A 57,093-nucleotide genomic window follows, 5' to 3' on the forward strand; every position below is an offset into this window, starting at 1 on the left:
TGCGGCTGGATCACCTCCTTAATCGAAGATGTCAGCTTGCTGACAAGCTCCCACACGAATTGCTTGATTCACTGATAGAAGAGCAATTGAGTTAGATAGACTCAAGGTAAGACGATTGGGTCTGTAGCTCAGTTGGTTAGAGCGCACCCCTGATAAGGGTGAGGTCGGCAGTTCGAATCTGCCCAGACCCACCAATCGATGGGGCCATAGCTCAGCTGGGAGAGCGCCTGCTTTGCACGCAGGAGGTCAGGAGTTCGATCCTCCTTGGCTCCACCATTTCCTTGGTGGCCCATGCGCGTCACTGCCAGTCACCTGACTAACACAATTGCTTGAAAGCTCAGAAGTGAGCCTTTGACTTCCTTCATCACCTAGTGAAGAGGGAAGGGCACAAAAGCTGACTTCTGGTCTTTGATCAGAACTGTTCTTTAAAAAATTGGGAAAGTGATAGAAGTAGACTGCATTGATTGTTTTCACTGGCAATCAATGTCGTCAAGGTAAAATCTTGCGAACTCAAGCGCAAGTTTTCGGCGAAATGTCGTCTTCACTCATCTAACGCTTTGCAGATCGGTAGCATCCTTGGATGCCAGCGAGATTGCTTGGGGTTATATGGTCAAGTGAAGAAGCGCATACGGTGGATGCCTTGGCAGTCAGAGGCGATGAAAGACGTGATAGCCTGCGATAAGCTTCGGTGAGGTGGCAAATGACCTGTGACCCGGAGATCTCTGAATGGGGGAACCCACCTAGGATAACCTAGGTATCTTAACCTGAATCCATAGGGTTAAGAGGCGAACCAGGGGAACTGAAACATCTAAGTACCCTGAGGAATAGAAATCAACCGAGATTCCCTTAGTAGTGGCGAGCGAACGGGGACCAGCCCTTAAGTTGATTTGAGAGTAGCGGAACGCTCTGGAAAGTGCGGCCATAGTGGGTGATAGCCCTGTACGCGAAACGCTCTTATCAATGAAATCGAGTAGGACGGGGCACGAGAAACCCTGTCTGAATATGGGGGGACCATCCTCCAAGGCTAAATACTCCTGACTGACCGATAGTGAACCAGTACCGTGAGGGAAAGGCGAAAAGAACCCCGGAGAGGGGAGTGAAATAGAACCTGAAACCGTATGCGTACAAGCAGTGGGAGCCTACTTTGTTAGGTGACTGCGTACCTTTTGTATAATGGGTCAGCGACTTATTTTCAGTGGCGAGCTTAACCGAATAGGGGAGGCGTAGCGAAAGCGAGTCTTAATAGGGCGTCTAGTCGCTGGGAATAGACCCGAAACCGGGCGATCTATCCATGAGCAGGTTGAAGGTTAGGTAACACTGACTGGAGGACCGAACCCACTCCCGTTGAAAAGGTAGGGGATGACTTGTGGATCGGAGTGAAAGGCTAATCAAGCTCGGAGATAGCTGGTTCTCCTCGAAAGCTATTTAGGTAGCGCCTCATGTATCACTCTGGGGGGTAGAGCACTGTTTCGGCTAGGGGGTCATCCCGACTTACCAAACCGATGCAAACTCCGAATACCCAGAAGTGCCGAGCATGGGAGACACACGGCGGGTGCTAACGTCCGTCGTGAAAAGGGAAACAACCCAGACCGTCAGCTAAGGTCCCAAAGTCCTGGTTAAGTGGTAAACGATGTGGGAAGGCTTAGACAGCTAGGAGGTTGGCTTAGAAGCAGCCACCCTTTAAAGAAAGCGTAATAGCTCACTAGTCGAGTCGGCCTGCGCGGAAGATGTAACGGGGCTCAAACCAGGCACCGAAGCTACGGGTATCACCTCTGGTGATGCGGTAGAGGAGCGTTCTGTAAGCCTGTGAAGGTGAGTTGAGAAGCTTGCTGGAGGTATCAGAAGTGCGAATGCTGACATGAGTAACGACAATGCGAGTGAAAAACTCGCACGCCGAAAGACCAAGGGTTCCTGCGCAACGTTAATCGACGCAGGGTGAGTCGGTCCCTAAGGCGAGGCTGAAAGGCGTAGTCGATGGGAAACGGGTTAATATTCCCGTACTTCTAGTTACTGCGATGGGGGGACGGAGAAGGCTAGGCCAGCTTGGCGTTGGTTATCCAAGTTTAAGGTGGTAGGCTGATCGTTTAGGTAAATCCGGACGGTCAAGGCCGAGAGCTGATGACGACCCTTCTTTTAGAAGGGGAAGTGGTTGATGCCATGCTTCCAGGAAAAGCCTCTAAGCTTCAGGTAACTAGGAACCGTACCCCAAACCGACACAGGTGGTCGGGTAGAGAATACCAAGGCGCTTGAGAGAACTCGGGTGAAGGAACTAGGCAAAATGGCACCGTAACTTCGGGAGAAGGTGCGCCGGTGAGGGTGAAGGGTTTACCCCGTAAGCTCATGCCGGTCGAAGATACCAGGCCGCTGCGACTGTTTATTAAAAACACAGCACTCTGCAAACACGAAAGTGGACGTATAGGGTGTGACGCCTGCCCGGTGCCGGAAGGTTAATTGATGGGGTTAGCGCAAGCGAAGCTCTTGATCGAAGCCCCGGTAAACGGCGGCCGTAACTATAACGGTCCTAAGGTAGCGAAATTCCTTGTCGGGTAAGTTCCGACCTGCACGAATGGCGTAACGATGGCGGCGCTGTCTCCACCCGAGACTCAGTGAAATTGAAATCGCTGTGAAGATGCAGTGTATCCGCGGCTAGACGGAAAGACCCCGTGAACCTTTACTGTAGCTTTGCACTGGACTTTGAGCTTGCTTGTGTAGGATAGGTGGGAGGCTTTGAAGTGGGGACGCCAGTTCCCATGGAGCCATCCTTGAAATACCACCCTGGCAACCTTGAGGTTCTAACTCTGGTCCGTCATCCGGATCGAGGACAGTGTATGGTGGGCAGTTTGACTGGGGCGGTCTCCTCCTAAAGAGTAACGGAGGAGTACGAAGGTGCGCTCAGACCGGTCGGAAATCGGTCGCAGAGTATAAAGGCAAAAGCGCGCTTGACTGCGAGACAGACACGTCGAGCAGGTACGAAAGTAGGTCTTAGTGATCCGGTGGTTCTGTATGGAAGGGCCATCGCTCAACGGATAAAAGGTACTCCGGGGATAACAGGCTGATACCGCCCAAGAGTTCATATCGACGGCGGTGTTTGGCACCTCGATGTCGGCTCATCACATCCTGGGGCTGAAGCCGGTCCCAAGGGTATGGCTGTTCGCCATTTAAAGTGGTACGCGAGCTGGGTTTAGAACGTCGTGAGACAGTTCGGTCCCTATCTGCCGTGGACGTTTGAGATTTGAGAGGGGCTGCTCCTAGTACGAGAGGACCGGAGTGGACGAACCTCTGGTGTTCCGGTTGTCACGCCAGTGGCATTGCCGGGTAGCTATGTTCGGAAGAGATAACCGCTGAAAGCATCTAAGCGGGAAACTTGCCTCAAGATGAGATCTCACTGGAGCCTTGAGCTTCCTGAAGGGCCGTCGAAGACTACGACGTTGATAGGTCGGGTGTGTAAGCGCTGTGAGGCGTTGAGCTAACCGATACTAATTGCCCGTGAGGCTTGACCATATAACACCCAAACAATCTGACCGCGTGTCAGAGCGTGAGGAAGACGACGCCGAAAACGGCGCGTGGGTTCGCAAGACCCGAGACGATACGTTTACTTCTGTCACCGACCTAATTGGGCCAGTCAGGCAGCTTCATCGCCTGGCCAGCCAACCGAATTGCTTGACGAACATAGAGCATTGGAACCACCTGATCCCTTCCCGAACTCAGAAGTGAAACGATGCATCGCCGATGGTAGTGTGGGGTTTCCCCATGTGAGAGTAGGTCATCGTCAAGCGCCTAATACCCAGCACCCCCGCTCAGTTCACTCTGACGGGGGTGTTGTCTTTGGGGCGGGAAAAGTTTGGCCTCATCCGCTCTGGCGCGAGGCTCAGCACTGATCAGCTCGACGTGCATCGCCGCCATCAGCCGGCAAGGATCTCGGATCCGCTTCATTTTTTTGAATTTTTTCGGTATACAATGACGAACAGCCTAGGGCTGATAGGCAGGGGTGCGGAACGTCGTACCCCTTTTTTTTTGCTGGACTGACAAAATTTGCAGCTTGGCCTAGGATCCTATCCCTAGGGCCATAAGGTCCTAAGGTATTCTGGCTAAGGCGACGCAAGCGATGAGAGCGCAAGCGAAGAGGATTCGATTTTGATCAAAGTGCTGGTTGTCGACGATCACGATCTTGTCCGTACTGGCATTGTCAGGATGCTCGCCGATGTCGCGGGGATCCAGGTGGTTGGCCAAGCTGATAGTGGGGAGACCGCACTCAAGCTTGCTCGTGAACTTCAGCCGGATGTCGTTCTGATGGATGTCAGGATGCCTGGTATCGGAGGGCTTGAAGCTACTCGTAAACTGTTGCGTAGCCAGTCCGACCTGAAGGTCGTGGTGGTGACCGCCTGCGAGGAGGATCCCTTCCCTACGCGTCTCCTGCAGGCCGGTGCCTCTGGCTATCTGACCAAAGGGGCCGACATTGAAGAGATGATCACCGCTATCAAGCAGGCATTCGCCGGTCGTCGTTACATCAGCGCTCAGATTGCTCAGCAGCTGGCATTGAAACCTTTTCAATCCAAGGCCGAGGCGTCGCCGTTCGATCAGCTGTCGGAACGAGAAATTCAGATTGCCTTGATGATAGCGGGTTGTCAGAAGGTCCAGGTCATATCCGACAAGCTCTGCTTGTCTCCAAAGACCGTTAATACCTACCGCTATCGTATATTCGAGAAATTATCGATTACCAGCGATGTCGAATTGGCCATGTTGGCCGTTCGCCATGGCATGGTGGATGCAACGAGTTGATATGAGTCACTCCTTTGATGCTGCAGCTTTTTTATCCGGCTGTAGCGGTCGTCCCGGTGTCTACCGGATGTTTGATGAGGGCGGCAAGCTCTTATACGTAGGCAAGGCCAAGAATCTTAAAAACAGGCTTTCTAGCTATTTTAGAAAGACCGGCCTTGCCCCTAAAACCGCATCGATGGTCTCGAAGATCGCCCAGATCGAGACGACCATTACCGGTAATGAAACGGAAGCTCTGCTCCTTGAGCAGAACTTGATCAAGCAATGGCGCCCCCCGTACAACATCCTACTTCGGGACGATAAGTCTTATCCCTACGTCTATCTCTCCACTGATGATCAGTATCCCCGGCTGACCATTCACCGCGGTGAAAAGAGAGGGAAGGGGCGTTATTTCGGCCCCTACCCCAGCGCTGGTGCGATCCGAGAAAGCCTCAATTTACTGCAAAAGGCTTTTCAGGTCAGGCAGTGCGATGACAACTACTTCCGCAACCGTACTCGCCCTTGTCTGCAATATCAGATCAAAAGATGCAAGGGGCCTTGCGTTGCCTTGGTGAGTCAGCAGGAATATGCCGAGGACGTTCGCCATTCGGCGATGTTCCTCGAAGGCCGCAGCAATGCCTTGGCTGAAGAGCTACAGGCCAAGATGGAAACGGCCTCGATAGGCCTGGAATTTGAGCGAGCTGCGGAGTTGCGAGATCAACTCGCGTTGGTCAGGCGGGTTCAGGATCAGCAAAGTATCGAAGGTGGCAGTGGCGATGTCGATGTCATCGCGGCCATGGTCAACCCGGGTGGGGCGTGCGTGCATCTGATCAGCGTCCGCGGTGGACGGGTATTAGGCAGCAAGAACTTTTTTCCCGAGGTGGGTATCGAGGAAGACGCCAGTGAGGTCCTGGCCGCATTCCTGGAGCAATACTACCTTGCCTATCTGGAGCGGGATCTTCCGGATGAAATCATCGTGAATTCTGTACACGATGATTTTCCCACGTTGATAGATGCCTTCTCCGAGGTTCACAAACGGCAATTGGTCATCGCGCATCGTGTGCGTGGCACCCGGGCTCGCTGGCAACAATTGGCTGTGACGAATGCTGAGCAGGCGCTCAACACGCGCCTGGCCAATCGACAACATATGGGCGTGCGTTTCGATGCCCTGGTGCAGGCGCTGGATCTACCAGAACCTCCACAGCGCTTGGAGTGTTTCGATATCAGCCACTCCAGTGGCGAGGCAACGGTCGCCTCCTGCGTCGTCTTTGGACCGGAAGGGCCGCTCAAATCCGATTATCGTCGCTACAACATCGAAGGCGTTACGGCTGGCGATGACTATGCCGCCATGCACCAGGCGCTCACTCGACGTTTCAGTCGGCTTAAGGCAGGCGAGGGTAAGCTGCCTGATATTCTGCTGGTGGACGGTGGCAAGGGGCAGTTGGCGATGGCTCGTGAAGTGCTCAGGGAGCTGGCGGTCCCCGATTTGGTTCTGTTGGGTGTCGCCAAAGGTGTCACGCGCAAACCAGGCCTCGAAACGCTGTATCTGGATGACCCTTCGAACGAGTTCACGCTGCCGGCGCATTCTCCGGCTTTGCACCTCATCCAGCAGATTCGTGACGAGGCGCATCGCTTTGCTATTACGGGTCATAGAGCACGTCGCGGAAAGGCGCGGCGCACGTCGTCCTTGGAGGAGGTGGCAGGTATAGGGCCCAAGCGCAGGCAGGAGCTCTTGAAGCATTTCGGTGGTTTGAGAGAGCTACAGCGGGCGAGCATCGAGGAGATTGCCAAGTCGCCCAGTATCAGCAAAAAGCTGGCCGAGCAGATTTATGCCGCCTTGCACAGCGAGTAGAATCGCCCCACGTTCATCAACAGCCGCGCCAATGAATATTCCAAATCTGCTTACCGTACTGCGCGTCTTCCTCATACCCTTGTTCGTCGTTCTGTTCTATCTGCCGGTTCATTGGAGCTACTGGACGGCGAGTACGATTTTCGCTATCGCCTGTGCAACGGACTGGCTGGATGGCTATCTGGCGCGCCGGCTGGGGCAGAGCACACCCTTTGGGGCCTTCCTAGACCCGGTTGCGGACAAGTTGATCGTCGCGGTGGCGTTGGTACTGCTCGTGCAAGAGCATGCCAGTGCCTGGCTGACGCTTCCGGCAGTGATCATCGTCGGGCGGGAGATCGTCGTATCGGCATTACGTGAGTGGATGGCAGAGCTTGGGGCGCGGGCGCAGGTAGCGGTATCCAACCTGGGTAAATGGAAGACCGCTGCGCAGATGTTGGCGCTCGTCATATTGCTGGCCAATCCGCCCCAGCTCACCTTCTGGGTGATCGCTGGATACGCTTTGCTCATCGTGGCTGCTGCCTTGACTCTGTGGTCCATGTGCACCTACCTGATGGCGGCTTGGCCCCATTTGATGAGCGCTGAGAAAAAAAAATAAGTTTTTGAATCAATGGGTTGACATGTCGGGTGGCTCATATAGAATGGCGCCCGTCACCAAGCGGGAATAGCTCAGTTGGTAGAGCACGACCTTGCCAAGGTCGGGGTCGCGAGTTCGAGTCTCGTTTCCCGCTCCAAGTTTACATGAGTGTCGCAAGACATTCAGGTTTGAGGCCGGGTGGCAGAGTGGTCATGCAGCGGATTGCAAATCCGTGTACGCCGGTTCGATTCCGACCTCGGCCTCCACTATTGAGAACCCCGTAGATCCTGGATCTACGGGGTTTTTTCATTTGCACGGCGGAAAGTAAGGTTCCGCAGCTCGTTTCCGCAAGCACCGGTGAGTTCGTGTCATCGACGACCTTGCCAAGGTGTCGGTAGGCGACGGCATGTATGGGATGTGCTCCGGTAGTTTCAACGGTTGCTGTTGTGGCAAAGGGCTTGCGAGTCGCTTCGCTCGCGACTGCATCTATGGGTGCGCAAGACAAGTTGCTATGTCAGGCGCGAGCTGTAGTTGAAGGGTTTTGACGTTGGTAGGGTGTCCATTTGGCCTTCAAAAGAAGTCGAACAGTAGAAACGAGAAGGCGGTAAGCCCTATGGCACCTGCCGTCAGGAAGAAGAGAAGGCCGCCAACATAGGCCGTGCTCTTTCTGGACATGGGTATTTCCTTGCCGAGACCTCAGAGCGACCAGAGCTCTACTCGAAAGGCGGAATCATCGTCGACTCGTTGTGAAAATTTGGTAGATGGTAGCGAACCGCTGATTTTGACGATGTCTGTCTTTACCCCTGTCATGAAAGCCTGGGTTGCTATGTCTAGCCCACCACGTTCCTAGTGGGTTTCTCTGTCCGATGAGCTCGGTTTTGATCTGATGGAGCGGATTAGAAAAAAATTCTTGGTTAAAGCGGCGCGATGGAAGGGTTGGAAAGGGCTTCCAGCTCGATTTTTCGAGCCGCGTCGTTGTTTGGTTCAATAGGCAAATTCGGTAACGCTTGCGGAAACGATTTCACTGTAAGACAATGAATTCACTAGATATTGGGGGCAGAATTCACCTTCGTGTGTGCCGGTTCGAGCCGATCTCGGCCCCCACTATTGATAGCCCCGTAGATTTCGTTCTACGGGGCTTTTCATCATCCAGGGATGTTTTGAGTACTGGATCAGCTGTAACGAGTTCTGCTGGAGCAGGATTCGGCTTTGCCCGAGTGGTGAAACTGGTAGACACAAGGGACTTGAAAATTTGAGCCCTTCCGGGGAAACCCTGAAGGTGACGCCCGTCAAATTCGGCGAACGCCCTGGAGTCATTCCGAGCCAACGCCGAGCCAAGCCCCGGAAGGGGAAGGTGTAGAGAGCAGACGGCGGGCACCTAAGGCCTCATGGCTAAGGTGAAGGCGTGCTCCAGACCACGAACGGCAGCTGTTAGCCGGCGGTGAAAACCGAAGTGGTAAGAAAATCCCTCGACTTAACGGTCGTGCCGGTTCGATTCCGGCCTCGGGCACCATCCATCCAAAAGGCCACTCGTGCATGCATGAGTGGCCTTTTGTCGTTAGGAGGGGATCGTCCAGTAGGGGGGTTCGTCCGCGTCGCGCTCGATGCGTGAGCGACTGTCGAGGATGAAGGCTTCGAGCATGGCGGCGTCGAGCAATTCGGTGCGGGCGATAGGGCGCTTCAGTACCGATTGGCCGCTACGGGAGAATACCTCGACGTCATAGGCTCGTTGATCTCGTGTCGAAATCACGCAGCGCAACGGCTCGAAGCCGCCTTTCAAGGTATTGAAGGCGCTGGCAAGTTCCACATAGAGGGTCATCCGAAAAAGCTTCCTGTTCAAAGGTGGCACTGTGACAGCATTGGCTGCTACAGGGTTTCACCTTCGCAGAGAAGTGCCGTCATATCGCGATGCTAGTCGCAAAATCACGGCCCTGCTTTCGGAGTTTCATTGCCAGCCTTGCAGCCAGCATTCTGCATCCAGCAGCTCGCGCCAGTCCAGCGTCCATGTACGACGAGTGAGAACCGCTTGTAGATCTATTTGCGAGATGGGGGCGGTCTCCAATTCGGGCGCATAGACGCGGGTCACGATGAAGTGGCGTTGGCGCTCACGCGGCTGGACGGCAGTCCATTTGCTATGCAGCAGCTTGCTGGGATTGATGCGTCTGGCCGTCATCCCTGCATGGCTTCCAGTAGGGGAGCACGGCGGTAACGCTGCAAGAGCGCCTCGAGATTGCGATCGGGCATGGCGTGGGCCCTGAGCGCCGAGATGGTGCGCTCTACGTAATCCAGCGTGGTACCGAAATGACCGCAGGCTTCGGTCAGCACGCGGTTGAGGATGTCGTCCGGAAGATTGCCGGCGTAGCAGGGCAGATTGCGCTTGAGGACGAAACCGAGCGCCTGGACCTTGCTGCCGTCTTCCAGATGGCAGTGCAGCCAGCGCGGCCGGTAGGAGCCGTCCGGCATCTCTCGCTTCCACAAGGCCAGCAGATGGTCGTCCAGCTGTTCATCGGGCAGCTGGTAGGCGAAGCCTGAGCAGGAACCGCCGCGATCCAGGCCTAGCACCAAACCGGGTTGTTCGGGTGTGCCTCGGTGCAGTTGAGACCAAAGATAGAGGCCGCGGTGATAGCCATGCACTCTTGCCCTGCGGGCGGCAACTGCCGGGCATTCGGGGCGCCAGATGAGTGAGCCATAGGCAAACAGCCAGACTGGGCCGGGCTCGCGTTGCGCCAGGGTGGCCTCCAGGGAGGCAACGAGTTCCGGGTGGGTGAGGGGTGTGGCAGGCGCGAGCTTGGGCGGGTAGGAAGCGAGAGTGCTGGAAGAAATCTGTCTATGCATGGGTGCCTGGTCCTCAACCGCAAAAGCTGCCGAGTCTTTGGGAGACCGGTCATAAGATCCTAACGAAAGTATGCTCGGAACCCATAGACCGTTCATGCCCATCTTTATGACGCTTGGTTAGGGCGCAGCGAGAAACATGCCAAAGAGCGGAATGGAAAACCTCAGGCGAAAAAAAGCCCGGCCGGAGCCGGGCTTGGGAAAGGTTTTGAATCAAGCGCTGGTGCGGATCAGGTGATCGAAGGACGCCAGCGATGCCTTGGCCCCTTCGCCCAGAGCGATGACGATCTGCTTGTAGGGGACGGTGGTGACGTCGCCAGCGGCGAAGACACCGGGTAGCGAGGTCTGGCAACGAGCGTCCACTTCGATCTCGCCGCGCGGCGACAGCTCCACGGTGCCCTTGAGCCAATCGGTATTGGGCACCAGGCCGATCTGAACGAAGACACCTTCGAGATCCACATGATGGAATTCGCTGGAGTTGCGGTCCTTGTAGACGAGACCGTTGACCTTCTGGCTGTCACCCTTGACTTCGCTGGTGAGAGCGCTGGTGATCACGGTGACGTTTGGCAGGCTGAACAGCTTGCGCTGCAGCACGGCGTCGGCGCGCAGTTGACCGTCGTACTCGATCAGGGTGACGTGAGCGACGATGCCGGCCAGGTCGATGGCGGCCTCGACACCCGAGTTACCGCCACCGATCACGGCGACGCGCTTACCCTTGAACAGAGGGCCGTCGCAGTGGGGGCAGTAGGCCACGCCGCGGTTGCGGTATTCCTTCTCGCCGGGCACGTTCATTTCGCGCCAGCGGGCACCGGTGGCGAGGATCACCGTCTTGGCCTTGAGCGAGCCGCCGTCGGCGAAGCGAACTTCGTGCAGGCCGCCGGCTTCGTGGGCCGGGATCAACTGCTCGGCGCGCTGCAGGTTCATGATGTCCACTTCGTACTGCTTGACGTGCTCTTCCAACGCCATGGCCAGTTTCGGGCCTTCGGTCTCCTTGATGGAGATAAAGTTCTCGATGGCCAGGGTGTCCAGCACCTGACCGCCGAAGCGCTCGGCAGCCACACCGGTGCGGATGCCTTTGCGCGCGGCGTAGACCGCAGCGGCAGCGCCGGCCGGGCCACCGCCGATGACCAGCACGTCGAAGGCGTCCTTGGCGTTGAGCTTGTCGGCGGAGCGGGCAGCGGCGCCGGTGTCGAGCTTGGCGACGATTTCTTCCAGACCCATGCGGCCTTGACCGAAGGGCTCACCGTTCAGGTAGACGCTGGGCACGGCCATGATCTGGCGGCGCTCGACTTCGTCCTGGAACAGGGCGCCGTCGACGGCGACATGCTTGACCCGCGGATTGAGCACGGCCATCAGGTTCAGAGCCTGGACCACGTCGGGGCAATTCTGGCAGGACAGGGAGAAATAGGTTTCGAACTGGTAGTCGCCGTCGAGGGCCTTGACCTGCTCGATGACGTCCTGGCTGGCCTTGGGCGGATGACCGCCGACTTGCAACAGGGCCAGGACCAGGGAGGTGAATTCGTGGCCCATGGGCAGACCGGCGAAACGCAGGTCGATGTTCTGACCAGGGGTCAGCAGGGCGAAGGAGGGACGGCGCTCATCGCTGCCATCGGTGCTCAGGCTGACCTGGTCGGACAGACTGGCGATGTCTTGAAGCAGGCTGAGCATTTCACGGGACTTCGCGCCATCGTCGAGGGACGCGACGATCTCGATGGGGCGCGTGACGCGTTCGAGGTAGGTCTTGAGCTGGGCTTTCAGATTGGCGTCCAACATGGCGACGTGGCTTCCGTAAAAAATGGGCAAAAAAAGAGCGCGCGGGCGAGGCGCCCGGGCGCTCGGGCTAGATCAGGCGGGCTTTAGATCTTGCCGACCAGGTCCAGCGAGGGGGTCAGGGTCGCTTCGCCTTCTTTCCACTTGGCGGGGCAGACTTCGCCCGGGTGGTTGGCGACGTACTGAGCGGCGCGGACCTTGCGCAGCAGTTCGCTGGCGTCACGGCCGATGCCGTTGTCGTGGATTTCGCACAGCTTGATCTGGCCTTCCGGGTTGATCAGGAAGGTGCCGCGCAGGGCCAGGCCTTCTTCTTCGATCAGGACTTCGAAGTTGCGTGCCAGGCGAGCGGTGGGGTCACCGACCAGCGGGTAGTTGACCTTCTTGATGGCCTCGGAGGTGTCGTGCCAGGCCTTGTGCGCGAAGTGGGTGTCGCAGGACACGCCGTAGATCTCGACGCCCAGCTTCTGGAACTCGGGGTACAGGTCAGCAAGGTCTTCCAGCTCGGTGGGGCACACGAAGGTGAAGTCAGCCGGGTAGAAGACGATGGCGGACCACTTGCCCTTCAGATCGGCCTCGGTCACCTGGACGAATTTGCCGTTGTGGTAGGCAGTCGCGGTGAAAGGCTTCACTTCGGTGTTGATCAGGGACATTGATGACTCCTTGAGGGTTTAAGGTAAGGGTTGAAATCGATAGGACGCATGCTAATCGCCTTTTGACGATTTGCCTCATTGTTAAAGGCGATGTCAGTGATTAGGCGCCTCTATCGAATACTACAGGGTTTGTGTCGAATCAGTGATTTAGGCGTGACCGAGCGCTTTCGGCGTGGCCTGGTGCTGGCCCCATTCGCTCCAGGAGCCATCGTACAGCCGCCCATCCGGCAGGCCGGCGACACTCAACGCCAACAGCAGAACGGCAGCCGTGACGCCGCTACCGCAGCTGGTAATGACCGGATGCAGGCCGTCGATGCCCAACGCCTGGAAACGCTGGCGCAGTTCCTGCGGTGACAGGAGGGTGCCCGCTGCGGTCAGCAGGCTGTCGTAGGGCAGGTTCAGGCTGCCGGGCATATGCCCCGAGGCGACGCCCGGACGCGGTTCTGGAACCTCGCCGGTGAAGCGTTTGGCGCCCCTGGCATCCAGCACCTGGGTCTGGCCCACGGCGAGCGCGGTCTGGACATCGCCCAGGCCGCAGAGCAGGCGATTGTTCAAGGCGGTGGGATAGGGCGCCTGGGGTTCAGGGTGGTTCTCGCCGGATTCCAGTGGCAGACCCAGGTCGCGCCAGTGCGGCAGACCGCCATCCAGCACCATCACCTGCTCGTGTCCGAACAGGCGGAACAACCACCAGGCGCGGGCGGCCGAGAAGAGGCCTTTCTGGTCGTAGGCTACGATGAAGGTTTCGGGCGTGACGCCCAGTTCGCCCGCCAGTCTGGCGAAGCGGCCGGCGCTGGGCACCATGTGCGGGAGCGAGGTATCCGGGTCGGAAAAGACTTCGATATCGAAACGCAGGGCGCCGGGGATGTGCTGCTGCCGATAGAGTTCGTCGGCATCTTGCGGCTCGTTCGGCAGATAGAGACTGGCATCGAGGATCATCAGGTCCGTACGACCCAACTGTTCCTGTAGCCAGGCAGCGGTGACCAGGGGGGAAGCGATCATGGTGGCGCTCCTGGGTTGGCGAAGGACGACAGCCTAGCGTGCCGTGGATGGCATGGGCTGTCACGTATGAGCGGATACTTTATCCTCGACGGCTTGGCAACTGGGTAGATGACTTATGAGCGAACTTAACGGGCACTCCAAGGGTGGCAACGACTGGCAGTTGAGCCGCATCGTCGGTGAGCTGCATGCCGCCCGTAGCGATTGGCGGGAAACCCACGGTCGTTTCCGTGAATTCAGCGGCCGCGAGCTGCCCTCGCGCAGCGTGATGGCGAGTGTGATCGAGTCCCTGAGCGGCGCGCTCTTTCCCCTGCGGCTCGGTCCGGATCAGCTGCGCCAGGAAAGTGAGGATTTCTACGTCGGCTTCGAACTCGAGCGCGCGCTCAACGCCCTGGTGATCCAGGCCAAGTTGGAGCTCGATTATTTCGCCAAGCAGCGTGGCGAGAATGGCGTCGATCGCGGCGAAGAGGCGCGGCGACTGGTGCAGGCGTTCGCCCTGGCCTTGCCGGAGCTGCGCCGGCTGCTGGATACCGATGTGATCGCTGCCTACCAGGGTGACCCGGCCGCGCGTAGCGTGGACGAGGTGCTGCTGTGCTATCCGGGCATCCACGCGATGATCCATCACCGTATCGCGCACCATTTCTACCGTAGCGGCCTGCCGCTGCTGGCGCGCATGGTCAGCGAGCGCGCCCATTCGGCCACCGGGATCGACATCCATCCGGGCGCCCAGATCGGCGAAGGTTTCTTCATCGACCATGGCACCGGCGTGGTGATCGGCGAGACCTGCATCATCGGCGACCGGGTACGGATCTACCAGGCGGTGACCCTGGGCGCCAAGCGCTTCCCGGCCGATGCCGAAGGCAACCTCAAGAAGGGGCACCCGCGGCATCCCATCGTCGAGGACGATGTGGTGATCTATGCCGGGGCGACCATCCTGGGCCGCATCACCATCGGTCAGGGCTCCACCATCGGCGGCAACGTCTGGCTGACCCATGGCGTGCCGGCCAACAGCAACGTGAGCCAAGCCAGCCTGCAGGGCTGCGCCGGCTTGGCTCAGGAGTAGTCGGGAGCCTGGTCGCGAACGAACTTGGCGAGAAAACGCCGGGTTCGTTCTTCACGTGGGTGATTGAACAGCTCGGCGGCTGGGCCCTGCTCGACGATGCGACCGCCGTCCATGAACAGCACCCGATGGGCGACGTCACGGGCGAAGGCCATCTCGTGGGTGACGATGAGCAGGGTGCGTCCTTCCTGGGCCAGGCCGCGAATCGTCTCCAGTACCTCGCCGACCCGCTCAGGGTCCAGCGCGGAGGTGGGTTCGTCGAAGAGGATCGCCTGGGGCCGCATGGCCAGCGCCCGGGCGATGGCGACGCGCTGTTGCTGGCCACCGGACAACTGCCCCGGATAGGCATCGGCCTTGTCGGCCAAGCCAACCTTGGCGAGCAGTTCGCTGCCGTGGGCGAGGGCGGCGGCGCGGTCTTCGCCCTGGACGATGATGGGCCCCTCGATCACGTTCTCCAGCGCGGTGCGATGGGGAAAGAGATTGAAGTTCTGGAAGACGAAGCCCATGCGTTGGCGTAACTGGCGGATCGCTGCCTGCTGCGCCTTCAGCGGTCGGGCCGCATCGATGTGCAGGTCGCCCAGGCTGATGCTGCCGGCGTCCGGCGTTTCCAGCAGATTCAAACAGCGCAGCAAGGTGGTCTTGCCCGAGCCGCTCGGGCCGATGATGGCCACCACTTCGCCCTGGGCTACGTCCAGGTCGATGGCCTGGAGGACGGTCTGCTGGCGGAAGGACTTGGACAGCCCTCTGACCTCGATCATGACTGGCCTCTTTCGTTGAGGTGGCGTCCGTAGTGCCGCTCCAGGCGCTCCTGCAGCGTGGACAGCAGGCTGGCGAGGATCCAGTAGAGCAGCGCCGCGGCGAGATAGAGACTGAAGATTTCGAAGGTCCGGGCGGTGATCAACTGGGCCTGGCGGAACAGCTCGGGCACCTGGATGGTGGCCGCCAGTGAGGTGTCCTTCACCAGCGCGATGAAGCTGTTGCCCAATGGCGGCAGGGCGATGCGCAAGGCCTGGGGCAGGATGGCGCGCCTGAGCGTCTGCAGGGGCGTCATGCCAATGCTGGCGGCGGCTTCCCACTGGCCGCGGTCGATGGCGCCGATGGCCGAGCGGATGATTTCCGCCGTGTAGGCAGCCATGTTCAGCGAAAAGCCGATCAGGGCTGCCGGCAACGGATCGAGCTGCACGCCGAGCTCGGGCAGGCCGTAGTAGATGACGAACAGCTGCACCAGTAGCGGCGTCCCCCGGAAGAAGGAAATATAGAGTCGGGCGACGCCGCGCAACAGCAGCTGTTGCGAGCGACGCAGCAGGGCCAGGCCGAAGCCCAGCAGCAGTCCGAAGAACATGCCGCCGAGACTCAGGACCACCGTCCAGATCGCGCCCTTCAGCAGGAAGGGCAGCGAATCGAGCAGAAGTTGTAGCGTGTCGGTCATTGGGTGACGTCAGCCTTGAACCACTTCTCGGAGATCTTCGCCAGGGTGCCGTCGGCCCTCAGCTTGGCGATGGCCTGGTCGATCGCCGCATGGAATTCAGGGTCGCCCTTGCGCTCGGCTATACCCGATTCCTGGCGGCTGAAGGGCTCGCCGGCCAGGGCCAGGCGATCCTTGGTCTTGGCCAGCAACTCCAGGGCGGCGAGGCGATCGACGAGGATGACGTCGATGCGGCCGACGCGCAGATCCTGGTACTTGGTGGGATCGTCTTCATAGGTACGGACGTCCGCCTGTGGGACGTTCTGGCGCAGCCACTGTTCGTAGTTGGTGCCCAGGCCGACGCCGACCTTCTTGCCGGCGAGATCGGCGGCGGTCTTGATCTTGTCGGCGTCTTCCTTGCGCACCAAGGCCTGGATGCCGGACACGGTATAGGGAGTGGAGAAATCGTACTTCTTCTTGCGCTCGTCGCTGATCGTTACCTGGTTGATCACTACGTCCAGGCGGCGGGACTCCAGGGCGGCCAGCAGGCCATCCCATTTGCCGGGCTCGATCTTGGCCTTCACGCCCAACTCCTTGGCCAGTGCCTTGGCGAAGTCCACTTCGAAGCCGGTCAGCTGACCGTTTTCATCCTGGAAGCTGAAGGGCGGGTAGGTGCCTTCCAGGCCGACGATCAATTCGCCGCGCTGCTTGACGGTCTGCAGCAGGTCTTCGGCCTGGGCGGTGGCCTGGTGGGCCAGGCCCAGGGCGAGCAACAGGGCGGCGCTGCGGAAGAGACGAAGGGACAGGGATTTGCGCATGGGTGAGATCCTTATGGGTATGAGGTGCGCCACTATGAAGGTGTCTGATCAGACAACCTTAGTGCGAAAACGGCTGACGTTATGCCATCTCCAGAGGAATTGGGCAGGGGTTCACGCCAGCCAGTCGCCATAGGCGAAGGTGCCCGGTGCGCCTCCGGTGTGCAGGAACACCAGCGGTCCAGGCGGCAGTTCATCGCTGGCCGTCAGGTCCAGCAGGCCGGCCATGGCCTTGCCGGTGTAAACCGGGTCCAGGACCAGGCCTTCCAGGCGGCCCAGTCGGCGGATGGCTGCCAGGGTGCCGGCATTGGGTTCGCCGTAGCGGGGGCCGTGGTAGCCGTCGTACAGGATAGGGGCGTTCCGGGGCGCGGCGACACCCAGCAGCTCGGCCAGTTGCTGGCGCAGCAGCGCCACGCGTGGCAGCTGCTCGGCGTTGCTGCGTGAGACGGTGATCCCTATGACCGGCAGGCCCGGTCGGAGGTGATCCAGCGCCAGATCCAGGCCGGCCTGGGTGCCGGCGCTGCCCGAGGCGACGATGACGGCGGCGGGTTGCAGCTCCAGGGCCTGGAGTTGATCGGCCAGTTCGAGGCCGGCCCGGACGTAGCCCAAGGCACCCCGCGCATTGGAGCCACCGATGGGAATCACCTTGGGCGTGCGGCCCTGCTGGCGCAGGCGCTCGGCTTCGGCTGCCAGCTGGCCGGCCGGGTCGTCGAGGGCCGCGACCGATTTGATCTGGGCACCGAACAGTTCGAGCAGCAGGCGGTTGCCGCCGTGCAGGTAGCCCGGATCGCGCGTGGCGATGGGATTTTCCAGCAGGGCCACGCAGTCCAGGCCCTGCTGGGCGGCGACTGCGGCGGTCTGGCGGACATGGTTGGACTGGATGGCGCCGGCGGTCACTAGGGTGTCGGCGCCTTCGGCCAGGGCCTCGGCGACCAGGTATTCCAGCTTGCGCACCTTGTTGCCGCCAAGGGCCAGGCTGGTGGTGTCGTCGCGCTTGCAATACACCGCCCGCCCCAGCTCCGCCGACAACCGCGGCAGGAAGTCCAGCGAGGTGGCGGAAGGCTGCAAGACCAGGCGGGGAAAGCGGGCGAGGGCGGTAGCGAGCATGACGAGACCTGAGGAAATGACGGGAGCTTCACTCTAGACCGAAGAGGCGACGACCCCTAATGCTGGACTCAGGCCAGGCTCGGGCGCCGCGCCAGGGCCTGGGGCAGCAGCGAACGCAGCAGCATGCCGTAGAGCGGCACGAAGAGAATCAGGCTGACTGTCAGCTTCACACCGTAGTCGACCAGCGCGATCTCCGGCCAGTGGGCGGCCATGAAAGGGTTGTCGCTGCGCCAGAAGGCCACGGAGAAGAAGGCGAGGGTGTCGAGGGCGTTGCCGAACAGGGTCGAGACGGTGGGCGCCAGCCACCAGTGACGCGAACGGCGCAGGCGGTCGAACACCTGGATGTCGAGCAACTGGCCCAGCACATAGGCGCAGAAGCTGGCCAGGGAGATGCGCAGGACGAAGACGTTGATCGCTGCCAGCGCCGCCCAGCCCTGGAAGCCGCCGTCCTGGAAGAGCACGGAAATGACGTAGGACGCCAACAGCGCCGGGATCATCACCCGGGCGATGACCTGCCTGGCGGGCGCCTTGCCCAGCAAGCGGACGGTTAGGTCGGTGGCGAGAAAGATGAAGGGGAAGCTGAAGGCGCCCCAGGTGGTGTGCCAGCCGAACAGTTGCAGCGGTAACTGCACCAGGTAGTTGCTGGCGATGATGATGAGGACGTGGAAAGCGACCAGCGCGGCGACCGCCGTGCGGCGCGCGGAATCGAGACGTGCGAGCATGAGTGGGGCCTTTTTGAAGGTACCTGGGGTGAGGGAACCCAGGCCCCGGGATCCGGGGCGGCGCCATCCTAGCCCAAACAGGGCGCCTATCACCAGCGAGCGTCTGAACAGGGAAGGAGTCGCCCGTCGGGAGCGTCCCCTTCCAGGCTAAAGAGACTCAAGCGGCCGGCTTGAGCACCACCTTGGTCCAGCCATCGTCCCGCGCATCGAAATGCCGATAGGCGTCCGGCGCTTCGGTCAGGCTCAGACGGTGGGAAATGATCTGCGAGGGTCGCGCCTTGCCTGCATGGATCAACCGCGCCAGCTCACGGTTGTAATTCTTGACGTTGGCCTGGCCGGTGCGGATTTTCTGGCCCTTGAACCAGAAGTTGCCGAAGTCGAAGGCCATCTTGCCCTGCTTGGCCAGGTCGTTCTGGCCGCCCGGGTCCTGGGGCACGAATACCCCGACCACGCCGATGCCGCCGGTAGCCCGCGTCGAAGCCACCAGGTTGTTCATGGTGAGGTGATTGACTTCGTGCCCATGGTGATCACAGCACTGGTAGCCGACGCACTCGCAACCGCGATCGGTACCCCGCCCGTGGGTGAGATTGAGGATCTGCTCGACCGCATCGCCCTCCTTGGCATGGATGGCCTTTGCCCCAAGTTTTTCCGCCAGCGCCAGGCGATCCGGCTGGTCGTCGACCACATAGACCTCGGAGGCGCCACGGATCATGGCCGCGTGGGTGGCCATGAGGCCGACCGGGCCCGCGCCATAGATGGCGATGGACTCCCCGGGGCGCAGGCCGGCCAGTTCGGTGGCATGCCAGCCGGTGGGAAAGATGTCGGACAGCATCACATAGTCGTCTTCGCGTTCCGCGGCGTCCTCGGGCAATACCAGGCAGTTGAAGTCGGCATAGGGTACCCGCAGCAATTCCGCCTGGCCGCCCTGATAGGGCCCCATGTCGGCGAAGCCGTAGGCCGCGCCAGCGACACCCGGGTTGGCGGTGAGGCAGAAGCCGGTCAGCCCGCGCTCGCAGTTTTCGCAGAAGCCGCAGCCGATGTTGAAGGGCAGGCAGACCCGATCACCGACCTTGATGCGATCGACGCCGAGGCCGACCTCGACCACTTCGCCGAGGTTCTCGTGGCCGAAGACCCGGCCGCTTTCGAAGCTGGTGCGGCCTTCGTACATGTGCAGGTCCGAGCCGCAGATGTTGGTGGTGGTGATCCTGACGAGGACGTCAGTGGGTTTTTCGATGCGGGCATCGTCTACGTTCTTGACCGCGACGTCGCGCGGGCCCTGGTAAACCACAGCTTTCATGATGTGCACTCCGGAGTGCCACGCCGGTCCGCTACGGGCACCCGTTTGGGTTGATGGAAATCGTCCCTAGGCTCTATACGAAAAATGCCTACGCATCGGTGATGCTTCGTTGAAAAAGGCCTGGGTCGCCAGCCCGGTCGGAATGCTCATTTACCACTCGTAAACTCCGCTTCCTCAGCCTTTTTCGCCTCGCCTGACCTTCGCTCGGCGACTTTTCGTACAGAGCCCAGGAGAGAGCGGCTTTAGCTGTCGCCTCAAGGGGAGGGCACCGTCACGCGGATGGGAGTTCAAATCGTCAGACGAGTTGGGCTGCGCTTAGGAGTCCTGCTAACGTTGCGCTTTTGACGACCAAAGAGGCTTGCCATGCACTATCGATCCCTGGGCCGAACCGAGCTGAAGGTGAGCGCCATTTCCCTGGGCACCATGACCTGGGGCGAGCAGAACACGGAGGCAGAGGCCTTCGAGCAGATTCGCGTCGCCAAGGCGGCTGGCGTCAATCTGCTGGATACCGCCGAGATGTATCCGGTGCCGCCGCGCGCCGAGACCTATACCCGCACCGAGACCATCATCGGCAACTATTTTCGCAAGCACGGAGACCGAGCCGACTGGGTGTTGGCAAGCAAGGCGGCTGGCCCCGGCCGTGACATGGACTACATCCGCAACGGCGGCCTGGCCTTTACCAAGGCCAATCTCACCGCGGCGCTGGACGCTAGCCTGCAGCGCCTGAACACCGACTATCTGGATCTCTACCAGCTGCACTGGCCGGATCGGCGCACCAACTACTTCGGCCAGTTGGGCTACGTGCACAACGATGCCGACTTCACGCCCCTCGAAGAGACCCTGGAAGCCCTGGATGGCCTGGTGAAGGCCGGCAAGGTCCGCCATGTGGGGCTGTCCAACGAAACGCCCTGGGGTGTGCAGCGTTTCCTGCACCTGAGCGAGACCCGTGGCTGGCCGCGGGTGGTGTCGATCCAGAATCCCTATAACCTGCTCAACCGCAGCTTCGAAGTGGGCCTGGCCGAGCAGGCCATACGCGAGCAGGTGGGGCTGCTGGCCTATTCACCGCTGGCCTTCGGTGTGCTCGCGGGCAAGTACCTGAACGGCGCTCGTCCGGAAGGGGCGCGACTGACCCTGTTCGAACGCTTCCAGCGCTACAGCAATCCGCAAACGCAGCGCGCGGCCCAGGCCTATGTCGAGCTAGCCCGGGAGCGCGGGCTGGACCCGGCGCAGATGGCGCTGGCCTTCGTCACCAGCCGACCCTTCGTGACCAGCAATATCATCGGTGCCACCTCGCTGGCCCAGTTGGAAAGCAATCTGGCGAGCAGTGAACTGGAGCTGGACGCCGAGACGCTCACGGCCATCGAGAAGATCCACGTCGACCAGCCCAACCCCGCGCCCTGAGTCAGGCGTTGTCGGGAAGGTCGCCCAACCCGGTAGCCAGCGCCTGGTACAGCACCTGTACCGGGCGGATCGCCCGGCAGCCGGGGCGCATCAGCAGCCAGAGTTCCATCGATGGCAGATCGTGCGGGGTGGCCAGCAGGACCCAGTCGGGATCGATGAGGTAGTCCGGGAGCAGGGCGACGCCCAGCCCGGCGCGTACCAGGCGGGCCACGCCGAGCAGGGTGTCGCAGCGCACCCAGGCCTCGCTGCCCGGATATTCCCGGCGCCGCCAGAGCACGCTGGGATGGTCGGGCAGCAGGTCATCGGGTGCCAGCCAGCGCCAATCGCTGGCCTGGGTGCCGGCGCGTTCGAGATAGGTCTTCGTGGCGCACAGCCGGTACTGCACCTGCCGCAGGCGCCGGCCGACCAGGTGGTTGGGCGGGCTCGCGGTCAGGCGCAGGGCCAGGTCCGCTTCGTGCCGGCTCAGATTGACGAAGGCGTTGTCGGTGGTGAGCTCCAGGCGAATCTGCGGATAGCGCGCCAGGAAGGCATCCAGGAGCGGCACCAGCAGACGCTCGAGCACTGCATCGGTGGTACTCAGGCGCACGCTGCCACTGGGCGGTGCCTCTTCGGCCAGCAATTCGGCACGGGCGGCCAGCAGGGCGTCTTCGGCGGCCTGCGCTGCCTGAAGCAGCGGCAGCACCTGGGGCAGCGGTCGGCAGCCGTGGCGCCCGCGCTCGAACAGCGCCAGGCCCAGGCGCGCCTCGAGTCGTCCGAGGGCGCGGTGTACCGAAGAAACATCCTGCGCCAGCAACTGGGCCGCCCGGGCGAGGGTCGCCCCGCGACTCAGTGCCAGTATCAGCGTCAGGTCGCTGTGTTCCAGTTGATAGTGCATCCGTGCCTGGCCTCCTGACCGCAACGCCTATGTAGGGCATACCGCCTGCCACCTTACTGTGCCTCGCGTCCTTCCACTACCCGCGAGGTACCACCCATGGCAACGCCCCTTATCCTCATGCTGTTGGGCGATCACGATCCTTCCATCGTGGCGCACCAGGCGATTCCCCAAGCCCTGGCGCTGACTGCCCAGGCGCTTGAGCTGACCGTCGAGTTCCGCTGGCTCGACTCCACCTCCGCCGAGCAAGGGCTACCCCGCTGCGATGGCCTCTGGTGCATACCCGGTAGCCCGTATCTCAGTCGCCGTGGCGTACTCGGCGCCATCCGCGCGGCGCGGGAGCGCCAGGTGCCCTTTCTCGGGACCTGCGGTGGTTTGCAGTATGCCTTGCTGGAGCATGCCACCTCGCTGCCGGGCTGCGGCGATCTGGTCCATGGCGAGGAAGAGCCCGAGGCGCAGCGGCTCTTGCTGGCGCCTCTGAGCTGCGCGCTGGTCGAGGTCGAAAAAGAAGTACGCCTCGTACCTGGCACCCGATTGGCACAAGCGGAGGGGCGCGAGCGCGGTCGTGCCGGCTTTCACTGCCGTTTCGGCTTGAATCCCGAGTACCTGGCGACCCTGCTCACCGCTGGTTGGCAGGTGCTGGCCTGGGATGACGAGGGACTGCCGTTGGCCTTGGAGCTGACCACCAGTCCTTGTCATTTCGGCACCCTCTACCAACCGGAGCGCGAAGCCCTGACCGGACAGGTTCCGGGCGCGGTGCGTTCCTGGCTCGCCAGCGTCGCCCGTCAACGGGGGCAGGGTGCATGAAGACGTTCGATTTGCCGCCATCCTATGTGGTCGTCGCCTTCCTCTCGCAACGTGCCGGTGACGATCCGGAATACGGCGTCATGGCGCAGCGCATGCTGACGCTGGCAGCCGAACAGCCGGGTTTCATCGGCGTCGAGTCGGTACGGGACGCGCAAGGCCTGGGGATCACCCTGTCCTATTGGACCGACCGCAAGGCGGCCGCTGACTGGGGGAGGCAGCCTGAGCACCGGGAGGCCCAACGCCTGGGACGGGAACGCTGGTATCTCTGGTACCGCACGCGGGTGTGGGACGTGGTGGCGGGGCGGGACACCGTCACTCCACACGAACCGCTCCCAGCGCAGGAGTGACCCGAATCCAGCCGATCAGGTTCTGGTCGCCACTCAACATGACCTTCTTCCAGGGGCGAAAGGGCGTGCTTTCCAGGATCAGGATGCGGTCGCCGGGCTTGAGCATGGCAATCAGCTGGCGGTTGGCGATCAGGCTACGCTCGGGCATGTAGGGATTCTGCATCAGCGGGATCTGGCCACCGCGAATCTGCCAGGTCTCGCCGCGTGAGGCATTGGTGAAGGTCGGCAGCTGGGTCAGCAGCACGGCGAGGGCCAGGAACGCCGTCAGCAGCAGGACGAAGCGACGCGTCACCGTCCGGACGACAGCGATATCGGGAGACAGCTTGCCAAGGGTGGACATGGGGGGCTCTGGGGGCGCATGACGGTGGCTCGATGCTAGCGTCATGCGGCCGTTTGACATCATTCATCTGAATGAAAGATCAAACGGCTACTCATTTGCCCTTTGCAGACTGTGAACGGCCGCAAAGGGTCTTACTAGAGCGGCTCGCTCAGGGCGTCAATTGGCGGGTGACTTCCACCGCCTTTTCAAAGGACGGATAGCCGCTCTTGGCCACCGCCAACTCCGCATAGCCGCTCTTGTAGGTCTGGGCCTGGATGGGATCGGCCTCCGGCAACAGGAAGGGCTCGGAGTAGATGCGATAGAGCAGGGCGAAGGCCAACGGATAGCGTTTTTCCGCGGACTGGTTGAGCAGTTCCAGCACGTCATCGGTCTGCGGGCCCTGCTTGATGGCGATCACGGCCCGGTAGAACTCCACTTCGCCGTCCAGGCTGCTGCCGCCATTGCGCATCAGCAGGGCATCCGCGAGCCGGAGTTGCTCTTCGCTGCTCCCCAGGATCAGCAACTTGGCCTGGAGTAGGTCGTTCTGGCGCAGGAGGCTGATCTGGTCCTCGCTCAGCGGGGGTGTCTCGTTCGCCTCTTGATGACCGCCCAGGGAGCAGCCAACAAGAGAAATACATAGCAACGGGAGCATCCATTTCTTCATATCGAGATCTATCCGCGGAGTCGTGACGCTGGTTCCAAACTTTGGACGATAGCAGTTCTTTGATGATTTGCGCAGAACCGCGCGGGATTCCTGGAGTCGTATCCGCACGTCCAGCGAGCGCCCATGCCTGGCTATTTCCAGCGCCGCGCGCTTCGGGCATTGTATGCGACAAGCGGCTGGATAGACCGCCGTTCGTTTTGCCTTCACGTACAGATCAAAGGACTCCCATGATCACCAAATGTCTGTTTCCGGCAGCCGGCTATGGCACTCGTTTTCTCCCCGCGACCAAGGCCATGCCCAAGGAAATGCTGCCCATCGTGAACAAGCCTCTGGTGCAGTATGCCGTGGAGGAAGCCCTGGAGGCGGGTCTGCACCAGATCGGTATCGTGACCGGTCGTGGCAAGCGTTCGCTGGAAGACCATTTCGACATCAGCTACGAGCTGGAAAGCCAGATCAAGAACACCGACAAGGAAAAGTACCTGGTCGGCATCCGTAACCTGATCGACAACTGCACCTTCTCCTACACCCGTCAGGTGGAGATGAAGGGCCTGGGCCACGCCATCCTGACCGGCCGCCCGCTGATCGGTGACGAGCCCTTCGCCGTGGTGCTGGCGGACGACCTCTGCCTGAACCTGGAAGGCGACAGCGTCCTCAAGCAGATGGTCAAGCTCTACAACCAGTTCCGTTGCTCCATCGTGGCCATCCAGGAAGTCCCGGCCAACGAGACCAACAAGTACGGCGTGATCGCCGGTGAGATGATCCGTGACGACATCTACCGCGTGAACAAGATGGTCGAGAAGCCCAAGCCGGAAGATGCCCCTTCCAACCTGGCGATCATTGGCCGCTACATCCTGACCCCGGACATCTTCGACCTGATCGAGCAGACCGAGCCGGGCAAGGGTGGCGAGATCCAGATCACCGACGCCCTGATGAAGCAGGCCCAGGACGGTTGCGTACTGGCCTACAAATTCAAGGGTCAGCGTTTCGATTGCGGTAGCGCGGAAGGCTTCGTCGAAGCCACCAACTTCTGCTTCGAGAATCTGTACAAGGCGCTGTAAGCCTGCTGTGCAGTCGAAAAGGCCACCTACGGGTGGCCTTTTCGTTTTGGGCGATCGTCCCCCAGTGGCCGTTGCCCTGGGCGGCTTGCGTTATGCTGGTGCCAGCAGAAACCAAGAGAGTGTTCCATGACGACCTATGATTTCGACCTCTTCGTGATCGGCGCCGGTTCGGGCGGGGTGCGCGCCGCGCGCTTCGCCGCGGACTTCGGCGCCCGGGTGGCGGTGGCGGAAAGCCGCTACCTCGGCGGCACTTGCGTCAACGTCGGCTGCATGCCCAAGAAGTACTTCATCTACGGCGCCTCCTTCCGCGACGAATTCCGCCAGGCGCGTGGCTATGGCTGGGACGCCGAGGTGCCGGTGTTCGACTGGAACACCCTGGTCGCCAGCAAGGACCACGAGATCCGTCGCCTGAATGGCATCTATCGCGCCCTGCTGGTCAACAGCGGGGTGACCCTGCTGGAAGCCCATGCCCGCATCCTCGATCCCCATACCGTCGAGGTGGAAGGCCAGCGCTATCGTTGCGCGCGCATCCTGATCGCCACCGGGGGCTGGCCGGACGTACCGGATTTCCCGGGGCGCGAGCACGCCATCACCTCGAACGAGGCGTTCTACCTGCCACAACTGCCCAAGCGCGTCATCGTGGTGGGCGGTGGCTACATCGCCGTAGAGTTCGCCTCGATTTTCCAGGGCCTCGGCGCCAAGACCACCTTGCTGTATCGCCGCGAGCTGTTCCTGCGCGGCTTCGATCGCGGCGTCCGTGAGCATCTGCGCGATGAGATGCAGAAGCGCGGGCACGACCTGCAGTTCAACGCCGATGTGTCTCGTATCGACAAGGCCGCCGATGGCAGCCTGCTGGTGACGCTCAAGGACGGCCGCACCCTGGAGGCCGATTGCGTCTTCTATGCCACGGGGCGCCGGCCGATGCTGGATGACCTGGGCCTGGAAAATACCGCCGTCAGCCTGGACGAACGGGGTTTCGTGGCGGTGGACGAAACCTTCCAGACCACGGAACCCTCCATCTACGCCATCGGCGATGTCATCGGGCGCGTGCAACTGACCCCGGTGGCGCTGGCCGAGGGCATGACCCTGGCGCGCCATCTGTTCAATCCGGAAAGCTACCGACCGCTGAACTACGATCTGATCGCCAGCGCCGTGTTCAGCCTGCCCAACCTGGCGAGCATCGGCCTGAGCGAAGAGGCGGCGCGTGAGCGTGGTCATCGCCTGAAGATCTTCCAGAGCAGTTTCCGGCCGACCAAGCTGAGCCTGACCGATGTCCAGGAACGCACCCTGATGAAGCTGGTGGTGGATGCCGACAGTGATCAGGTGCTGGGCTGCCACATGGTCGGGCCGGATGCCGGCGAGCAGATCCAGTGCCTGGCGATCGCCCTGAAGGCGGGGGCGACCAAGGCCTGCTTCGATGACACCCTGGGCATTCATCCCACGGCGGCGGAAGAGTGGGTGACGATGCGCAAGCCGGTCCACGAAGACCCGGCGCGCTGATCGCGCGCCTGGCCTCCGCGCGGATCACTTGGTGGCAGGGACCGCCACCGGCGGGGCGACCTCCACCACCTGGCGCCGCGCATAGCGCTGGGCCAGCACCGCGCAGACCATCAACTGGAGCTGGTGGAACAGCATGATGGGCAGCAGCACCGGCCCCATGGCGCTGTTGCCGAAGAGGACCTTGGCCATGGGCACGCCCGTGGCCAGGCTCTTCTTGGAGCCGCAGAACACCACGGTGATTTCGTCTTCCTTGCTCATGCCCAGCAGGCGCGCGCTGTAGCGCGTCGCCAGCAGCACCAGGGTGAGCAGGGTGGCGCAGATGCATACCAGCCCGACCAGCGACAGCACTGGCGTCTGCCGCCACAGCCCTTCGATCACCGCCGCGCTGAAGGCGGTGTAGACCACCATCAGGATGGAACCCTGGTCGACGAACTTGAGCTTGCCCTTGTGGTGATCCACCCATTTGCCGATCAGCGGGCGCAGCAATTGGCCGGCGATGAAGGGCAGCAGCAGCTGGACGCAGATCTTGGTGATGGCATCCAGGGTGCTTTGGCCGTCCGAGCCGCCGTGGGCATCCAGCAGCAGCCGCACCAGCACCGGGGTGAGGAAGATACCGATCAGGCTGGACAAAGAGGCACTGCACACCGCCGCCGAGACGTTGCCGCGGGCCATGGAGACGAAGGCGATGGAGGACTGCACGGTGGCCGGCAAGGCGCACATGAACAGCACGCCGAGATAGAGTTCGGGCGTGACCAGGGGCGCCAGCAGAGGCTGCAAGGCCCAGCCGAGCAGCGGAAAGGCGATGAAGGTGAAGCTGAAGACCAGCAGATGCAGGCGCCAATGGGTGATGCCGGCGACCAGCGCCTGGCGCGACAGCTTGGCGCCGTGCAGGAAGAACAGCAGGCCGATGGCGATGTTGGTCACCACGTTGGCGATCTGGGCGGCGAGGCCCCGACAGGGCAGGACGCTGGCGAGGATCACCGTGGCGACCAGCAGCAGGGTGAAGTTGTCAGGCATCAGGCGGGGACGAGCCATGGTCTCTCTCGGGTTGTATGCAGGTAGCCTCCAAGGCTATCGTCTACCGACTCATCCGGCTAACGCGAAAAGCCCCAATGATATCGCCAAACGGACAGGGCGCCGTGGAGCGCCTGGTTCCCGATCTCGCGACCCTGCCGCGCCGTCTCTACGCGCGGGTCGAATCCCTCGAGCAACCGGCCTGGACTCCCTGGCATCGCCATCCCTGGGGGCAGCTGTCCTATGCCATCAAGGGAGTGCTGACGGTGACGACCGCCGAGGGCAGCTATGTGGCACCGCCGCAGCGGGCGGTGTGGATCGCCGCCGACGTGGAGCATCAGGTGCGCTCTTCGCCCCGGGCCGAGATGCGCAGTCTCTATGTCAGCGCCGAGGCAGCACCCTACGTGGGTAGTCACTGCCGGGTGATCACGGTGAGTGCCCTGATCCGCGAATTGATCAAGACCTTCAGCGGCTTCGAACGGGAGTATGACGAGACGGGCGCACACGGTCGCCTAGTGTCGGTGATGCTCGATCAACTCCAGGCGGCGCCCGAGGTGGGGCTGTCGTTGCCCGCGCCTCAGGATGGCCGGCTACGCCAGCTGTGCGAGGCCCTGGCGGCCAATCCTTCGGATGATCGCACCCTGGCGCAGTGGTCGCAGGTGTTGGGGGCCTCGGAAAAGACCCTGAGTCGCGCTTTCCTGCGCGATACCCAGCTGACCTTCAGGACCTGGCGCCAGCGACTGCGGCTGATCAGTGCCCTGGAGCGTCTGGAAGAGGGCGCCGCGGTCACCGAAGTGGCCTTGGACTGCGGCTACAACTCGCCCTCGGCCTTCATCGCTGCCTTTCGCCGGCAATTTGGAGCAACGCCTGGGGCTTTCGCCCTGGGCGTTTGATCAAGCGGTGGCGCCCAGCAAGCTTAAATAGTCACCAAAGCCGCCACGAGCACGGCAATCGAGACGCGAGCTGGTGCGCACGCGAACACTGTTGCTCCAGGCGATATCGGCACCATCGGCCTTGAGGGCGGCCACCAGGCTGACGTCCTCATTGGCCGCCATGGCGGGAAAGCCGCCCACGCGCAGATAGGCGGAGGTGGCGATACCGAAGTTGGCGCCGTGGATGTGCTGATGGCCTTCGCGGTCGTGATAGGCCGCTTCGTAGCGCGCTCTCAGACTGGCGGAATGCGGCGCCCAGTCGTCCACTTCCACCACCCCGCAGACGGCTTCGGCGCCGTAGGCGAGTTGCGCGGCGAACCAGTCCGGCGCTACCTCGGAGTCGGCATCGGTGCAGGCCAGCCAGCGGGCGCCACGCTGGATCAGATGGGCAGCACCAAACGCCCGGGTCATGCCGACGTTGCAGGCCCAGATTTCCAACATGGTGACGGGCAATTGGCGAACGATGTCGGCGGTGCCATCGGTGCAGCTGTCGAGCACGATGACGACCTCGACCTCTTCACCCAGCAGCGCGGGATGCCTGGCCGCGCGCAAGACCGACAGCAGACAGCGTTCGACATGTTGCTCTTCGTTATGGGCAGGTATCACGGCACCTATCATAGAAGCTGCTCCCGGCGGGCGACGGAGGTGGGGTCGGAGGACCAGAGGGTGAGGACGAAATCGGATTCTTCGAGATGACTCAGGCGGTGCAGGCCGGGCAGGGCGGCCAGACGTTCGTGGACCTGGTCGCCGGTCAGGGAGCAACCGTCGATGGGGTGACGCCAATGACAGCCGAGCAGCACGCCACCCGGCAGCAGGGCGCTGTGGGCGTGATCCAGCAAGGCATCTAGACCCTGCTCGCCGAGGTAATAGCCGATCTCGCTGATGACGATCAGATCGAAGGTACCCGCGGGCCAGCCACCCGGCAGCAGCAGATGGCGCACCTCGACGTGGTGCTGATCGGCCAGGCGCGCACTGGCGGTGGCCACCGCGGAGACATTGCCGTCACTCACCAGCAGGTGGTCGCAGCGTTCGGCCAGACGGCGGGACAACTCACCGGTGGAGCAGCCCGGTTCATAACCCTGCGTGTACCGCCGATGCGGCAGGATGGCCAGGGTCAGATCGCGCTTGCGCGCCTCGTACCAGCGATGGCGATAGTCCCAGGGGTCGGCGTTACCGGCGTAGAGGGTATCGAAGTAGCTCATGGAGACGGTCACGTCAGGTAGACCTCCCAGGCACGGGTCAGCCGGGCGACCACCGCCGGTGGCAGGATCGGACCCTGGCCGGTGCTGGGGTCTTCGCTCAACTGGCTACCGAAGGCATTGACCGCCTGTTTCTTCAGCGCCAGGACGTCCTGTTCCAGATTCAGCCGCCGTGCTCGCTCCCAGGGCACGCGGGGGTCGCCCGGCGTGGCCCAGTGCCAGTTCCAGATCGGCACCTCGATACAGCGGGTACCGCGCAGCCGGCAGGCTTCGACGGCAGCGCGACCGGTCGCCTCGTGGTCGGGATGGCCATCCAGGCGCCAGGTGACGAAGACGATGTCCTGGGGCATGAGCACCTCGAGCAGTCGTCGCTGCAGGGCTTCTTCCTGGACGCTCACCTGGCCATCCGGGATCGCCAAGCGAGTCACGGTGGCACGCTCCAGGTGCAGACGGCGCAAGGCTTCGCGGGTTTCCAGTGGACGGGTGTTGCGCAGCCGGCTCGCCGGCCAGAGGCTGGACTGCGGGTGGCTGCCGTCGCCATCGGTCACCGCCACCAGCGCCAGACGACGCCCGAGTTCGTTGAGCAGGTAGAGCAGGCCGCCACAGCCGAGGATCTCGTCATCCGGATGGGGGGCGACGATCACGGCGCGATGGCCGGGCGGGACAAGCTGGGCCGCCTCGATCTCGGGCATGCTGGCAAAGCCACTCCATTGGGCCCAGGCTTCGGGCGAGGTACCCGCCCCCTGGATCTGACGGTCACCTACAGTTGCCAAGGGGCACCCTCCAGCAGATTGAGATCGCCCAGCACCGCCAGATCGCGCTCGGCATGGCTCTGGCGCAGATAGACGGGCAAGTCGGCCATGTGGCGGGCACAGTAGGCGTCGCGGCACAGCGGCGCGGCGCCGAAGGCACGGCCGGTATGACGCACGACGATTTCCGCGCATTGCTCGACCAGGGCACGCAGTTGGCAAATGCGGTAGCGCGCATCGTCCTTGGGATGATGATCGATCCAGTCGGCTGCCTGACGCAGCGCGGTGGCGGCGCCGAGCAGGGCAGCATCGACATGGCCCAGGTGGGCCAGGGCATGAGGCTCGCGATGACGCTTGCAGTGCGCCCTGAGGGTATCGGCGAGCGCCGTCGCCGAACCGAACCAGCAGGCGGCGATGCCACCGCCGCCATGCCAGAAGCCGGGTCGATGCAGATAGCGACCGGGCGCCCCGACCAGCACGCCAGCGGCCCCGTCGAACACGACATCGACGCTGCCGGTGGCCTGCATGCCGATCGCCTGCCAGCCGTCCTGGGTGACCTCGACGCCGGGCTGGTTCATTTCCACCGCCACCAGCATGGGATGATCGTCCATCCAGGCGGTGACCAGGGCATGGCTGACCAGGGAGGCACCCGAGCACCAGGATTTGCGGCCGTGCAGGGTCACCATGCTGTCGACGCTGTAACGCACCAGCAGACGCGCATCCGGTGGTTCGGCCGCCCAGACGCCCCAAAGGCTGTCCGGCGGTGCGGTGAAGCCGTCGAGTTCGGCCAGGATGGCCAGGGCATCGGTATGGCCTTCGTAGAGCTTGACCAGGCCCAGGTCCAGCTTGGCGACCTGAGCGAGGGCACGCCAGCGGTCCAGGGTCCGACCCTGGCCAGGCAGTGGCAGACGGTCGAGGCCGCGCCGATTGAGCGTTTGGAGGCGTTGCTGCAGCAGTGCGGGAGTGACCTCGTCATAGGCCCACTCATCCAGGGTGTCCTGAAGGCTATCCAGATCGATCGACATCGGCTCCATCCCGTGGCTGGCGACGGCGTTGTCCACGACAACGCTCCTAGTTGCAGACCATGGCGAGCGCCGAGGGGTTTCGCTTCGGCGAGACGTTGGCGACGGCAGGCATGCCTCAGTCCACACCCAGGCGCTGGCGCCGGGCCCTGGTAAGCCCCTGGCGCACCTTGGTATACCCGGCCCAAGGGTCGTCCTTGAGCCCTTCGAGCCGTTGCAGCAGGGTATCGAAGTGCCATTGGTCGCTTCGCTCGAGCCTGGCCAGCTCGCTGCGGGCCACGGGGACGGAAACGCCGAGCTGCGGACGGGCGCGCAGGGAGAAGGCGCTGACCGTGGTGGCGCCATGGCGATTGCGCAGGTAGTCGACGAAGATGCGGCCCTGGCGATTCTGCGCGCCCATCTTGGCGGCGAAGAGCTTGGGCAGGGTGTTGGCCAGGTGCTGGGCCGCGGCCTGGGCGAAGGCCTTGACGGTGTCCCAGTCCTGGCGGCGATCCAGTGGCACTACCAGGTGCAGACCGCGCCCACCGCTGGTCTTGACGAAGGCCTGTAGGTCCAGCTCGTCGAGCAGGGTGAGGGTGAGTTCCGCCGCCTCCACCATGCGTGACCAGGGCAGGGCGGGATCGGGATCGAGATCGAGGATGAAACGATCGGGACGCTCGATGCGGTCGGCGGTGGCGTTCCAGGTGTGCAGCTCCACCGTGCCCATCTGGGCGGCGCCGATGAGGGCGTCGCGACTGTCGATGACCATCAGCGGCGCATGACCGGGGTCCAGTGCGGGATCGAGTTCGCGGATGTGGGGGATCGCCAGGGTCTGTTTGTGCTTCTGGAAGATCTGTTCGCCGGCGATGCCTTCGGGCGTGCGCACCAGGGCCACCGGGCGATCGGCCAGGTGTGGCAGGATCCAGTCGGCGACGGCAGCGTAATAGCCAGCCACGTCGAGTTTGCGAGCGCCACTGGCCTCGTCGATGATTCGCTCGGGGTGGCTGATGCGGACCCCAGCCACCTCGGCATCCTTTTGCTTGCCACTCACCTGGCGCGGGGCGCTGTCGGGTCGTTCAGCCTCACGAGCCGGCGTCGCCTGTTCGAGGCCGATCTCCTGAGCCGGCTTGTCGTCGCGCAGGCCGTGGAAGACACCCTGGCGTACGATGCGGTCCTGGGTCATCTCGGCATAGGCGATCTCGCACAGTTGCTCGGGTCTGAGCCAGGTCACCTGCCGATAGGCCGCACCCTTGGGCGGGTCCACCACCGGTGGCCGGTCGATGATCAGTGGCTGGAACCGCTCATGCAGCTGCTTGAGCTGCGCCGCCGTGAAGCCGGTGCCGACCTTGCCGGCGTAATGCAACTGGCCCTGATCGTCGTGCAGGGCGACCAGCAACGCCCCCAGGTGCTGGCGGCCGCCCTTGGGTGGGGTATAGCCGACGATAATGAATTCCTGGCGATGGGCGCACTTGAGCTTGATCCAATCCTTGCTGCGGCGGGAACGATAGGGACTGCCGAGGCGCTTGCCGATCACCCCTTCCAGGCCCAGCTCGCAGGCGCTGGCCAGGATGCGGTCGGCCGGTACCTCGAAGGCCGCGGAAAAGCGCAGCAGGTCACTGTCGTTGCCTTCTTCCAGCAGTTTGCCCAGGAGTTCGCGGCGCTGCTCCACGGGCACCTCGCGCAGATCCGCGCCGTTGAGATAGGGCAGATCGAAGAGGTAATAGGCGATGCGACTGTCCTTGGCGGTTTCGAAGGCGTTTTGCAGGGCCTGGAAACTCGACGCGCCTTGGGCATCGTTCACCACGATCTCGCCATCCAGCCAGGCATTCTCCAGGCCGAGCGCGGCCAGAGCCTTGGCCTGTTCCGGCAAGCGCGCGGTCCAGTCATTGCCGCTGCGGGTGAAGAGGCGGACTTCGTCACCCTCCACACGGGCCAGCAGGCGGTAGCCGTCGTATTTCACCTCATAGAGCCAGTCACCGGCAGGAGGGCTGTCAACCAGGGTCGCCAGCTCGGCGTCCAGGATCTCGGGCAGCTTGGCTTTGCGTGCCTTGGCGGTAGTCTTGCGCGCGGTGGTTGCCTTGGGTTTGGTAGCGGCTTTGCCCTTGGCCTTGCCCTGGTCCAGGCGCGGCAGGGTCTTGTCGCTCAGTACACTGTCGGGTTCGGCGGCGGTCACCTCGTAGTCCGCAGTGTCCCGGGCCTCGTCGTCGCGCTCCTTGATCAGCAGCCACTGCGGCTTGTCGCTGTGCCCGCGCAGTCGGGTGCGGACCAGTGTCCAATGGCCGCGGAGCTTTTCGCCCCTGAGTTCGAACTTGAGCTTGCCGGCGGCATAGCCTTCCGCCGCGTCGCCGTCGGCCTGCCACTCGCCACGGTCCCAGACGATGACATCGCCCGCCCCGTACTGCCCCTCGGGAATGCTGCCCTCGAAGCTGCCGTAGGCGAGCGGATGATCCTCCACCTGCACCGCCAGCCGCTTCTCCCCCGGATCTAGGCTGGGGCCCTTGGGCACGGCCCAGCTCTTGAGAGTACCCTCCAGTTCCAGGCGGAAGTCGTAGTGCAGGCGGCGGGCATCGTGCTTCTGGATGACGAAACTCAGGGCACCCTTGGCCTTGCGGGGGCGGGGGCTGTCCTCGTCGCGGGGTTCGGCGGTGATGTCGAAGTTGCGCTTGCGGTTGTATTCGCTGGTCGAGCTGGCCATGACGGCGCTCCTCACTTGGCCTTGCGGGTGCGACTGGTGGTCGAGCTGCGCCGGCTGCTGGAGCGGCTAGCGGTCTTGCCCTTGGGTGCCGGCTCGTCCTTGTCCTTGCGCTTTCCGCCCAGGCTGCGGCGCAGCAGTTCGGTGAGGTCGATGACGTCCGCACCGCTGTCTTCGGCCGCCGGTTCTTCGGCGACGGCTTCGAGCTTGCCGTCCTTGAGCTTGCGTTCGACCAGGGCCATGACGTTGTCCTTGAAGGTGTCGTGGTACTGGGTCGGGTCCCACTGCTCGGTCATGTCCTCCACCAGGCGCTGGGCCATGTCCACCTCCTTCTTGGTGACCTTGGCGTCCAGGCCTTCCAGGCCCACGTCTTCCGCAGAGCGCACCTCGTCGGCCCAGCGCAGAGTGTTCATCACCAGGGCGTCGCCCAGCGGCATGATCACCGCCAGGTGCTGTTTGGTATGCATCACCACGTTCGCCACGCCGACCTTGCCGGCGGCGCTCAGGGTGTCGCGCAGCAGCGCATAGACCTTCTCGCCGTTCTTGTCCGGCGCCAGGTAGTAGGGTTTCTCGAAGTGCAGGATGGAGATCTCGCGCGCCTCGACGAAGGTGAGGATATCGATGGTGCGGGTGGCCTCCGGGAGCGCGTTGTGGATCTCCTCGTCGCTGAGCACCACGTACTGGCCCTTGCCGTGTTCGATGCCCTTGACGATGTGCTCGCTGGGTACCTCTTTACCGGTGGTCTTGTTGATGCGCTTGTAGCCCACCGGATCCAGGCTGCGGTCGTCCAGCCAGTCGAAGTCGATGCCCGACTGCCGGGTCGCCGAGACGACCGAGACGGGGATGTGCACCAGGCCGAAGCTGACGGCGCCTTTCCAGATCGAGCGGGGCATGGGCGTTCTCCAGGGAAGGGATGTCCCCTATGGATAGGCCGGCGATCCACGGGGTTCCGCCCCGGGGAACCCCGCTCCGTTGTTGGGTTCTACCCCCGAACAGTGATTTTGCCGCCGCAGGCGCAGGGTAGAGGGGAGTAGGCGTGGACAGTGTCGATCAAGAAGTTTTGCGCACGACGGTGGCCTGGCGCCGGGCCGGCCACCGCGTGAGCCTGTTCACCGTGGTCCAGACCTGGGGCAGCTCGCCGCGCCCGCCCGGCGCCATGCTGGCGCTGCGCGGCGATGGCCAGGTCTGCGGTTCGGTGTCCGGCGGTTGCATCGAAGACGACCTCATCGCCCGGCTGCATGCCGGCCAGTTCGCCGGCGAGCGGCCCGAGGTGATCACCTACGGCGTCTCGGGCGACGAGGCCGCGCGTTTCGGGCTGCCTTGCGGTGGCACCCTGCGGCTGGTGCAGGAGCGGGTCGATGACTGGCGGTGGGTGGCGCAGCTACTGGAACGCTGTGACGGCCACGAATTGGCCCTGCGCGAGCTGGACCTGGCGACGGGGGCGGTGCGCATCACCGCCACGACCCGCGACGAGCCGGTCGCCCTGGACGAACACCGTCTGCGCCTGGTCCACGGACCGCGTTGGCGCCTGCTGTTGATCGGCGCCGGGCAGCTGTCGCTGTACGTGGCCGACATGGCCGCCATGCTCGATTTCGAGGTGCTGGTCTGCGATCCGCGGGAAGAATTCCGCCTGGGCTGGGAGACGCGCCAGGCGCGTTTCATCGCCGGTATGCCGGACGACGCCGTGCTGGCGATCCGGCCGGACGAGCGCACCGCCGTGGTGGCCCTGACCCACGATCCGCGGCTGGATGACCTGGCCTTGCTGACGGCGTTGCAATCCGACGCCTTCTACGTCGGCGCCCTGGGTTCGCTGCGCAACAACGACAAGCGCCGTGAGCGCTTGCTGCAGCTGGATGTACCCGTCGCCGCAATCAATCGCCTGCACGGCCCCATCGGCCTGCATATCGGCAGCCATACGCCGCCGGAGATCGCCCTGTCGCTGCTGGCCGAGGTGGTGGCGGTGAAGAATGGCATCGCCCTGACCCAGAAGAAGCGCGCGCTGGTGGCGGTGGAGCAGGTCGCCTGAGCGTGGCGCCGGTACAGATCCTCATCCTGGCTGCCGGCGTCGGCAGCCGCTTTCGCGCGGCGGGCGGGGGCGACAAGTTACAGGCGGCGCTGCCGGGATTCGCCGAGTCGAGCGTCTTGCAGGCAACCTTCCGCCTCTGGACGACGCTCGGCCTGCCATGCCTGGCCGTGGTTTCCGGCGCAGCGCCCTGGCGCGCCGCGTTGGCTCGCCAGGAAGGGTTGCAGGTGCTGAGCCTGCCCACCACGGGGATGGGCGACAGCCTGGCCGCTGCGGTGCGGGCGACGTCCGCGGCCGGGGGCTGGCTGGTGGCCTTGGGTGACATGCCCTTCATTCATCCGACGACCGCTCGCCAACTGCTCGAGCTGCAGCGGCCCGACCGTATCGTCGTACCGGTCCACGCGGGGCGACGGGGACATCCCGTGTTCTTTGGTCGGAATTATGCCGCTGCGCTTGGCGAGTTGAGTGGCGACGAAGGAGCGAAACGGCTGCTGCGCGAGGCGTCGGTGCTAGAGCTGGAGGTCGCCGACGCCGGCATCCAGCTCGACATCGACACCCCGGCCGACCTGGAAAAACCAGCCGCGACCGGCCTCGAACTTCCCCAATTCGCCGCTCTTCCAACGGGGGTGAAAGCCCTGTGGTGGAAGACGTCCATGAATATGATCGAGTCCATGCTGGACTATCTCAAGACGCGTGAGCTACAGCTCACCACGGCGGAGTCCTGCACCGCCGGCAAGGTGGTCGGGCTGTTGTCCGAAGTGCCCGGCAGCGGCAGCTGTATCGAGTCGGGTTACGTCGTCTATTCCCCGGAGGCCAAGCAGCGCCTGCTGGGGGTGAAGCCGGAGACCATCGAGCGCTACAACCTCACCAGCGAGGAAATCGCCCGGGAGATGGCCGCCGGTGCCTTGCGCGACAGCCCGGCCCAGGTGGCCATCGCCAATACCGGGCTGGCCGGGCCGGGCGGCGCTGACGGTATTCCCCAGGGCACCGTCTGTTTCGCCTGGGGCTATCGAGCGGGTGACGACATCGTGCTCTATGCTGAAACCCAGCATTTTTCCGGCGACCGCGAAGCCGTCCAACTGGCCGCCGCCCGGCACAGCCTGGCGGGTGTAGTGCCCTATCACCAGCGTCTCGAACGCGAACTCAAGGAGAAAGCCCGATGACCGACGCCCAGCAGCGCGACATCATCCAGGCCCTGCAGGTGCCCGCCCATTTCGACCCGGCCGAGGAGGCTGAACGTCGCATTCAATTCCTCAAGGACTACCTGCTGCAGAGTCGGCAGGAAAGCTATGTGCTGGGCATCAGCGGCGGGGTGGACTCCTCCACCGCTGGCCGTCTGGCGCAACTGGCCGTGGAGCGGGCGCGGGAGGAGAGCGGCAATGCCCGCCTGAGATTCATCGCCATGCGCCTGCCCTATGGCGTTCAGCGTGACGAGGAGGATGCCCAGCGCGCCTTGCAATTCATCCAGCCCGACGAGACCCATACCGTCAACGTCAAGCCGGCCAGCGATGCCATGCTCGCGTCGGTGCGCGAGGCACGGGTGGCCTTCGACGACGAGCTGCACGAGGACTTCACCCTGGGCAACATCAAGGCGCGCCAGCGCATGATCGCCCAATACGCCGTGGCCGGCGCCCGCCGGGGCCTGGTCATAGGCACCGACCATGCCGCGGAAGCCCTGATGGGCTTCTATACCAAATTCGGCGATGGCGCCTGTGATCTCACGCCGCTGCATGGCCTGAACAAGCGGCGTGTCCGGGCGGTAGCCGAGTGGCTGGGCGCGCCCGATGCCCTGGTGCACAAGGTACCGACTGCGGACCTCGAATCCCTGTCACCGGGCAAGGCGGACGAGGATGCCTTCGGCATCACCTATGCCGAGATCGATGACTTTCTCGAAGGCAAACCGGTTAGCCCGGCGACCCTGGAGATCATCCTCAATACCTATAGGCGCAGCGCCCACAAGCGCGATCTGCCCTATACGCCTTTCAGTTAAATCAATGGCTTATGGCATTTATGTGAAGTTAATTTTCATACAATTCACGTGAGGAAGGCGTCGATTGGCGCTTTGCGTGGCTGAATGGACTCTGTCTGCAGGGCCAATTTTCACCTAAGAGAATCAACTTTAGATTGGTTGGGTAAATTTTTGTTTTTAAAGCTTTTTAATCTGTAAAGGAGGGCCGTTGATCGATGTTGCAGCGCTGAACTTTTGCGCGCCCTCGTGGCTCAGACTCTTTCAGACACACCCGCGCTAACCTTTCCGGTATCGAAGCTGACGTGGTTGTCTGGAAAGGTGGCTGCCGGGGTTCGCGGCGCATCCTTCCAGATCCAGGACATCCCCCAGATAAAGGGGGCCTGCCAGCCGGGTTCTCGGAAATACGTCAGGCATTGGCGGGGTCATGACCTAGGTCGTATCGTCTGGGCGGTACGACCTTTCACGCGTCCCAAGATGATGGAGTCAGGCTCGATGTCGAACACCGATCTCCCCGGTTCTTTTTCCACCCTTTCCCTCGATCCCGCTACCGCTGCGCAAACGCCGCGCATCGCCATCGAATCGGTCACCCCGGCGGTCGATAACGGCCAGTTCGCTGCCAAGGGCATCGCCGGTCGGGTCGTCGAAGTGACCGCCAAGATCTTCGCCGATGGGCACGATAAGCTCGCCGCCGCGATTCTCTGGCGTCAAGAGGGCGAGGAAAACTGGCAGCAGGCGCCGCTGGTACTGGAAACCAATGATCTCTGGCGTGGCCGCTTCACTCCACAGACGGTGGGCCGCTACGAATTCGTGGTCCAGGCCTGGTGGGACGTCTGGGGCACCTATCGCTACGAGATCGAAAAGAAGCATGCCGCTGGTGTGCCGCTGAACCTGGAGTTGCAGGAAGGCCGCATTCATGTGGAGCAGGCGCTGTCCCGCGCGGAAGGCGAGCAACGGGCACCACTGGAGGCCTTGCTGCAGCGGCTGGAGCAAGCGCCCAGCGAAGGTGACAAGGTCGCGGTACTGCTGGCGGCCGAGGCGAGCCAGGCGATGGCGCCGGTGGACGCCTATGAGCACCTCACCCACAGCATCGAATATCCGTTGGACATCGAACGGGTCCGGGCCGAATTCGCCAGCTGGTACGAACTCTTCCCGCGCTCCATCACCGACGATCCCCAGCGCCACGGCACCTTCCGCAACGTGATCGGTGAACTGCCGCGCGTGCGTGACATGGGCTTCGATGTGCTGTACTTCCCGCCGATCCACCCAATCGGCCTGGCCCACCGCAAGGGCAAGAACAACACCCTTGGCGCCGGGGCGGATCAGCCGGGCAGTCCCTATGCCATCGGCAGCCCGGATGGTGGCCACGATGCAGTGCATCCCGAGCTGGGCACCCTGGAAGACTTCCGTGCCCTGGTCGCGGCGGCGGCCGATCACGGCCTGGAGATTGCCCTGGACTTCGCCATCCAGTGCTCGCCCGACCATCCCTGGCTCAAGGAACATCCGGGCTGGTTCTCCTGGCGCCCAGACGGCTCCATGCGCTATGCCGAGAATCCGCCGAAGAAGTATCAGGACATCGTCAATGTCGACTTCTACGCCAAGGACTCGATTCCCGATCTTTGGCTGGCCTTGCGCGACGTGGTTTGGCACTGGGTGGAGCAGGGCGTGAAGATCTTCCGCGTCGACAATCCCCACACCAAGCCGTTGCCCTTCTGGGAGTGGCTGATCGCCGATATCCGCGGTCGCGACGCCGATGTCATGTTCCTCGCCGAAGCCTTTACCAAGCCGGCGATGATGGCGCGCTTGGGCAAGGTCGGCTACAGCCAGAGCTACACCTATTTCACCTGGCGCAACACCAAGGCCGAGCTGACCGAGTACTTCACCCAGCTCAACGAGCCGCCGCTGCGCGATTGCTACCGGCCGAATTTCTTCGTCAACACCCCGGACATCAACCCGACCTTCCTGCAGACCAGCGGGCGCCCCGGTTTCCTGATCAGGGCGGCGCTGGCCACCATGGGTTCCGGCCTGTGGGGCATGTACGCCGGCTTCGAACTCTGCGAAGGCGCGCCGCTCACGCCGGGCAAGGAAGAGTATCTGGACTCGGAGAAGTACGAGCTGCGCCCGCGCAACTTCTATGCGCCGGGCAACATCATGGCCGAGATCGCCCAGCTCAACCGCATCCGCCGGCAGAACCCGGCCCTGCAGACCCATCTGGGGCTGGAGTTCTACAACTGCTGGAACGACCAGATCCTTTATTTCGGCAAGCGCACCGATGACCTGGGCAACTTCGTCCTGGTCGCCATCAACCTCGATCCCTTCAAGGCGCAGGAAGGCCAGTTCGAACTCCCCTTGTGGGAATTCGGCCTCGATGACAATGCCACCACCCTCGGCGAGGACCTGATGACCGGGCATCGTTGGGCCTGGCATGGCAAGACCCAGTGGACGCGCCTGGAGCCGTCGATGCCCTTCGGCATCTGGCGCATCCAGCCGGCCCACTAGCGATCTCTCCGGTGGCGCGGGCCCCAGGCGCAGGAGGCAATCCTGCGCCTGGGGCCCGAGCCACCACCATCGCCGGTGGCCTGGACGACCGGTGCACGCATTCGATTCAGACGCCCTGTTAAGGACCTGACGACATGGCAAAACCCAATAAAGCTCGTTCCCGCAAACCTGCCGCCTTCATCGACGATCCGCTCTGGTACAAGGACGCGGTCATCTACCAGGTGCACGTGAAGTCGTTCTTCGACTCCAACAACGATGGCATCGGCGACTTCCCCGGCCTGATCGAGAAGCTGGACTACATCGCCAGCCTGGGCGTCAACACCATCTGGCTGCTGCCGTTCTATCCCTCGCCGCGCCGCGACGATGGCTACGACATCGCCGAATACCGCGGCATCCACCCCGACTACGGCACCATGGCCGATGCCAAGCGTTTCATCGCCGAGGCCCATGCCCGTGGCCTGCGGGTGATCACCGAGCTGGTCATCAACCATACCTCCGACCAGCACCCCTGGTTCCAGCGCGCCCGCCGCGCCAAGAAGGGCTCGGCCGCGCGCAACTTCTACGTCTGGTCCGACGACGACCAGAAGTACGACGGCACCCGCATCATCTTCCTCGATACCGAGAAGTCCAACTGGACCTGGGACCCGGTGGCCGGCCAGTACTTCTGGCACCGTTTCTACTCCCACCAGCCGGACCTGAACTTCGACAATCCCCAGGTCATGAAGGCGGTCATCTCCATCATGAGGTACTGGCTGGACATGGGCGTCGATGGCCTGCGCCTGGACGCCATTCCCTACCTGGTGGAGCGCGACGGCACCAACAACGAGAACCTGCCCGAGACCCACGCGGTGCTCAAGGAAATCCGGGCCGAGATCGATGCCAACTATCCCGACCGCATGCTGCTGGCCGAGGCCAACCAGTGGCCGGAAGACACCCAGCTGTACTTCGGCGACGGCGACGAATGCCACATGGCCTTCCACTTCCCGCTGATGCCGCGCATGTACATGGCCATCGCCCAGGAAGACCGCTTCCCCATCACCGACATCCTGCGCCAGACCCCGGAGATTCCGGCCAACTGCCAATGGTCGATCTTCCTGCGCAACCACGATGAACTGACCCTGGAGATGGTGACCGACCGCGAGCGGGACTACCTCTGGAACTACTATGCCTCGGATCGCCGCGCGCGCATCAACCTGGGCATCCGCCGCCGTCTGGCGCCGCTGCTGGAACGCGACCGTCGCCGCATCGAACTGCTCAACAGCCTATTGCTGTCCATGCCCGGTACCCCGACGCTGTATTACGGCGACGAGATCGGCATGGGTGACAACATCCACCTGGGCGACCGCGATGGCGTCCGTACCCCCATGCAGTGGTCGGTCGACCGCAATGGCGGCTTCTCCCGCGCCGACCCAGCCAGCCTGGTGTTGCCGTCGATCATGGACCCGCTCTACGGCTACCAGGCGATCAACGTCGAGGCCCAGTCCCGCGATCCGCATTCGCTGCTCAACTGGACGCGACGCATGCTCGCCGTGCGCAAGCAGCAGAAGGCCTTCGGTCGTGGCACCCTGAAGATGCTGTCGCCGACCAACAGACGCATCCTGGCCTACCTGCGCAACTTCACCAACGCCCAGGGCGAGCACGAGACCATCCTCTGCGTGGCCAACGTCTCCCGCGCGGCTCAGGCGGTGGAGCTGGACCTGTCCAGCTTCGCCGGCCAGGTCCCGGTGGAGATGATCGGTGGCAGCGCCTTCCCGCCCATCGGCCAGCTGCCCTACATGCTGACCCTGCCGCCCTATGGCTTCTACTGGTTCTACCTGGCGGGCCATGAGCATCTGCCGGCCTGGCATACCGAGCCGCCGGCGCCCATGCCCGACTACCAGACGGTGGTGATCAAGCGTCATCTGCAGGAGCTGCTCAGCGGCGATCCGCGACGCATCTTCGAAGAGGTGCTGCCGGTCTATCTGCCCAAGCGTCGCTGGTTCGGCTCCAAGGACGAAGCCATCACCAGCGTACGCCTGGACTATGCCGCCCAGATCAACACGCCCAAGTTGCCGGTGATGTTCACCGAGGTGGTGGTGACCAACGCCAAGGGCGAAGAGCGCTATGCGCTGCCGCTGGGCTTCCTCGCCGAAGAGGACCAGCATTGCAGCCCCCTGGCCACCCAGCTGGCCATCTCGCGCATCCGTCATGTGCGTCGCGTGGGTCTGGTGACCGATGCCTTCGCCCTGACCAGCTTCGTGCACGGGGTGTTCGATGCCTTCCGCAAGGGGGCCAAGATCGCGCTGCCCGAGGGTGAACTGAGCTTCGAGGTCTATGACAATCCCGAAGACCTGGCGCTGGACCCGAACGTCGAGATCAAGCACCTCGGCGTGGAGCAGTCCAACAGCTCGTTGATCGTCGGCGATCATCTGATGCTCAAGCTGATCCGCAAGGTGGCCGCCGGCATCCATCCCGAGGTGGAGATGGGTCGCTACCTGGCCCAGGCCGGCTTCGCCAACATCGCCGCCACCCACGCCGTGGCCCAGCGCATCGCGCCGGACGGCACGCCCCATGTGCTGATGCTGGTGCAGCAGCACATCCACAACCAGGGCGATGCTTGGAAGTGGAGCCTGGATACCCTGGACCGCGTGACCCGCGATCTGCTCAGCGGCGGCATCTCCAACGTGGAGAACGAGTTCACCGCCATGGGCGATCTGACTGCCTTCGCCGGGGTGCTGGGCAAGCGCCTGGGCGAGATGCACGTGGTCCTGGCCCGGCCCACCGAGGATGCGGCCTTCGCGCCGGAAACCGTGGATGCCGCGGCGGCCAAGGACCTGGCGCACCGGGTGCGGGTACAGGTGGATGGTGCCCTGGATACCTTGCAAGGCATGCGCGACCAGCTCGACGCCGCCAGCCAGGAGCTGCTCGCCGGATTGGTCGGCAAGCGTGAGGCCCTGGCCAAGCGCATCGAAGCCCTGGCGGCCGACGTCGAGGGTGGGTTGCGCATCCGCGTCCATGGTGATCTGCACCTGGGCCAGGTCCTGGTGGCCCAGGACGACGCCATCCTCATCGACTTCGAGGGTGAGCCGGCGCGTTCGCTGGAAGAGCGGCGCGGCAAGTACGGCCCCTACAAGGACGTCGCTGGCGTGCTGCGCTCCTTCGACTACGCCGCGGCCATGGTGACCCAGGTCAGCAACAGCGGCGCCGATACCTCGGAAGAGCACCAGCGGCTGCGTGCCCAGGCCGCGGAAACCTATCGGACGTCGTCCTATGCAGCCTTCCTGGAAGCCTACCGCACCGCGGCGGCCGACATCGGCCACCAGTGGGGCGAGCGGGGCGAACAGGCGGCGCTGGATCTCTACAGCCTGGAAAAAGCGGTTTATGAGATAGGCTACGAGGCTGCCAATCGACCCACCTGGATCAACATCCCGCTACGCGGCGTCGCCGCTATCGTCGAGACCCTCTTGTCTGGAGCCCGCGCATGACCGATCAGTCCACCGCCCCCGTCGTCCCCTTCGACGACGTCCGCCTCTCGGCCGCCGAGGCCGAGTCGCTGGCACGTGGCGAACACGGTAATCCCTTCGCCATCCTCGGCCCCCATGCCGATGGCGAGGGCGTGATCGTCCGCGCCTTCCTGCCCAATGCCCTGGGCGTCGAACTGGTCGACCGCATGAGCGGTCGGCCCCTGGCCCAGATGCAGCCCGGGCGCGTGCCCGGTCTGTTCGTCACCCGGCTGGACTACGCTGCCCCCTACAAGCTGGTCATTCGCTGGCCGAGCGGGGTTCAGGAAACCGAAGATCCCTATTCCTTCGGCGTCCTGCTGGGCGAGACCGATCTCTATCTGTTCAACGAAGGTCGTCATCGCAATCTCGGCGAGACCTTCGGTGCCCAGCGCTGCCAGGTCGACGGTGTGGACGGCGTGCGCTTCGCCGTCTGGGCGCCCAACGCCCGGCGCGTCTCGGTGGTGGGCGACTTCAACTCCTGGGACGGTCGCCGTCTGCCCATGCGCCTGCGTGCCAACAGTGGCGTCTGGGAACTGTTCGTCCCCCGCCTGCCGGTGGGCACCGCCTACAAGTACGAGATCCTCGGCCAGCACGGCGTGTTGCCGCTCAAGGCCGATCCCATCGCCCTGGCGGCGGAGTTGCCGCCGCGCACCGCCTCGGTGGTGGCCGACAACACCCCCTTCGTCTGGCGCGACCAGGATTGGATGGCGCACCGCCGCGAGCGGCAGGGGCTGGAAGCACCGCTGTCCATCTACGAGCTGCACGCCGGCTCCTGGCGCCGCGAAGGAGGGGACGAAGGTCGCCTGTACACCTGGCGCGAGCTGGCCAAGCATCTGATTCCCTATATCCACGAGATGGGCTTCACCCATATCGAGTTGCTGCCGATCATGGAGCACCCCTTCAGCGGCTCCTGGGGCTACCAGCCGCTTGGCCAGTTCGCGCCGACCTCGCGCTTCGGCACGCCGGCAGATTTCGCCGCCTTCGTCGACGCCTGCCACCAGGCCAATATCGGCGTCATCCTCGACTGGGTACCGGCGCACTTTCCCACCGACGAACACGGCCTGGCACGTTTCGACGGTACCGCCCTGTACGAATACGAGCACCCCTTCGAGGGCTTCCACCAAGACTGGAACACCTACATCTACAACCTCGGTCGCCACGAGGTGCATGGCTTCATGCTGGCCTCGGCCATGCACTGGCTGAAGCACTTCCATATCGATGGCCTGCGCGTCGATGCGGTGGCCTCCATGCTCTATCGCGACTATTCGCGCAAGCAGGGCGAGTGGATTCCCAACGTCCATGGCGGTCGCGAGAACCTGGAGACCATCGCCTTCCTGCGGCACCTCAACGAGGTGGTCCATGAAGAGGCGCCGGGTGCCCTGGTGATCGCCGAGGAATCCACCTCCTGGCCGGGCGTCAGCGTGCCGGTGAGCGAGGGCGGGCTGGGCTTCGACTACAAGTGGAACATGGGCTGGATGCACGACACCCTGCACTATGTGGAAGAGGACCCGGTCTATCGCCAATACCACCACCACCAGATGACCTTCGGCCTGGTGTACGCCTGGTCCGAGCGCTTCGTCCTGCCCATCTCCCACGACGAGGTGGTACACGGCAAGGGGTCGCTGATCGAGAAGATGCCGGGCGACAACTGGCAGAAGTTCGCCAATCTGCGTAACTACCTGAGCTTCATGTGGACCCATCCGGGCAAGAAGCTGCTGTTCATGGGCTGCGAATTTGGCCAGTGGCGTGAATGGAGCCATGACCGCGAGCTGGACTGGTTCCTGCTGGAGCACGGTACCCACCGTGGGGTGAAGCAGTTGCTGGTCGATCTCAACCGCCTGTATCGCCAGGAACCGGCCTTGCACCAGCGCGACCATCTGCCCGAGGGCTTCGATTGGGTGGTGGGCGATGACAACGGCAACAGCGTCTTCGCCTGGTTGCGGCGCGATGCCCAGCAGCGGCCGTTGCTGGTGATCGCCAACTTCACCCCGGTCCCGCGTCACGACTATCGTGTGGGCGTGCCTGCGGCGGGCCATTGGCAGGAAATCTTCAACAGCGATGCCGAATGCTATGGCGGTTCCAACGTCGGCAATGGTGGCGGTGTCAACACCGAGGAAATCGCGGCCCACGGCCAGCCGACGTCCCTGAACCTCAATCTGCCGCCGCTCGGTCTGCTAGTGTTCAAGCCGCAGGTCTGAACCTGGATGCGCCCGGATTCGGGCGCTGCTCGCTGACAGCGTCGCCAGACTGCGCGATGCTGTCAGGCTTTGTCGGAAAAGTGCCTGCGCATCGGCGATGCTGCGTTAAAAATCAGCTCGGAATGCTCATTTACTGCTCGTAAACTCAAGCGCGAGCCCGGTCCACTTCCTCGCTGATTTGATTCGCTGGCGCTCACCCTTCGGGCCAGCCCTTGGCTGTTACTCCCGTTGGTCGTTGCGCCTTGCCTCTCCTTCGCTCGGCGACTTTTCAGACAAGCCTTAGGCCTCTGGCAACCGAGAAGCCCATGATCGATCTCGCCGAATGGAATCTAACGGTACCCGTGCCGCTACCCGTGGCCCAGGTACAGACCGCCGAGCTGAACAGCAGCCGCTTTCATAGTCCCTATCTCGTCCGCGGCGAGGGCGGCTCGCTGCTGTTCTGGGTGCCGGTGACCGGTACGCCGCAGCCCTTCAACGACTATCCCGCCACCGAGCTGCGCGAGACGCGCCCGGATGGCAGCGCCTATGCCTGGAAGTATCGCGAGGGCGATGCCCTGCTGCAGGCGGAAGCGGCGGTGCAACAGGTGCCGTCCCGTCCCGAAGTCATCATCAGCGAGATCGAGGATCAGGCGAGCAGACCCGATTCTCCATCGCAGGCACTGCTGCAACTGGTCTATCGGGTGGACGATGCGGCCGAGGCCAAGGGTTCGGTCCAACAGGGCCAATTGATCGCCCGCCTGCGCGAGAGTCCGAACGACAGCCCGAAGGACGTGATCCTCTTGGAGCACCTGCCACTCAACAGTCGCTTCACCTACGACATCAAGCTGGCGCGCAGTGGCGTGCTCAGCGTGCGCGCCCATGGCGTGGGTTCACGTACGGGTGACCTGGGCCTGCAACTGGACAATGCCTGGAGCAGCCACCACCTCTATTTCAAGGCGGGCGCTCGACTGCGGGATGGGGAAGGGCCCAGCAGCGAAGGTGGGCGGGTGCTGTTCTATCGGCTGATCTCGATGCACCAGCCCAACAATCGGTAGTAATTTACCGTTGGCTATTCTGATGTGCTAGATGAAATTTGAGTTGCCATGTCTAGTGGTAGATAGCCAAACTTAACATAGGGGAGCTTTATTGTTCCGTCTGGGTTTTCTATATAGTTTTCCAGTTTTCGGTATTCTTCGTTTGATTTGTCATATGGTACATCAATAAATATCGTGCCGTCATAACCTTCTATTTGTCCGGAGGTTGAGTATCCGGCACAGGGCTTCCATTTTATGCCATTTTCATTCAACCATTGAGTTATTTTTATTCGGGATGGGTGCTTTTCCCAATCGATCCAGCCAATCCTTTCTAATACAGAAGGATTTTTTTTGGGAGGGCTGAACATCAAAAATAGGACGGTTGATTGCTTTTGAATAGCAATACGATCAATGTATTCAAGTAGTCTAGGCATTTTATTCTTCGCTAATTAGCCGTATTCTCCACATTCCTTGCGACTGCTCCTCTCTCCATGAACCTTCTACGACTTTTGAGTCTTCAAAACAATGGAGCGTTGCGCGACAGTTAGGGTAGCCATCACAGCGAAGATTGTAATGCCCCTGTCCAATTGAAGATCCTGTGTATGAATATTGCTCGCCATCTTGTTTGTATTCTACTTTTATGTGGTCAGTATCTATTCGGACTATGCATTCTATGTCGAGACTGATCTTGTGCTCGGAAAAAGAATCCATCTTCGACTTGTTGTATGACTTCATTTATTCCTCTTGCGCCTGAATTTTTAGCTGAGCCGAGTTTGTCGCATTGATATCTTGCGACGCCCACCCAGTTGATGCAAGTCGCAAGTTATGTGGGTTTCGTACCTTTTTTCTTACGCTCTTCACGCCGATCATTGCTCACCTTGAGCTTCTTGGCCCGGCTTTCCAGCGCGAAATAGAGGACGGCCGCGATCAGCAGCGGGACGATGAAGTAGAGCGTTCTATAGCCGAGCAGGGCGGCGATGATCTTGCCCTGGGACAGGCCATCGTTGGCCAGCAGGGCGATGAACACCGTTTCCAGCACGCCCACGCCCGCAGGGATATGGACGATGACCATGGCGATACTGGAGAGCAGCAGCACGCCGAGCACGTGTAGGTAGTCCACCTGGCGTCCGAGGAACAGGTAGACGATGGCGGCCATGGCCATCCAGTTGATCGAAGACACCACCAGCTGGATGCAGGCCATGCGCAGCGAGGGCAGGGCGAGGCGCTGTTTGCGTACCGTCCATTCCCGTTGTTTGGCGAAGGCGCACACCGCCAGGTAGAAGACGATGAAGGCCAGCAGGCCGACGCCAATCAAGCGCAGGGTGGTATCGCCGATGAACCAGTTGGGTGGCATGTCCACCACGCCACTGACAAAGATACCGCCGGCCAGCAGGATGTAGCCGAGCCAGTTGGTGGCGATGCTCAGGGAAAAGATGCGGGTAATGGTGCCGCTGGAAAGCCCCAATCGCGAATAGAGCCGGTACCTCATGCCGATACCGCCTACCCAGGTACTCAGAGTTAGGGTGAAGGCATAGCAGATGAAAGACACCAGGAACACCTGCCGCTTGACCAGCTTGTGACCGCAATAGGCCCGGCCGATGAGGTCGTAGCAGCCGTACATGATGTACGACAGCACCACCAGGCCGCCGGCCATGGCCAAGGTCGTCCACTTGTAGCCGGTGAAGACCTTCCAGACCTCGCCCCAGTCGACCTTGCGGGCATAGATCACCAGCAGCACTACCACGGCGATCAGGAAGGCCCAGGTCAGGATCTTCTTGGCCAGGGCCCAGCGGCCGTTCTGCGGCTTGTCGGCCGCCTGCTGGTCGTCCTCGTCGCCAGGGGCGTGATCGAGGGTATCGCTACGGCTGGTCATCGTTGGCACCTTGAAATCGAGGAGTCCACCCGGTCCTGGGTTTCCAGTTCGGGCTGGGCCGGAGGGTTGATCAGCTCGATCTTGGGCGTATGGCCGGGAAGCCAGCCCACCCAGGCGGGGAAGTGACGCAAGAAGTGGAACACCAGCATGGTCTTGGCCAGGTGCCAATAGGTACGCTTGGGTACCTTGCTGCTGTCCACGTGTTCGCAATGGTTCTGGATCAACTGCTCCAGGCGACCACGCAATTCGCGGTTGAAGTCGTGATCGTGGAAGATCAGGTTGCACTCGAGATTCAGCGACAGGCTCAGCGGATCGAGGTTGCTCGAACCCACCGTGGACCAGTGTCCGTCCATGGTCGCCACCTTGCCGTGCAGGGGTCTCAGGCAGTATTCGTAGATCTCGACGCCGGCCTTCACCAGATAGTTGTAGAGCATCTGGGCGCCCACCTTGACGATGGCCATATCCGGCTCGCCCTGGACGATCAGCACTACTCGCACCCCGCGCTGCGCCGCGTTGCGCATCTCACGCAGGAGGCGGTAGCCCGGGAAGAAGTAGGCGTTGGCGATCACCACCTCATGCTTGGCCGTGCGCAGCATTTCCAGGTAATGCTGCTCGATGTCGGCACGGTGCTGGTCGTTGTCGCGATAGACGAACAACGCCTGGGCGTTGCCGGGATGGCGATTGTTGGCGGGCTTGCGCGAACGCTTGCCCCACCAGCGGTGAGTCTCTTCCGGGGAATCGATGGCGTCGCGGGCGAAGCGGTGGATGTCATCGACGATGGGGCCTTCCACCTCGACGGCGTAGTCCTGCTTGGCTTCGGGCCCGAAGTCGCCCAGGTGCTCGGCGGAATAGTTGATGCCGCCGATGAAGCCGAGGCGGGCATCCACCACCACGATCTTGCGGTGCAGGCGACGGAAGAGGTTGGTCCTCATGCCCATCACCAGGGGGCGCGGATCGTAGTAGCGAAAGCGCACGCCGGCCTGGACCATCTCGTCGATGAACTCGCGCGGCAGATCGGGCGAGCCGTAGGCATCCACGGTGATATCCACCTGGACGCCGCGTTTGGCTGCCGCCACCAACTCTTCCTGCAGGGCCTTGCCGACCTTGTCGTAGAAGAGGATGAAGGTCTCGATGATGACCTCGCGCTCGGCGGCGCGGATCGCCTCGAACACGCGTGGGAAGAAGTCCTCGCCGTTTTCCAGCAAGGTGATGCGGTTTCCGTCCCGCCACTCGAAGTTCATAGGTGGAAGTCCGCGGCGAGGGGCGCGTGGTCGGACAGGTGCGACCACGGCTGATTGCCTAGCACCTGGGGGCGACCCACACTGACATTGCGGGTGTAGATGCGATCCAGGCAGAGCAGGGGGCGCTTCGCCGGGAAGGTCTTGGGCAGCCGCCCTGCGGTCTTCATGAATACCTCTTCGAGTCCTGCGCCCTGGCCAAGGATGTCGTTGGCCTTCTGGCGCCAGTCGTTGAAGTCCCCCGCCACCACGACGGGGGCGTCGCTGGGCAGGGAGTTGATGTGTTCGCAGATCAACTTCATCTGCATCTGGCGATGTTTCTCGCGCAGACCCAGGTGTACGCAGATCACGTGGAGATCCACCGCCTGGTCCGGGATACGCAGGACGCAATGCAGCATCCCGCGTTTTTCCGGACCAGCGATGGAGATGTCGAAGTTGTCGTAGCTGACGATGGGAAACTTCGACAGCACCGCATTACCGTGGTGGCCGTCCGGGTAGACCGCATTGCGCCCGTAGGCGAAGTCGGTCCACATCGAATCGGCCAGGAACTCGTACTGCGGCGCCGCCGGCCAGTTCTCGAAGCGCAACGGGTGTTTTTCGTGGGTGCCCAATACCTCCTGCAAGAAGACAATGTCCGCTGACACCGTCCGCACCGCTTCGCGCAATTCCGGCAAGATGAACTTGCGGTTGAAGGACGTGAAGCCCTTGTGCGTGTTGATGGTCAGGACCTTGAACGAAAAACCCTGTTGCGCGTTCGTCATGCCTGGCGTTTCCTCCGCTTGGTCTGGGTCAGCTCGAACAGCAATACCGAGCGTCCGGTGACCTGATAGGTGTCTCCGAAGTTGAAGACGTCACCCGCGTCCAGGTCCGGCTGGTTGGTATCCAGCTGCAGGGCCCAATGCTCGCCCTGGGGGACCTCGGGCAGAGTGAAATCCACTACATCATAATGAGCATTGACCAGAATCAGCAGCGAGGTATCCGCACCCTTGCGACGAATACCGGTCGGCTGGGCGCGGCCATCGAGCAGGATGCCCATGCACTTGTTGCTGCCGTCCTGCCATTGCTCCACGCCCATCTCGTCGCCACTGGGCTGCAACCAGGTGACGTCCTTAACGCCCAATTCCTCGTTGTAGACGCCGGTGAAGAAGCGGCTCCGGCGCAGTAGCGGGTAGCGTCGACGCAGGTCGATCAGGGTGCGCACGTATTCCTGCAGCTCGGCGCTCTTCTCGCTGATCTCCCAGTTGACCCAGCCGATCTCGCTGTCCTGGCAATAGGCGTTGTTGTTGCCGCCCTGGGTGCGGGCAAACTCGTCGCCGGCCAGCAGCATCGGCGTGCCCTGGGAGAGGAAGAGGGTGGCCAGCAGGTTGCGCATCTGGCGGTAGCGCAGCTCGATGATTTCCGGATCGTCGGTCTCGCCTTCGACACCGCAGTTCCACGACAGGTTGTGGGAGTGCCCGTCCTTGTTGTCCTCGCCGTTGGCCTCGTTGTGCTTGTCGTTGTACGACACGGTGTCGGCCAGGGTGAAGCCATCGTGGGCGGTGACGAAGTTGACCGAGGAGTAGGGCTTGCGGCCACGGCGATTGAACTTGTCGCCGGAGCCCAGGAAGATCTTCGCGAAGTCGCCGATCTGGTCTTCGTCGCCCTTCCAGAAGGCGCGGGCGGTGTCGCGGAAGGTGTCGTTCCACTCCATCCAGCCGGGCGGGAAGTTGCCCACCTGGTAGCCGCCGGGACCGCAGTCCCAGGGTTCGGCGATGAGCTTGGTCTCGGCCAGGATCGGGTCCTGGCGGCAGGCGTGCAGGAAACCGCCGCCTTCGTCGAAGCCATCCGGCTCGCGGCCGAGAATGGTGGCCAAGTCGAAGCGGAAGCCGTCCACGCCCATCTCGGTGGCCCAGTAGCGCAGCGAGTCGGTCACCATCTGCAGCACGCAGGGGTGGCTCATGTTCAGGGTGTTACCGGTGCCGGTGTCGTTGATGTAGTAACGCGCATCGTCGGGCATCAGGCGGTAGTAGTTGGCGTTGTCGATACCCTTGAGCGAAAGGGTCGGCCCCATCTCGTTGCCTTCGGCAGTGTGGTTGTAAACCACGTCGAGGATCACCTCGAGGCCGGCGTTGTGCATGCGCGCGACCATCACCTTGAATTCGCCGATGGATTGGCTGGCCATGTAGCGCGAGTGCGGGGCGAAGAACGCCAGGGTGTTATAGCCCCAGAAGTTTCTCAGACCCTTTTCCAGCAGGTGGTTGTCGTCGAGGAAATAGTGAATCGGCATCAGCTCGACGGAGGTGATGCCGAGCGATTTGATGTAGTCGATGACTTCGCTTTCCTGCAGCCCCGAGAAGGTGCCACGGGCGCTTTCCGGGACCGCGGGGTGCTGCATGGTGTAGCCGCGGACGTGGGTTTCATAGAACACGGTGCGATCACGCGGGACGCGCGGATGGGTGGTGTTGCCCCAGGTGAAGGCGGGGTCGATCACCCGGCAGCGCGGCATGAAGGGCGCGCTGTCACGCTCGTCGAAGGAGAGGTCGCCATCGGGATGGCCGATGGTGTAGCCGAACAGGGCGTCGTTCCACTCCAGCTCACCGACGATCTGCTTGGCATAGGGGTCGATCAGCAGCTTGTTGTGGTTGAAGCGGTGCCCGTTCTGCGGCTCGTAGGGGCCGTGGACGCGGTAGCCGTACAGGGTGCCCGGGCGAGCGTCGGGCAGGTAGCCGTGCCAGATTTCGTTGGTGAATTCGGGCAACTCGATGCGCTCGATCTCTTCCTTGCCTTCGTCATCGAAGAGGCACAGCTCCACCTTGGTGGCATTGGCGGAAAAGATGGCGAAGTTCACGCCGGAACCGTCCCAGGTGGCGCCCAGTGGATAGGGTAGCCCCTCACGCACACGAGACTTGGACTTACTGATGAAAGTGGTCGCTTCGGTTAACGGCTTGTTGGAATCAGTTGAAGTCATTTCGACGCTCTCGGGATAGCTGGGAAGGAAGTCGCTCTGATGGGGCTCTCATTACCTGCCGGTGGCTGAATCGATACAGATCCGGCTACGTGCATATGAAAGGCCCGACGCAGCGCAGTTCCGGCACTCCTGAGCGAGCCGACAAAGCGTTGTTTTTTCTAGAAAAAATCGGGGAATTTTGGCTGAAGCGGAGGCCGCATCGAAGCGGTGAGGGATGGCCTGGCCGAACGGCCAGGCCGAGGCATCACATCACTCGCTGACAGCCGGCTTGGCTGCAGGGGTCTTGGCACGCGAAGCACGCGGCTTCTTCGGTGCAGCGGGAGCGACACCAACGCCCGTCGCGTCAACCTCGGCAGCCGGCTTGGCCTTGCTCGCACTGGTCTTGCCGGTGCTGGGCTTGACCGCCTGCTTGACCTTGGAAGCGACTTTCTTCGCTGCCGATTCGACCTTCTCGGTCACGGACTCACCCGCGGCGGCCGCCTCGGTCGCGGCCTTCTCGCTGCCGCTCTTGGTCTTGCCAGTGGTGCTGACCTTGCCGGCAGGTGCCTTGCTGGTGGTGGTCTTGGTCGCTCGCGGCTTCTTGGCGACGGTTTTCTTGGCCACGCCTTCCTGTTCGGCTTCGTACAGTCGGGTCGCCATTTCCCAATGGCGATCATGTTCGTGCGCCGGCCGTCCTTCAGACTCCCAGATCTGATAGGCGAGCTGCTGAATGCGTTCGTCTTTTTGGGTCATTACGGTGCGGCTCCTTGAGTGGTGTCTTGTGTGCTGAGCAATCCAAGCGGAAAACGTGCCAGAACCTCGCCAATGGATAGCTCTTTCTTTTGGTCATGGACAGATGAGGGGACGAAAGTTTCCCCGAAACGGTACATGGACAAGGTTTCAGGGAGTTTTATCCGAGTGTCTTGCCAGGCATCGGCAGAAAAGCTGATTTTCCCGCCGGCTTCCAACAGGCTGGACGTGTGTAGCGGCACCACGACGATCACTGCCTGCTCTTCCCAGGTGCGTGCGAAGGCGAGCACGTTCGCCGCGCGAGCACCTTCGACCGTCAGGGGTACATAACTGCCTTCGGTGAACAGGCGCGGATGCTGCTTGCGCAATTCCAGCACGGCGGCCAGTACCTGCTGCTTGACCTCGCCGTTCTGCCAATTCGCCAGGGCTTCTGCAGCCGAAACCTGCTGCGCCAGGGCATCCTTGCGCGGGGCGTAGTCCACCGCGCGGCGGTTGTCCGGCTCCACCAGGCTGAAGTCCCAGAATTCACCGCCCTGGTAGAGATCGGGAACGCCCGGCGCCGTGTTGCGCAGCAGCAACTGGACCAGGCCATTCAGGGCTCCGGCCGGGGCCAGTTTCTGCACGGCAGCGACGATTTCGCCACGCAGCGAGCGGTATTTGTCATCGGTGAGCAGGCCTTCCAGAAAGGCTTTGCAGGCGGTTTCATAGTCGCCATTCGGCGCCCACCAGTCCGACTCCAGCTTTTCTTCGCGCAGGGCTTTTTCCTGCCACTGCAGCAGGCGCTCCAGATAGGCCTGCAGGCCCTTGCTGTCGTCCGCCTGCAGGTCCAGCGGCCAGCTGGCGAGCAGGGTCTGGTAGAGCATCAACTCGTCACCCGGGGTCGGGGCGGGCGCCTCGTTCCACTGGCCACGCAGGGGGGCTGCCTGCTGCATCCAGCGACTGACCTGGGCGATATAGGCGTCCGGCCGCTCCGAGACCACTGCCAGCCGGGCACGGGTGTCCTCGCCACGCTTGTGGTCGTGCGTGGCGGTGGTCAGCATGTTGCGCGGGAAGTGCTCGGCGCGCCAGCCGCTGGCTTCGTGGAAGGCACTGACCGGCTGGGCGAAATGCTGGGGGTCGAAGCCGACGTCGTTACGCGAAAGCAGAGGAGCGGAGCGATAGCAGGCGGTGTCTTCCACCGCCTTGGCGGCGATGGGCGAGGTGAGCTGCTGGAACTTGGTGATGGCGCGACGCTGTTCGCGACGGGCCAGGCTGCCCACCGGCTTATGGCGCGGCGCATCGCCACCCAGCCAGGCACGCAATTGCTCGAGCAAGGGTTGCTCCGCTTCGCTGACGTGGGGCCGCGCCGCTTCCAGGGCGGTGTCGAACCACTGGGCATCGTTGCCGACGAAACCCGCCGCGCCGGCGTAGGTGCGATAGACCTTGAACTGCACGATCAACTCCAGCAGCACCCGGCGAATGGCGCCTTGGCTGGTGTCACGGGTCCGCCAATCCTGCTGGGCCAGCAGGTGCAGGGTGTGCACGGCCGACTCGAATTCGCTGTTCAGCGCCGTGGTGAGCACCAGGCGCCGCGCCTCCCGTACCTCTTCGAGGAAGTCTTCGGTACGCCCGGTGGTTTCCGCCCAGAACTTGCGCAGCGGTGCTTCACCACGGGCATCGTGCTGGACCGCCGAGACCTCGTTCATGAATTCGTAGCCGGTGGTGCCGTCGATGCCCCAGCCTTCACGCAGGTGTTCGCCCTCGGCGAGGATCTTCTCGATGTAGATGGGGAAGCCATCTTCCGGTGCACCGCCGGATCGGCTGGCGCAGAGATTGTCCACGCGGCGACGCAGCTTGCGACAATAGGCGCGCGGGTTGGCCAGGCCATCGATGTGGTCCAGTCTCAGGCCGTCGAGCAGGCCTTCGCTGATCAGGCGGAAGATCAGCGAATGGGTTTCCTCGAACACCTCGTGGCGCTCCATGCGCAGGCCACCCAGTTCGGTGATGTCGAAGAACCGCCGCCAGTTGATGTCATCCGAGGCGGTGCGCCAGCTGGCCAGGCGATAGTGCTGGCTCTCCAGCAGGGCATGCAGGCGTTCCTGGTTGGCCGGCTGGCTGCCGTCGAAGGCGGCGATGGCCTTGTCGATGGCGGCGGCGACAGCGGGCTCCTTGGCGGCATCCGCCAGCTGGCGCTGGGCACCCCGGGCTTCTGCCTGGTCCTTGGCGCGGGCGGAGAAGGCATCCGCGAACAGGCTCAGCTGGGGTAGGTCGCTCTCGCGCAGGATCTGGCCATAGGTGCCGGGATTGATGGGGAAGTGGTGAGCGTAGTACTCCACGCGGAAGGCGCCTTTTTCCGCATCGAACACCAGCTTGAGTTCGCCGGCCTGCAGGACGTTGCCATAGGCATCGCCGAGGAAGGGCAGCAGCACCTGGCCTTGCAGATCCGGGTCGGGGCCGTACCAGTTGATGTCGTAGAAGCCGGCGTAGCGGCTCTGGCGGCCCCATTCGAGGATGTCCAGCCACCAGGCGTTTTCCGAACCGCCCACGTTGGTGTGGTTGGGCACGAAGTCAGCGATCAGGCCCATACCATGCTCGCGCAGCCGGGCGACCAGGCGGCGCAGCGCCTCTTCACCGCCCAGCTCCGGGTTCACCCGGGTCGGGTCCACGACGTCGTAGCCGTGCACGGAACCAGCGCGGGCGGTGGTGATGGGGGACGCATAGAAATGGCTGATACCCAGCTTGGCGTAGTACTCCACCAGG

46 protein-coding genes, 4 tRNA genes, 3 rRNA genes and 1 pseudogene (2 of these 54 running past the window's edge) are annotated in these 57,093 nt (G+C 62.6%); 25 read left to right on the forward strand and 29 right to left on the reverse strand.

What is annotated here, in order from left to right; translation table 11 throughout:
- The 10 genes from CCZ28_RS03190 to CCZ28_RS03235 form a co-directional block, all read left to right on the forward strand.
- Window positions 1-21: ribosomal RNA gene (locus CCZ28_RS03190) — 16S ribosomal RNA — on the forward strand; it begins 1,516 nt to the left of the window's first position.
- Between the two features lie 96 nt (window positions 22-117).
- Window positions 118-194, forward strand: a tRNA-Ile gene (locus tag CCZ28_RS03195).
- 6 nt (window positions 195-200) lie between these two features.
- A tRNA-Ala gene (locus tag CCZ28_RS03200) sits at window positions 201-276 on the forward strand.
- Window positions 277-608: 332 nt separating this feature from the next.
- Window positions 609-3,501: ribosomal RNA gene (locus CCZ28_RS03205) — 23S ribosomal RNA — on the forward strand.
- A gap of 158 nt (window positions 3,502-3,659) precedes the next feature.
- Window positions 3,660-3,775 (forward strand): 5S ribosomal RNA (gene rrf, locus CCZ28_RS03210).
- Together the 16S, 23S and 5S rRNA genes with 2 tRNA genes alongside form the textbook arrangement of a ribosomal RNA operon.
- A 359-nt stretch (window positions 3,776-4,134) precedes the next feature.
- Window positions 4,135-4,779 carry a response regulator transcription factor GacA gene (gene gacA, locus CCZ28_RS03215; RefSeq protein ID WP_140215848.1) on the forward strand — a complete coding sequence of 215 codons (645 nt, stop codon included), beginning with the start codon at window positions 4,135-4,137 and terminating at the stop codon, window positions 4,777-4,779.
- A 1-nt stretch (window position 4,780) separates the two neighbouring features.
- Window positions 4,781-6,607, forward strand: a complete 1,827-nt coding sequence (gene uvrC, locus CCZ28_RS03220; RefSeq protein WP_140215850.1) for an excinuclease ABC subunit UvrC — start codon at window positions 4,781-4,783, stop codon at window positions 6,605-6,607.
- A gap of 31 nt (window positions 6,608-6,638) precedes the next feature.
- Window positions 6,639-7,199: a CDP-diacylglycerol--glycerol-3-phosphate 3-phosphatidyltransferase gene (gene pgsA / locus CCZ28_RS03225; RefSeq protein ID WP_140215852.1), complete on the forward strand. Its 561-nt coding sequence runs from the start codon at window positions 6,639-6,641 to the stop codon at window positions 7,197-7,199.
- A gap of 60 nt (window positions 7,200-7,259) precedes the next feature.
- Window positions 7,260-7,335 (forward strand) — tRNA-Gly (locus CCZ28_RS03230).
- Window positions 7,336-7,370: 35 nt separating this feature from the next.
- Window positions 7,371-7,444: transfer RNA gene (locus CCZ28_RS03235), tRNA-Cys, on the forward strand.
- 1,292 nt (window positions 7,445-8,736) lie between these two features.
- Here CCZ28_RS03235 and CCZ28_RS03240 read toward each other — a convergent pair.
- The 6 genes from CCZ28_RS03240 to sseA all read right to left on the reverse strand — a co-directional run bounded on the left by CCZ28_RS03240 (window position 8,737) and on the right by sseA (window position 13,429).
- On the reverse strand, window positions 8,737-8,997 hold the full coding sequence (locus tag CCZ28_RS03240) for a hypothetical protein (RefSeq protein WP_140215854.1): 261 nt from the start codon (window positions 8,995-8,997) through the stop codon (window positions 8,737-8,739).
- 126 nt (window positions 8,998-9,123) lie between these two features.
- On the reverse strand, window positions 9,124-9,351 hold the full coding sequence (locus CCZ28_RS24365) for a TIGR02450 family Trp-rich protein (protein WP_167509198.1): 228 nt from the start codon (window positions 9,349-9,351) through the stop codon (window positions 9,124-9,126).
- Complete coding sequence (locus CCZ28_RS03250) at window positions 9,348-10,013, reverse strand: gamma-glutamylcyclotransferase (RefSeq protein WP_167509199.1); 666 nt, start codon at window positions 10,011-10,013, stop codon at window positions 9,348-9,350. The genes CCZ28_RS24365 and CCZ28_RS03250 overlap by 4 nt, the downstream gene beginning before the upstream one ends.
- A 210-nt stretch (window positions 10,014-10,223) precedes the next feature.
- Window positions 10,224-11,783 carry an alkyl hydroperoxide reductase subunit F gene (gene ahpF / locus CCZ28_RS03255; protein ID WP_140215856.1) on the reverse strand — a complete coding sequence of 520 codons (1,560 nt, stop codon included), beginning with the start codon at window positions 11,781-11,783 and terminating at the stop codon, window positions 10,224-10,226.
- A gap of 83 nt (window positions 11,784-11,866) precedes the next feature.
- Window positions 11,867-12,430, reverse strand: a complete 564-nt coding sequence (ahpC, locus tag CCZ28_RS03260) for an alkyl hydroperoxide reductase subunit C (protein WP_007161854.1) — start codon at window positions 12,428-12,430, stop codon at window positions 11,867-11,869.
- Window positions 12,431-12,577: 147 nt separating this feature from the next.
- Window positions 12,578-13,429: a 3-mercaptopyruvate sulfurtransferase gene (sseA, locus tag CCZ28_RS03265; protein WP_140215857.1), complete on the reverse strand. Its 852-nt coding sequence runs from the start codon at window positions 13,427-13,429 to the stop codon at window positions 12,578-12,580.
- 115 nt (window positions 13,430-13,544) lie between these two features.
- Between sseA and epsC the strand changes: the two genes are divergently transcribed.
- Window positions 13,545-14,489, forward strand: coding sequence for a serine O-acetyltransferase EpsC (epsC, locus tag CCZ28_RS03270; RefSeq protein ID WP_140215859.1), 945 nt, complete (start codon window positions 13,545-13,547; stop codon window positions 14,487-14,489).
- On the opposite strand, the gene tcyN is transcribed toward epsC, so the two are convergent.
- From tcyN to CCZ28_RS03300, 6 genes are all read right to left on the reverse strand, one after another.
- Complete coding sequence (gene tcyN, locus CCZ28_RS03275; RefSeq protein ID WP_140215861.1) at window positions 14,480-15,244, reverse strand: L-cystine ABC transporter ATP-binding protein TcyN; 765 nt, start codon at window positions 15,242-15,244, stop codon at window positions 14,480-14,482. The two genes, epsC and tcyN, sit on opposite strands and share 10 nt — an antisense overlap.
- Entirely contained in the window at window positions 15,241-15,915 is a 675-nt protein-coding gene (gene tcyL / locus CCZ28_RS03280) for a cystine ABC transporter permease (RefSeq protein ID WP_058766147.1), read from the reverse strand. The genes tcyN and tcyL overlap by 4 nt, the downstream gene beginning before the upstream one ends.
- Window positions 15,912-16,724: a cystine ABC transporter substrate-binding protein gene (gene tcyJ, locus CCZ28_RS03285; protein ID WP_205894663.1), complete on the reverse strand. Its 813-nt coding sequence runs from the start codon at window positions 16,722-16,724 to the stop codon at window positions 15,912-15,914. The genes tcyL and tcyJ overlap by 4 nt, the downstream gene beginning before the upstream one ends.
- 96 nt (window positions 16,725-16,820) lie before the next feature.
- Window positions 16,821-17,813 (reverse strand): D-cysteine desulfhydrase, encoded by a 993-nt coding sequence (locus CCZ28_RS03290; RefSeq protein WP_140215863.1) that lies wholly within the window; start codon window positions 17,811-17,813, stop codon window positions 16,821-16,823.
- A 68-nt stretch (window positions 17,814-17,881) separates the two neighbouring features.
- Window positions 17,882-18,535 (reverse strand): 7-cyano-7-deazaguanine/7-aminomethyl-7-deazaguanine transporter, encoded by a 654-nt coding sequence (locus CCZ28_RS03295; RefSeq protein WP_140215865.1) that lies wholly within the window; start codon window positions 18,533-18,535, stop codon window positions 17,882-17,884.
- Between the two features lie 157 nt (window positions 18,536-18,692).
- Window positions 18,693-19,832 (reverse strand): glutathione-independent formaldehyde dehydrogenase, encoded by a 1,140-nt coding sequence (locus tag CCZ28_RS03300; protein ID WP_058763160.1) that lies wholly within the window; start codon window positions 19,830-19,832, stop codon window positions 18,693-18,695.
- Window positions 19,833-20,195: 363 nt separating this feature from the next.
- On the opposite strand from CCZ28_RS03300, the gene CCZ28_RS03310 reads away from it, so the two are divergent.
- Entirely contained in the window at window positions 20,196-21,233 is a 1,038-nt protein-coding gene (locus CCZ28_RS03310; protein ID WP_140215867.1) for an NADP(H)-dependent aldo-keto reductase, read from the forward strand.
- A 1-nt stretch (window position 21,234) separates the two neighbouring features.
- Here the strand turns inward: CCZ28_RS03310 and CCZ28_RS03315 are convergent, their stop codons facing one another.
- Window positions 21,235-22,107 carry a LysR family transcriptional regulator gene (locus tag CCZ28_RS03315; protein WP_140215869.1) on the reverse strand — a complete coding sequence of 291 codons (873 nt, stop codon included), beginning with the start codon at window positions 22,105-22,107 and terminating at the stop codon, window positions 21,235-21,237.
- A gap of 96 nt (window positions 22,108-22,203) precedes the next feature.
- Here CCZ28_RS03315 and CCZ28_RS03320 point away from each other — a divergent pair, with 96 nt between their 5' ends.
- Both CCZ28_RS03320 and CCZ28_RS03325 read left to right on the forward strand, forming a co-directional pair.
- Complete coding sequence (locus tag CCZ28_RS03320; protein ID WP_140215871.1) at window positions 22,204-22,911, forward strand: glutamine amidotransferase-related protein; 708 nt, start codon at window positions 22,204-22,206, stop codon at window positions 22,909-22,911.
- Window positions 22,908-23,258 carry an antibiotic biosynthesis monooxygenase family protein gene (locus CCZ28_RS03325; protein WP_140215873.1) on the forward strand — a complete coding sequence of 117 codons (351 nt, stop codon included), beginning with the start codon at window positions 22,908-22,910 and terminating at the stop codon, window positions 23,256-23,258. The genes CCZ28_RS03320 and CCZ28_RS03325 overlap by 4 nt, the downstream gene beginning before the upstream one ends.
- On the opposite strand, the gene CCZ28_RS03330 is transcribed toward CCZ28_RS03325, so the two are convergent.
- Both CCZ28_RS03330 and CCZ28_RS03335 read right to left on the reverse strand, forming a co-directional pair.
- Window positions 23,224-23,598: a hypothetical protein gene (locus CCZ28_RS03330; RefSeq protein WP_140215874.1), complete on the reverse strand. Its 375-nt coding sequence runs from the start codon at window positions 23,596-23,598 to the stop codon at window positions 23,224-23,226. The genes CCZ28_RS03325 and CCZ28_RS03330 overlap by 35 nt on opposite strands.
- 148 nt (window positions 23,599-23,746) lie before the next feature.
- Window positions 23,747-24,229, reverse strand: coding sequence for a hypothetical protein (locus tag CCZ28_RS03335; RefSeq protein ID WP_240795221.1), 483 nt, complete (start codon window positions 24,227-24,229; stop codon window positions 23,747-23,749).
- 239 nt (window positions 24,230-24,468) lie between these two features.
- Between CCZ28_RS03335 and galU the strand changes: the two genes are divergently transcribed.
- Together galU and gorA are read left to right on the forward strand one after the other, a co-directional pair.
- Window positions 24,469-25,299, forward strand: coding sequence for a UTP--glucose-1-phosphate uridylyltransferase GalU (gene galU, locus CCZ28_RS03340; protein WP_058778310.1), 831 nt, complete (start codon window positions 24,469-24,471; stop codon window positions 25,297-25,299).
- Window positions 25,300-25,425: 126 nt separating this feature from the next.
- Window positions 25,426-26,799, forward strand: a complete 1,374-nt coding sequence (gene gorA, locus CCZ28_RS03345; protein WP_140215878.1) for a glutathione-disulfide reductase — start codon at window positions 25,426-25,428, stop codon at window positions 26,797-26,799.
- Window positions 26,800-26,823: 24 nt separating this feature from the next.
- On the opposite strand, the gene CCZ28_RS03350 is transcribed toward gorA, so the two are convergent.
- Window positions 26,824-27,834, reverse strand: a complete 1,011-nt coding sequence (locus CCZ28_RS03350; protein WP_140215880.1) for a bile acid:sodium symporter family protein — start codon at window positions 27,832-27,834, stop codon at window positions 26,824-26,826.
- Between the two features lie 80 nt (window positions 27,835-27,914).
- Here CCZ28_RS03350 and CCZ28_RS03355 point away from each other — a divergent pair, with 80 nt between their 5' ends.
- Entirely contained in the window at window positions 27,915-28,706 is a 792-nt protein-coding gene (locus CCZ28_RS03355; RefSeq protein WP_437179202.1) for an AraC family transcriptional regulator, read from the forward strand.
- On the opposite strand, the gene CCZ28_RS03360 is transcribed toward CCZ28_RS03355, so the two are convergent.
- The 6 genes from CCZ28_RS03360 to CCZ28_RS03385 all read right to left on the reverse strand — a co-directional run bounded on the left by CCZ28_RS03360 (window position 28,707) and on the right by CCZ28_RS03385 (window position 35,279).
- Complete coding sequence (locus CCZ28_RS03360) at window positions 28,707-29,363, reverse strand: glycosyltransferase (protein WP_140215883.1); 657 nt, start codon at window positions 29,361-29,363, stop codon at window positions 28,707-28,709.
- Complete coding sequence (locus CCZ28_RS03365) at window positions 29,360-29,959, reverse strand: class I SAM-dependent methyltransferase (protein ID WP_167509200.1); 600 nt, start codon at window positions 29,957-29,959, stop codon at window positions 29,360-29,362. Before CCZ28_RS03365 ends, CCZ28_RS03360 begins: the two co-directional genes overlap by 4 nt.
- Window positions 29,956-30,717 carry a PIG-L deacetylase family protein gene (locus CCZ28_RS03370; RefSeq protein WP_240795222.1) on the reverse strand — a complete coding sequence of 254 codons (762 nt, stop codon included), beginning with the start codon at window positions 30,715-30,717 and terminating at the stop codon, window positions 29,956-29,958. Before CCZ28_RS03370 ends, CCZ28_RS03365 begins: the two co-directional genes overlap by 4 nt.
- Entirely contained in the window at window positions 30,705-31,718 is a 1,014-nt protein-coding gene (locus CCZ28_RS03375; RefSeq protein WP_167509281.1) for an acyl-CoA dehydrogenase family protein, read from the reverse strand. Before CCZ28_RS03375 ends, CCZ28_RS03370 begins: the two co-directional genes overlap by 13 nt.
- 115 nt (window positions 31,719-31,833) lie before the next feature.
- A complete protein-coding gene (gene ligD, locus CCZ28_RS03380) occupies window positions 31,834-34,389 on the reverse strand; it encodes a DNA ligase D (RefSeq protein WP_140215889.1) in 2,556 nt (851 codons plus the stop codon).
- Window positions 34,390-34,400: 11 nt separating this feature from the next.
- A complete protein-coding gene (locus tag CCZ28_RS03385; RefSeq protein WP_140215891.1) occupies window positions 34,401-35,279 on the reverse strand; it encodes a Ku protein in 879 nt (292 codons plus the stop codon).
- 143 nt (window positions 35,280-35,422) lie between these two features.
- On the opposite strand from CCZ28_RS03385, the gene CCZ28_RS03390 reads away from it, so the two are divergent.
- The 8 genes and pseudogenes from CCZ28_RS03390 to CCZ28_RS03420 all read left to right on the forward strand — a co-directional run bounded on the left by CCZ28_RS03390 (window position 35,423) and on the right by CCZ28_RS03420 (window position 47,588).
- Window positions 35,423-36,412: an XdhC family protein gene (locus tag CCZ28_RS03390; protein ID WP_140215892.1), complete on the forward strand. Its 990-nt coding sequence runs from the start codon at window positions 35,423-35,425 to the stop codon at window positions 36,410-36,412.
- A gap of 2 nt (window positions 36,413-36,414) precedes the next feature.
- Window positions 36,415-36,897: pseudogene (locus CCZ28_RS24640) on the forward strand (nucleotidyltransferase family protein); the annotation flags it as partial.
- A 165-nt stretch (window positions 36,898-37,062) separates the two neighbouring features.
- Complete coding sequence (locus tag CCZ28_RS24645) at window positions 37,063-37,572, forward strand: CinA family protein (RefSeq protein ID WP_240795269.1); 510 nt, start codon at window positions 37,063-37,065, stop codon at window positions 37,570-37,572.
- The gene (gene nadE / locus CCZ28_RS03400) at window positions 37,569-38,399 is read left to right on the forward strand and encodes an ammonia-dependent NAD(+) synthetase (RefSeq protein ID WP_140215897.1); all 831 of its coding nucleotides are present in this window, start codon (window positions 37,569-37,571) and stop codon (window positions 38,397-38,399) included. The genes CCZ28_RS24645 and nadE overlap by 4 nt, the downstream gene beginning before the upstream one ends.
- A gap of 471 nt (window positions 38,400-38,870) precedes the next feature.
- Window positions 38,871-40,874, forward strand: a complete 2,004-nt coding sequence (locus CCZ28_RS03405; RefSeq protein WP_140215899.1) for an alpha-1,4-glucan--maltose-1-phosphate maltosyltransferase — start codon at window positions 38,871-38,873, stop codon at window positions 40,872-40,874.
- 134 nt (window positions 40,875-41,008) lie between these two features.
- A complete protein-coding gene (gene treS, locus CCZ28_RS03410; RefSeq protein WP_140215901.1) occupies window positions 41,009-44,338 on the forward strand; it encodes a maltose alpha-D-glucosyltransferase in 3,330 nt (1,109 codons plus the stop codon).
- Window positions 44,335-46,554 carry a 1,4-alpha-glucan branching protein GlgB gene (gene glgB / locus CCZ28_RS03415; RefSeq protein WP_140215903.1) on the forward strand — a complete coding sequence of 740 codons (2,220 nt, stop codon included), beginning with the start codon at window positions 44,335-44,337 and terminating at the stop codon, window positions 46,552-46,554. The genes treS and glgB overlap by 4 nt, the downstream gene beginning before the upstream one ends.
- Before the next feature lie 305 nt (window positions 46,555-46,859).
- On the forward strand, window positions 46,860-47,588 hold the full coding sequence (locus tag CCZ28_RS03420; protein ID WP_140215905.1) for a polysaccharide lyase family 7 protein: 729 nt from the start codon (window positions 46,860-46,862) through the stop codon (window positions 47,586-47,588).
- 14 nt (window positions 47,589-47,602) lie between these two features.
- Here CCZ28_RS03420 and CCZ28_RS03425 read toward each other — a convergent pair whose 3' ends face one another.
- The 7 genes from CCZ28_RS03425 to treY form a co-directional block, all read right to left on the reverse strand.
- A complete protein-coding gene (locus CCZ28_RS03425) occupies window positions 47,603-48,001 on the reverse strand; it encodes a hypothetical protein (protein WP_140215907.1) in 399 nt (132 codons plus the stop codon).
- A 389-nt stretch (window positions 48,002-48,390) separates the two neighbouring features.
- Window positions 48,391-49,440 (reverse strand): lysylphosphatidylglycerol synthase transmembrane domain-containing protein, encoded by a 1,050-nt coding sequence (locus CCZ28_RS03430; protein ID WP_140215908.1) that lies wholly within the window; start codon window positions 49,438-49,440, stop codon window positions 48,391-48,393.
- Window positions 49,437-50,681, reverse strand: a complete 1,245-nt coding sequence (gene clsB / locus CCZ28_RS03435) for a cardiolipin synthase ClsB (protein WP_140215910.1) — start codon at window positions 50,679-50,681, stop codon at window positions 49,437-49,439. Before clsB ends, CCZ28_RS03430 begins: the two co-directional genes overlap by 4 nt.
- Entirely contained in the window at window positions 50,678-51,439 is a 762-nt protein-coding gene (locus CCZ28_RS03440; RefSeq protein ID WP_140215912.1) for an endonuclease/exonuclease/phosphatase family protein, read from the reverse strand. The genes clsB and CCZ28_RS03440 overlap by 4 nt, the downstream gene beginning before the upstream one ends.
- Window positions 51,436-53,625, reverse strand: coding sequence for a glycogen debranching protein GlgX (glgX, locus tag CCZ28_RS03445; RefSeq protein WP_240795223.1), 2,190 nt, complete (start codon window positions 53,623-53,625; stop codon window positions 51,436-51,438). Before glgX ends, CCZ28_RS03440 begins: the two co-directional genes overlap by 4 nt.
- 249 nt (window positions 53,626-53,874) lie before the next feature.
- On the reverse strand, window positions 53,875-54,357 hold the full coding sequence (locus CCZ28_RS03450; protein ID WP_140215914.1) for a DUF2934 domain-containing protein: 483 nt from the start codon (window positions 54,355-54,357) through the stop codon (window positions 53,875-53,877).
- On the reverse strand, window positions 54,357-57,093 hold the 3' portion of the coding sequence (gene treY, locus CCZ28_RS03455) for a malto-oligosyltrehalose synthase (RefSeq protein ID WP_140215916.1). Its footprint extends 68 nt past the window's final position; the window shows 2,737 of its 2,805 coding nt (coding positions 69-2,805); its start codon lies beyond the right edge, outside the window; it ends in the stop codon at window positions 54,357-54,359. The genes CCZ28_RS03450 and treY overlap by 1 nt, the downstream gene beginning before the upstream one ends.

This window comes from Pseudomonas oryzihabitans (genome assembly GCF_006384975.1).
Classification (GTDB): domain Bacteria; phylum Pseudomonadota; class Gammaproteobacteria; order Pseudomonadales; family Pseudomonadaceae; genus Chryseomonas; species Chryseomonas psychrotolerans_B.

Coding starts and splice junctions, on each gene's coding strand:
- uvrC (WP_140215850.1), top strand. CDS start 4,781: ATGAGTCACTCCTTTGATGCTGCAGCTTTTTTATCCGGCTGTAGCGGT.
- pgsA (WP_140215852.1), top strand. CDS start 6,639: ATGAATATTCCAAATCTGCTTACCGTACTGCGCGTCTTCCTCATACCC.
- CCZ28_RS03240 (WP_140215854.1), bottom strand. CDS start 8,997: ATGACCCTCTATGTGGAACTTGCCAGCGCCTTCAATACCTTGAAAGGC.
- CCZ28_RS24365 (WP_167509198.1), bottom strand. CDS start 9,351: ATGACGGCCAGACGCATCAATCCCAGCAAGCTGCTGCATAGCAAATGG.
- CCZ28_RS03250 (WP_167509199.1), bottom strand. CDS start 10,013: ATGCATAGACAGATTTCTTCCAGCACTCTCGCTTCCTACCCGCCCAAG.
- ahpF (WP_140215856.1), bottom strand. CDS start 11,783: ATGTTGGACGCCAATCTGAAAGCCCAGCTCAAGACCTACCTCGAACGC.
- ahpC (WP_007161854.1), bottom strand. CDS start 12,430: ATGTCCCTGATCAACACCGAAGTGAAGCCTTTCACCGCGACTGCCTAC.
- sseA (WP_140215857.1), bottom strand. CDS start 13,429: ATGATCGCTTCCCCCCTGGTCACCGCTGCCTGGCTACAGGAACAGTTG.
- epsC (WP_140215859.1), top strand. CDS start 13,545: ATGAGCGAACTTAACGGGCACTCCAAGGGTGGCAACGACTGGCAGTTG.
- tcyN (WP_140215861.1), bottom strand. CDS start 15,244: ATGATCGAGGTCAGAGGGCTGTCCAAGTCCTTCCGCCAGCAGACCGTC.
- tcyL (WP_058766147.1), bottom strand. CDS start 15,915: ATGACCGACACGCTACAACTTCTGCTCGATTCGCTGCCCTTCCTGCTG.
- CCZ28_RS03290 (WP_140215863.1), bottom strand. CDS start 17,813: ATGCTCGCTACCGCCCTCGCCCGCTTTCCCCGCCTGGTCTTGCAGCCT.
- CCZ28_RS03295 (WP_140215865.1), bottom strand. CDS start 18,535: ATGCTCGCACGTCTCGATTCCGCGCGCCGCACGGCGGTCGCCGCGCTG.
- CCZ28_RS03300 (WP_058763160.1), bottom strand. CDS start 19,832: ATGAAAGCTGTGGTTTACCAGGGCCCGCGCGACGTCGCGGTCAAGAAC.
- CCZ28_RS03310 (WP_140215867.1), top strand. CDS start 20,196: ATGCACTATCGATCCCTGGGCCGAACCGAGCTGAAGGTGAGCGCCATT.
- CCZ28_RS03315 (WP_140215869.1), bottom strand. CDS start 22,107: ATGCACTATCAACTGGAACACAGCGACCTGACGCTGATACTGGCACTG.
- CCZ28_RS03320 (WP_140215871.1), top strand. CDS start 22,204: ATGGCAACGCCCCTTATCCTCATGCTGTTGGGCGATCACGATCCTTCC.
- CCZ28_RS03325 (WP_140215873.1), top strand. CDS start 22,908: ATGAAGACGTTCGATTTGCCGCCATCCTATGTGGTCGTCGCCTTCCTC.
- CCZ28_RS03330 (WP_140215874.1), bottom strand. CDS start 23,598: ATGTCCACCCTTGGCAAGCTGTCTCCCGATATCGCTGTCGTCCGGACG.
- CCZ28_RS03335 (WP_240795221.1), bottom strand. CDS start 24,229: ATGCTCCCGTTGCTATGTATTTCTCTTGTTGGCTGCTCCCTGGGCGGT.
- galU (WP_058778310.1), top strand. CDS start 24,469: ATGATCACCAAATGTCTGTTTCCGGCAGCCGGCTATGGCACTCGTTTT.
- gorA (WP_140215878.1), top strand. CDS start 25,426: ATGACGACCTATGATTTCGACCTCTTCGTGATCGGCGCCGGTTCGGGC.
- CCZ28_RS03350 (WP_140215880.1), bottom strand. CDS start 27,834: ATGGCTCGTCCCCGCCTGATGCCTGACAACTTCACCCTGCTGCTGGTC.
- CCZ28_RS03360 (WP_140215883.1), bottom strand. CDS start 29,363: ATGATAGGTGCCGTGATACCTGCCCATAACGAAGAGCAACATGTCGAA.
- CCZ28_RS03375 (WP_167509281.1), bottom strand. CDS start 31,718: ATGTCGATCGATCTGGATAGCCTTCAGGACACCCTGGATGAGTGGGCC.
- ligD (WP_140215889.1), bottom strand. CDS start 34,389: ATGGCCAGCTCGACCAGCGAATACAACCGCAAGCGCAACTTCGACATC.
- CCZ28_RS03385 (WP_140215891.1), bottom strand. CDS start 35,279: ATGCCCCGCTCGATCTGGAAAGGCGCCGTCAGCTTCGGCCTGGTGCAC.
- CCZ28_RS24645 (WP_240795269.1), top strand. CDS start 37,063: ATGAATATGATCGAGTCCATGCTGGACTATCTCAAGACGCGTGAGCTA.
- nadE (WP_140215897.1), top strand. CDS start 37,569: ATGACCGACGCCCAGCAGCGCGACATCATCCAGGCCCTGCAGGTGCCC.
- CCZ28_RS03405 (WP_140215899.1), top strand. CDS start 38,871: ATGTCGAACACCGATCTCCCCGGTTCTTTTTCCACCCTTTCCCTCGAT.
- treS (WP_140215901.1), top strand. CDS start 41,009: ATGGCAAAACCCAATAAAGCTCGTTCCCGCAAACCTGCCGCCTTCATC.
- glgB (WP_140215903.1), top strand. CDS start 44,335: ATGACCGATCAGTCCACCGCCCCCGTCGTCCCCTTCGACGACGTCCGC.
- CCZ28_RS03420 (WP_140215905.1), top strand. CDS start 46,860: ATGATCGATCTCGCCGAATGGAATCTAACGGTACCCGTGCCGCTACCC.
- CCZ28_RS03425 (WP_140215907.1), bottom strand. CDS start 48,001: ATGCCTAGACTACTTGAATACATTGATCGTATTGCTATTCAAAAGCAA.
- CCZ28_RS03430 (WP_140215908.1), bottom strand. CDS start 49,440: ATGACCAGCCGTAGCGATACCCTCGATCACGCCCCTGGCGACGAGGAC.
- clsB (WP_140215910.1), bottom strand. CDS start 50,681: ATGAACTTCGAGTGGCGGGACGGAAACCGCATCACCTTGCTGGAAAAC.
- CCZ28_RS03440 (WP_140215912.1), bottom strand. CDS start 51,439: ATGACGAACGCGCAACAGGGTTTTTCGTTCAAGGTCCTGACCATCAAC.
- glgX (WP_240795223.1), bottom strand. CDS start 53,625: ATGACTTCAACTGATTCCAACAAGCCGTTAACCGAAGCGACCACTTTC.
- CCZ28_RS03450 (WP_140215914.1), bottom strand. CDS start 54,357: ATGACCCAAAAAGACGAACGCATTCAGCAGCTCGCCTATCAGATCTGG.